The following is a 56,644-nucleotide window of genomic DNA, read 5'->3' as shown; positions in this document are numbered from 1 at the left end:
ACCAGCGCGCCCGTCTCGTCCAGCGCGCTCAGATAGGAGCGGGCCCAGGCCCGGATGTCGTGCTCGTGCAGGTGGGCACGCATCGCCCGCATGCGGGCGATGGCGTCGGGTAGGTCGGCCCGCAGCGCCGTCCGCAACGCCTGCTTGAGCCCCTCCAGGTCGTGCGGGTTCACCAGGTACGCCTGGGACAGCTCGGCGGCGGTGCCGGCGAACTCGCTGAGCAGCAGCGCCCCCGTGTCGTCCACCCGGGCGGCGACGTACTCCTTGGCGACCAGGTTCATCCCGTCGCGCAGCGGGGTCACCGCCATCACGTCGGCGACCCGGTAGAGCGCCGCCAGCTCGGCCCGGTCGAAGGGCTGGGTGAGGTAGTGGATGGCGGGCTCGCCGACCCGCCCGAACTCGCCGTTGATCCGGCCCACCTCGCGCTCGATGCGTTCGCGCAGGATCTGGTACTGACCGACGCGTTCCCGGCTCGGCATGGCGACCTGGACCAGCACCGTGTCGCGGACCTTGACATCGCCGCTGGCGAGAAGCTCGCTGTACGCCTTGAGCCGCTGCTCGATGCCCTTGGTGTAGTCCATCCGGTCCACGCTGAGGATGACCTGCCGGGGATCGCCGAGGTCCTGCCGCAGGCGGCGTGCCCGGGCGGCCACATCGGGGCGGGCGGCGAGGGCGGCCATCTCGGCGGTGTCGATCGAGACGGGGAACGCGCCGATGCGGACCACCCGGTCGTCGATCCCGATCCGGCGGTCGGTGGCCGGCAGCTCCAGTACCCGGGTGACCAGTTGGGCGAAGTTGTGCGCGGCCTGGGCGCGCTGGAAGCCGACCAGGTCGGCGCCGAGCATGCCGCGCAGCAGCTCGGCCCGGCGCGGTAGCTGCATGAACAGCTCCGGCGGCGGGAACGGCACGTGCAGGAAGAAGCCGATGCGCAGGTCGGGGCGCAGCGCGCGCAGCAGCCCGGGTACGAGTTGCAGGTGGTAGTCCTGCACCCAGACCACGCCACCCGGCTCGGCCACCTCGGCGGTCGCCTCCGCGAACCGCTGGTTGACCCGCTGGTACGCCTCCCACCAGCGGCGGTGGTGCTCGGGTTGCTCGACGGCGTCGTGGTAGAGCGGCCAGAGGGTCGCGTTGGCGAACCCCTCGTAGTGGTCGCGCAGGTCCTCCTGGCTGAGGGCGACGGTGTGCATGTGGACGTCGTCCACGTCCGGCAGAGCGGGCGCCGGGCCGGTGCCGCCGGCCCAACCGACCCAGATCGCCGGGGTGTGCCGCAGGAGCGGGTGCAGCGCGCTGACCAGCCCACCGGGGCTGCGCCGCCACTCGCAGGCGCCGTCGGGGGCCTGGTTGTCGTCGATGGGGAGGCGGTTGGCCACCACCACGAGGGAGCTCTTTCGCATCTCGGGCATTCCGATCAGCAGAGGACTGACCGCCACGAGCAAGGAAAAACCGGTCAGTCAGCGGGGGAAGTGACGTGCAGCGGTATTCCTACTGACAGTAAGTTACACCACTGTTACGCCCTCAGCGAGGGCGGTCGTGTCCCGCGATACGGGCCGGGTCAGACGACGGCGCCGTTGTCCGGGTCGTCGTCTTCCTCGTCGCCGGGGCGCAGTCGCCAGATGAGCGTGACGAAACCGGCCAGGATGCCGGTGAACCCGAACAGGGTGACCGCCGAGCGGTCCACCGGGAGCAGCGACGGGAAGAGGAAGAGCACGAACCCGACGACCACCGCGAGCGCGCCGACCACCGCGTACTTGGAGACGCGGGGCAGCGGTGGCGGCGGGGGCGGGTGATAGGTGTCCTCGTCGTCGTCCGGCAGGTCGACGCCGAAGGTGTCCAGACCGTCCAGCAGCGAGGGCTCGTCGCCCCGGGTGTTGCGGCCGACCGAGATCCCGGAGAAGTCGGTCGCCGACGGCAGCCGACGGACGTCGGTCGCGGTCGGCCCGGCCTCGTCGACGCCGGAGCGGGCGAGTGGACCGGCCGTCGGCTCGTCCCGGGTGTCCTGGTCGTCGCGCTCGTCCACGTCCTCCGCGGCCGGCCAGGGCCGCTCGTCGGCGCTGGAGGAGGTGCTGTGGAAGCCGGCCACGATCCGGGCCCACTCGGCGTCGATGTCCGGCTCGTCGCGGGCCGGCGGCTGCTCCGGGGCGCTCTCGTCGGCGAGTTGGGTGAGGTAGTCGCGGGCGGTCCGCAGGTGCGAACGGTCGACGTAGAGACGGTCGACCGGGCGGGCCGGGACGGTGGTGGTACGGGTGACCGGGTTGAGGTCGGCGGAGGGTTGCAGGTAGGCGGCGATCCCCCCGGCGGCCAGGACGTCGAGCAGGTGCTCGCCGACGCGCGGATCGACGTCGCCGACGACGGCGTACTCGCTCGCGTCGAGCCCGTTGTCCCGCCGTCCCCGGCGGGCCCCACCCGCTGACACCCGGCCATCCTCCTCAACGCGCCCTGCGGCGCGGCCACCCCTGCCCCCTCGACGCCCGTCCGTACGCCGTGCTCTGAATCGTGACACGTCAGGGGCCGGTTCCGGGAGTGCGTTGTGTCGCGTCTTGGAAAGTCGGGGGCGCTCCCGCTGGTCACGGCGGTGGCTCTTTGTCCGTTGTTGCGCGAGACGTGCGATCTCGATGATCGTTGTCGACCGGGTGGTTCGTCGTCCCCACCGTGCCGCCGAGCCGCAGACGGCGGGCCGAGAGAGGCGGCAGCGTCCGTTGTGGTGTGAGCGCTCGCTTCGTAGGCTCGTCGGCGACGCGCCCGGCCCGGTGCTGTCGCGGGCACACCACAGGAAAGGACGCCGGTGCTCTACTGGCTGCTGAAGTACGTTCTCCTCGGTCCGCTGCTCAAGCTGATCTTCCGGCCGCGGGTGGAGGGGCTGCACCACGTGCCGGCGACCGGGCCGGTGATCCTGGCCAGCAACCACCTCTCCTTCTTCGACTCGATCTTCATCCCGTTGATCGTCTCGAGGAGGGTCACCTTCGTGGCCAAGGCGGAGTACTTCACCGGCAAGGGGATCAAGGGCTGGTTGATGAAGATGTTCTTCGTCGGCACCGGCACCATCCCCGTGGACCGCTCCGGCGGCCAGGCCGCCCGTGCCGCCCTGGACACCCAGTTGCGGGTGCTGCGCGCCCAGGGCGTGGCCGGCATCTACCCCGAGGGCACCCGCTCCCCGGACGGGCGGCTCTACCGGGGCAAGACCGGCGTGGCCCGGCTCGCCCTGGAGAGCGGCGCGGTGGTGGTGCCGGTGGCGATGCTCAACGCCGACGAGCTCCAGCCGCCCGGCAGGCTCATCCCGCGGATCGGCCGGGTGCGGGTCCGCTTCGGCGCGCCCCTGGGCTTCTCCCGCTACACGGGCATGGCCGGCGACCGGTTCGTCGAACGCGCGGTCACCGACGAGATAATGTACGAGTTGATGGAGCTCACCGGCCGCGAGTACGTCGACATCTACGCGCAGAAGCTCAAGACATCGGTGGCCGCCCAGGGCCTGGTCAGCAGGCGACGGCCGGCCCGGTCGGGCTGACCGGACGGCCGGCCAGCGCCAGCAGGCCCGGCGCGTCGTTGCGCAGCGCGAAGGTGCGGACCTCGGCACGCGGCACCCGCGCAGCCGCCCTGTCACCCGCAAGGGTCAGCTCCGCGGCGGCCAGCGCCAGCGCCAGCACACGGTCGCTCGCGTCCGGAATCCGCCCGTACGTCTCGGCGGCGGCCAGGTGCAGCTCGGCCGCCCGCCGGTGGTCGCCGTCGGCCGCCGCCACCGCAGCCGTCACCGTCCGCAGCGCCGCCTCCGACCACGGCGTCCGATGTCCGACCCGGTCGAGCATCGCCCGGACCCGCACCGAGGCGTCCCGGCCGGCCAGCGCGCCGGCGTACGCGGCCGCGGCGATCCACTCCCCGCTGGCCAGCGCTGGCACCTCCGACCAGGACCGCTCCAGCTCGTCGATCAGGTCCGCAGCCTCGGCGTGGCGCTCCTGCAACGCCCGGCACAGTGCCGCCATGCCCAGCATCGTCCAGCGCAGGCGGTGGAAGCCGCTGCGTCGGGCGGTGGCCAGCGCGTCGACCAGGTCGGCCGGGTCCTCGTCGTCGCGCAGCACGAGCAGGCAGCAGCGCAGCCCCCGCACCTGCATGTCCCAACTGCCGGTCGGCGTGTCCACGAACGCCTCCGCCGCGGCGAACAGCCGGCCGAAGTCACCCTCGAACCAGGCGCGCATCGCCTCGGCCGAATAGCTGGTGGTCAACGTCTGCCCGCTGGCCGTACGCGCCGGAGCGGCCGAGAGCAGCGCGTTCGAGCGCAGCCAGTCGCCCTCCTCGCGGATGGCCCAGGCCAGGTTCTGCGTGGCCCGGGGCAGCGCGAGGAGCTGACCGGCCCGGCTGAACTCGACGATCGCGTGCAGATCGTCCAGGCCGACCCGGTCGCCGGCCTGGTAGCGGGCGGTGGCCGCGGTGATCCGCGCGTTGGTGCGCGTCTCGGTCAGGCCCAACCGCTCCGCGATCTCCGCCGCCGTGTCCGCCGCCGACACGGCCGGGTCGCGCTCGTAGTTGAGCATGTGCAGGCGGCCCAGCTCGGCGTACGCGTCGGCCTTCTGCGGGCTGTCCGGTAGCTGCTCGAACAGCTGGACCGCGCGATCCAGGCAGGCCAGCGCCTCACCCCGCTCGGCGCGTAGCCACGCCGCCTGGCCGAGCAGTGTCCACGCCCGCGCGGCGCACGCGTCGTCGCCGTGCGCCGCCAGCCGGTCGGCGAGCGCGTGCACCTGCTCCGTTCCGCCGCCGGAGAGGAACGCGTTACCGTCCCGGTAGAACGAGATCTCCGTGCTCAGCAGCTCCAGTTGTAGCCGGCCCACCGGGTCGCTGTCGTCGGCGAGACCGAGTGCCCGACCCGCGTGGCTCGCCGCCGCCTCCAGCCCGTGCAGGGCGTACGCCCGGCGGGCCGCCCGGTGCAGCGCCCGTCGCGCGGGACCCGCGTACCGCTGGATCGCCATGCCGAGGGACCGCGCGATCTCGTGGGCCGCCCAGCGGTGGTGGGCGAGGACCTCGGCCAGGTCGGTGTCGCGGCTCTGCGACAGCGCGTCGAGCCAGTCCGCCGCGCGCTCGTGCCGCGCCACCCGCTCGGTGCGCGGCAGCCGCTGGTAGCAGACGTCGCGCACCAGCACGTGCCGGAACCGGAACTCGGCCTGCCCGGCCATCGTCGACGCGGCCTGCTCGTGCACGAAGTCGCGCTGCTCCAACCGGCGCAGCGCGCGCTCGACCGACTCCACCGGCTGCCCCAGCGCGGCGGCCACCGCGCCCGGCCAGAACTGCACCCCGACCACCGAGGCGGCGAGCAGCACCGCCCGGTCCTTGGCGTCCAGCAGGTCCACCCGGTTGGCGATCACCGCGTGCACGCTCTCCGGCATGGTCAGTTCGAGTTGCTTGTCCAGCGACCAGCCCCGCCCGGACTGGCGCAGCGCGCCCTGCTCGATCAGCATCCGGACGTACTCGTGCGCGTAGAGCGGGTTGCCGCCGGCCACCTCGATGAGCGGCGTCAGCATGTCGGCGGAGAACGCCGCCTGGCCGAACAGGTGCGCGTACAGGGCGGCGATGCCGGTGTCGCGCAGCGGCGGCAGGGTGATGGTCACCGAACCCGTGATCGTCCCGGCCCAGCTCGGGTCCCGGTCGACAAGCTCGGGGCGGGCGGTGCAGAGCAGCAGGAGCGGCACCTCACGGGCCGCGGCGCCGAGCAGCTCCACGAAGCGCAGCATGGCGTCGTCGGCCCAGTGCAGGTCCTCGAAGACCAGCACGGTGGGACGGCGGGCCGCCAACGCCAGCAGGAAACGCCGCCACGCCGACTCCGCCTCCTCCGCCGGCAGCGGCGTACCGGGCAGCCCGACCAGCGGGCGCAGCGCATCGACCACCCGGTCACGTTCGCCCGGCCCGATCAGCTCGCCGACCGCGGCGCCCAGTCGCTGGGCGGCGCTCGCGGCCGGGTCGGTGTCCAGGATGCCGGCCTCGGACTTGACGATGTCGGCGAGCGCGGCGAACGTGACGTTCTCCCCGAACGGGGGGCAGCGGCCGGTCCGCCACGTCAGCGGCTCGTCGACCAGCCGGCCGGTGTGTCGGTACAGCTCGCGCAGCAGCCGGCTCTTGCCGATTCCGGCCCGACCGAAGATCGTCACCACCTGGGGCAGACGGTCGCGCAGCGACCGGTGCAGGGCGTTGACCAGCATGCCCAGCTCGTGTTCGCGGTCCACCAGGGGCGTGGTGTCCGGCTCCCGGTCGGTGGGCTGGCGGCGCACCGGGGACAGGGCGAGCCACACCTCGGTCGGCGACGAACGGCCGCGCAGGGTGACCGGGGGTTGCTCCTCGTAGCGGATCGCGTCCTTGGTCAGTGCGTGCGTGGTGCCGCAGACCAGCACGCCTCCGGGCGGCGCGACCGACTGCATCCGCGAGGCGGTGTTCACCACGTCGCCGGCGACGATCGCCTGCCCGCCGTCGCGGGCGGCGGCCACGTCGACGAGGGCCTCGCCGGTTGCCACGCCCACCCGGAACCGCATCTCGGTGCTGCCGGTCGGCGTGAAGCGGGTGAGCACCCGTTGCAGCTCCAGCCCCGCCCGGACGCAGCGCAGCGCGTCGGTCTCGGTGGCGATCGGCGCGCCGAAGAGCGCCATCACCGCGTCGCCGATGTACTTCTCCACCACCCCGCCGTACTGGCCGACCACCCGGCGGGCCGCCGAGAAGAAGCCGGTCTGCATGCCGCGGACCTGCTCCGGGTCGGCCCGCTCGACGTACGGGGTGAAGTCGATGAGGTCGACGAAGAGCACGCTCACCCGCCGGCGGTCCTCCTGCGGGGTGACCGTGGTGGACCGGTCCGCGCCCGGTCGGGGCGACCCGCACGAGGTGCAGAACGCGACGTCCGAGGCGAGGGGGCGCAGGCAGTGCGGGCAGACAGCACCCAGCTCGGCGCCGCAGCCACCGCAGAAGCGGTCGCCGTCGGCGGCCGTGCGTCCACAGCGCCCACACTGCGCGGCGATGACACACCCTCCACTGGCGATACCGGCCGACGCCCCCCAGCGCCGTCACCCGTGAGGAGTATCGCCGTCGAACGCGCTGTCGGGTACCGGCCTGTTGGTTTGTGGACAGTCCACCAACGGCTTGACCGACTACATTCAGTCCGCCACATCTTCGATCAGCGACCAGAGGGGGACAGGTCAATGGTGTACGTCAAGCTGGAGAGTGACTGGACCGACGGCAACGGCGTCGATCACTCGGCGGGCGAGTCGGTGGACGTCGACGCCGCCACGCTCGCCACGTTGCAGGCCGAGGGCATCGTCAGCGAGCAGTCCCACGGCGCGGGCGGCGACAGCAAGGGCCCGAACAAGTGGGCCGGCCCGGGTAGCCCCGGAGTCTGAACCAGGCGTCGATGACACGACGCAACGGCCGGGTGCCCACGGGCGACCCGGCCGTTGCGGTTCTGCTGGTCCGCGCGGCGCGCGGGGGAGCGACCGACGGTCGCGTCAGCTCAGCGGTCGTTCATGCCGGCGCGGCGGCGCAGCGCGGCCACGTCGGTGACGACGATCCGCCGGCCCTCGGTCCGCAGCCAGCCACGGCTGGCGAAGGAACCGATGGCCTGGTTGACGCTCTGTCGGGAACCGCCGGCCATCTCCGCCAGCTGGCTCTGGTTGAGCTCGATCGTGATCATCGGGGCCTGGCTCTCGCCGGCCAGCCGGACCAGCGTCTTGGCGACCCGGCCCGGCAGGTCGAGGAAGACGTGGTCGGCGTTCTGCTCGGTGAGTCGGCGGATCAGCCCGCCCAGAGACCGCATCACCACGTCGAGGATGCGTGGGTTGGAGTGCACCAGCTCCATGAACGCGCCCCGGGAGAGCGCCAGCGCCGCACAGTCCTCGATGGCCTCGGCCGACGCGGACCGCGTGGAGGCGTCCAGCAGGGAGACCTCGCCGAGCACGTCCGGCGGACGGACCACCGACAGCACCGCCCGTTCGCCGGTCGGCGCGGTGCGGAACACGGCGACCGCGCCGCGGCGCAGCACGATCAACGACTCGCCCGGGTCGTTCTCGACGAAGAGCAACTGACCCTTGCGGTAGGTGCGCGGAACGGCGGCCGCGATGACGCGCTGGCGCACCTCGGGCTCCAGTCCGGCGAACATCTCGACACCTGTGAGCGCGTCACCCGGCTCCGGCAGGCGCATCTCCACGGCCCAACCCCTCCCCGGTCATGGACCACACAATCGCTCACCGGGTGAACCTGATGGCCCTGACAAGGTGAACTGACACCGGTTCGGCATCCGGTAGCGGTACACATCAGATCATGACGGTCCGGTCGCTTGCTGTACACCCCTCGAAGCACTTCCGTGACCGTCGCGAGCTGCGGCGTACCCCCTGCGCCCCTGGCGGTGCGGAGTCGGCGGCCGGGTTCGACGCCGGCCCACGGCGGGCCGGCCGAGCTCGCACCCGGCCCCGCCGGGCGTCGGCGGACGGCGGTGGGTGAGGATGTCCGGAATGGTCTACCGCTACTTCTACGACTGCGAGTTCATCGAGGACGGCCGGATCGTCGACCTCGTCTCGATCGGTGTCGTCGACGAGTACGGCCGCGAGTTCTACGCGGTCTCCACCGAGTTCGACGACTCCCGTGCCGTGCCCTGGGTACGGCGTAACGTGCTGGACCGGCTGCCGTCACCGGCGGACCGGGCCTGGCGCTCGCGGGAGCGCATCCGCGACGACCTGTACGACTTCCTCATGGAGCCGGTCCGGGACCGGCCGGGTGAGCAGTTGGAGCTGTGGGCCTGGTACGCGGCGTACGACCACGTGGTCCTCGCCCAGCTCTGGGGGGCGATGCCGGCGTTGCCCCGGGAGATCCCCCGGTTCACCAAGGATTTGCGGCAGCTCTGGGACGACCGGGGACGGCCGGCCCTGCCGGACGCGGACGCGGCCCGGCACGACGCCCTGGTCGACGCCCGGCACAACCTGGCCCGCTGGCGGGCGATGACGACACGCTGAGCGATCGTCATACGTCTGTAGGTTTGACCGGTTCTGTCCTGGGCAACGGTTCGACAGCCGAGCCGAGGGAGGCCGCCATGAGCAACGATGCGACCAGCGTCGCCGACGCCCGGGCGCGGGTCACCGAGCTGATCCGCGCCGCACGGATCTGCATGCTCACCACGATCTCGCTGGACGGGCGGCAGGTGAGCCGGCCGATGGGGCTCCAGGAGGCCGAGTTCGACGGCGACCTGTGGTTCTTCGCCTACGCCGACTCGGCCAAACTGCGCCAGATCCGGGTGAATCCGGAGGTCAACGTCGCCTTCTCGGACCAGAAGCACAACGCCTGGGTGTCGGTCTCGGGCACCGCCAGTGAAAGTTCCGACACCGAACGCGCCAAGCGACTGTGGAACCCGCTGCTCAAGACCTGGTTCCCGGAAGGGCTGGACACGCCCGGCCTGACCCTGATCAAGGTGCACGCCAGCTCCGCCGAGTGCTGGGACTCGCCGAGCAGCACCGTGGTCAACCTGCTCGGCTTCGCGAAGGCCGCCGTCACGGGCCGCCCGCCGTCGGCCGGCGAGAACCACGAGGTGACCTACTGAGCCGTCGCCCCCCGGGGCGCTGTCGTCGCGTGGGCAGGTGCGACTACAGTGCGCAGTGACGGCCCGCCCCGGGCCGGCAACGGCGCCGATGGTCTGACCTGACACATATCCTGGGGCAAATCGGGCTTCACCTGATGCTCCAGGAGGATGAGCGGATCATGCGTATCGGCGTGCTCACCGGCGGCGGCGACTGCCCGGGTCTCAACGCGGTCATCCGGGCGGTGGTCCGCAAGGGCGTCGCCACCTACGGTCACGAGTTCGTGGGCTTCCGGGACGGTTGGAAGGGCCCGCTGGAGGGTCTGTCCCGGCCCCTCGGCATCGCCGACGTGCGCGGCATCCTGCCCCGCGGCGGCACCATCCTCGGCTCGTCCCGCACCAACCCGTTCAAGATTGAGAACGGCGTCGAGCGGATCAAGGACAACCTCGCCGAGCAGGGCGTGGACGCGCTGATCGCGATCGGCGGCGAGGACACCCTCGGCGTGGCCACCAAGCTGCACGAGCTGGGCGTGAACGTCGTCGGCGTGCCGAAGACGATCGACAATGACCTCGGCGCCACCGACTACACCTTCGGCTTCGACACCGCGGTCAACATCGCGATGGAGGCCATCGACCGCCTGCACACGACCGCGGAGAGCCACCACCGCACCCTGGTCGTCGAGGTCATGGGCCGGCACGCCGGCTGGATCGCCCTGCACGCCGGCCTGGCCGGCGGCGCCAACGTGATCCTGCTGCCCGAGCGGCAGTTCGACGTCGAGCAGGTGGCCGGCTACGTCGAGAAGCGCTTCCAGCACCAGTACGCCCCCATCGTCGTGGTCGCCGAGGGCGCCCAGCCGCTCGACGGCCAGATGGTGCTGCACAACCAGGAGCTGGACTCGTTCGGCCACGTCCGCCTCGGCGGAATCGGCCAGTGGCTCGCCGAGCAGCTGGAGGCCAAGACCGGCAAGGAGGCCCGCACCGTGGTGCTGGGTCACATCCAGCGCGGCGGCACGCCGACCGCCTTCGACCGGGTCCTCGCCACCCGGCTGGGTCTGCAGGCCATCGACGCGGTCCACGACGGCGACTGGGGCAAGATGGTCGCGATGCAGAGCACCGACATCGTCCGGGTGCCCCTCGCCGAGGCCACCCGTGAGCTGAAGACCGTGCCGCTGGAGCGGTACGAAGAGGCCGAGGTCTTCTTCGGTAGCTGATCGACGGTAGGCGGCGCGGCGGGCACGCAGGCCCGCCGTGCCGCGACCCGACCTCAAGGGGGGTACGGCCCAGATGTCAGCCGGGGTGCACACGGTCGCGGTGATCGGCGCGGGCAAGATCGGCGAGCTGATGCTCTCCGGTCTGCTGCGCTCCGGATGGCCGGTGGAGAGGCTGCTCGCCACCGCCCGCCGTCCCGCCCGCGCGCAGGAGTTGACCGCCCGCTACGGCGTCCGGGTGGTCGACAACCTGGCCGCCGTCGACGAGGCCGCGGTGCTCGCCGTCTCGGTCAAGCCCCAGGACGCCGCCGCGCTGCTGGACGAGATCGGTCCCAAGGTGCCCGCCGACAAGCTGGTCATCTCGCTCTGCGCCGGGCTGCCCACCAGCTTCTTCAACCGCCGACTGCCCGAGGGCACGCCGGTGGTCCGGGTCATGACCAACACGCCGGCGCTGGTCGACGAGGCGATGACGGCCATCTCCGCCGGCGCGTACGCCACCGGGGCGCACCTGAGCCTGGCCGAGGAGATGTTCAAGCCTCTCGGCCAGACCATCCGGGTGCCCGAGTCGCAGCAGGACGCGGTCACCGCGCTCTCCGGCTCCGGCCCGGCCTACTTCTACCTGCTGGTGGAAGCCATGATCGACGCCGGGATCCTGCTCGGGCTGCCCCGCCAGGTGGCGCACGAGCTGATCGTGCAGACCGCCATCGGGTCCGCCGTGATGCTGCGCGACTCCGGCGAGCACCCGGTCAAGCTGCGCGAGGCGGTCACCTCGCCGGCCGGCACCACCATCTCCGCGGTCCGTGAGCTGGAGAAGCACGGCGTCCGCGCGGCGCTGCTCGCCGCGCTGGAGGCAGCCCGGGACCGCGCCCGCGAACTGGCCGCCCAGGCCGACTGACCGCGCCGCGTGGGGTCCCCGCGGCGCGGTGGGTGCCGCATACTGGCGGCGTGTTCACACTCGCCCAGGCCCGGCACCTGGTGGCCACCCTGCAGCCGCGTGTCGACGAGCTGATCCGGATCCGCGCCGACCTGGCCGAGCTGCGCGTCGACCTGGCCGACCACGGCGTCAGCGCACTCGGCGGGATGGCCGAGGTCAAAGGGCTGGAGGCCCGGCTGCACGCCGTCGTGGACGAGCTGCACCAGCACGAGATCCAGGTCAAGGGCATCGCGCCGGTGCAGCTCGACTTTCCGGGCGAGCGCGATGGCCGTGCCGTGCTCTGGTGCTGGTTGGAGGGCGACTCCGACGTGCGCTGGTACCACCGCGCCGAGTGCGGCTTCGCCGGCCGCCGTCCGCTCTGACCCGGTCGGTCACCCGTCGACGACCGCGAACACCACCACGTTGTCCCGGTAGTGGCCGCGCCGCCGGTCGAAGTCGCCCCCGCAGGTGACGAGGCGCAACTCCGGCCCCGGCGTCGGGCCGTAGACCGTCGCCGTCGGGAAGGCGTCCTTGCGGGTGCGCAGCGACCCGGTCACCCGGAACGACAACCACCGGCCGCCGCGCCACACCTCGACCCGGTCGCCGGAACGCAGCTCGCCGAGCCGGGCGAAGACCGCCGGACCGCTCCGCGAGTCCACATGCCCGGCGAGCACCGCCGGACCGGTGTCGCCGGGCGCGGGCCCACCCCCGTACCAGCCGGCCATGTCGAAGTCGGCCGGCGGAACGAGCACGCCAGCGTCGTCCAGGCCCAGCACCGTGAGCGTCGAGTCGACGCCGATGCGCGGCACACGTACCCGGGTGGGTGGACCCTGTGGTCGCGGCGACGCGGCCACGGACGCGCAGGCGTCGGCGCAGCCTTGGTGCCAGCTCGCGGCCGGCGGCGGTGGGCCGGTGGTCGCGAGCCCGACCCCACTGCCGGCGGCCAGGCAGACCGCCGCGCCGGCCGTGGCCAGCGCGACCAGCGCGGCCAGCGCGGCCAGCGGTGCCCGACGGGCGCGGTGCCGTCGGATCGCGGCGTCGGGTCCGATGCTCACCAGGTGGTGCGCCGCTGCCGGCGCCACAGGAGCAGGCTCGCCGCCACGGCCGCCGCGGCCACACCGCCGGCCACCATGGGGTACGCCCCGAGCCCGTCCCCGGCGGTGCCACCAGCGCCGGTGTCCACCCCACCCGCCGGTACGACGGTGCCGCCCTCGGCATCCTGACGCAGCTCGGCGGTGAGCCCGCCCTGCCTGCCGTCGAGCACCAGCAGCGAGTAGACCGCGCCGCCGGTGAGCCGTACCTCGGCGTCGGTGCTCGGACCGCCCGCGCCGGTCAGCCGCAGTCGCCAGGTGCCCGGCTCCACCTGCTGGTAGTCGGTGGTGGTGGCGAACTGCACGCCGTCGGCGATCGTCGGGCCGTCGGCGGCGGCCACGTCGAGGACGGGCGTCCGCACCGACGCCTGCACGACGCGCACCTTGGCCCGGCCCTTCGAGGGAGCGCTCAGGTCGTCGGTGAGCACCCGCAACCCCAGGTCGGCGTGCCGGCCGACTCCCGCCACCGTGTACGCGCCGCCGCTGGTCACCGCGACCTCGGTGGTGAGCACCGGCGGCTCGCTGGCGGGCGTGCCGGCCTCGCGCATCGCCACCGCGTACCGGCCCGGGCGCAACTGGAGATAGTCGGAGACCACGCCGTAGCCGACGCCGGGGAAGACCCTCGGCTTCGCGGTGGCGGGGGCGGCGAGGTAGACGTCCACCGCCGGAGTGTCGGGGGAGAGATGGGCGAGTCGGACGTACCCGACGCTGTCCGCGCTGGCTGGTGCCGGGAGCGCGGCGGCGAGGGCGGTGCCGAGCAGGAGCACGCCGGTGCTGGCCAACAGCCGGCGGGACGCGGTACGGAGCGTGTGCATGTCGCCTCCGAGGCACGTTCGGTGAGCGGGCGGCAACCCACGGACAGAGTCCCGTGCGTGAGACTCCGACGCAAGTTGTACACGCCATATTTCTCTCCGTCGCGCTGTCGAATGCTGCCTGTGCCGAATGCGCGCCGTGCTGCGGACCGCAAGATCCTGCTAGCTCCAGGATGTGGTGGCCTCGGCGTCGGGAGGATGCCATCGGATCCATGATCGAGCGCGATCTTGCCGGTCAGCGAGGGATGGGTTTGATTCTGCGAGCGAGGCTGGTGCCGCTAGCGCACCGCCAGGAAGCCGAACAGGTCCGGAACGCCACCCGGACCCGCCTCCGCGAAGCGAACCGCTCGGAGGCCGGCGGACAGGGTCGCGTTGAGGAGATCGGCGAGCGGAACGTGCCACGCCCCGACCCGCGCCCGGACGCCGCTGGTGTTCCAACTGTCGAAGCTGCGGGCCCGATCCTCGTAGCGCTCGTCTACCACGAACGCACGGCCAACGGTTGACGGGGGCCGTCGCCCGCCTCGCGTTCGCCTATCCTCGGGCGATGCGGGATCGCCGGGTGGCGCTGGTGTGGGCGGCCTTCGTCGTCGTCGCGACGGTGTCCTGTGTGCTCGTGTTGACACGCGATAACCGGCTCTCCGACCTGCACATCTACTACGGCGCACTGTCCGATCTGCACGCCGGCCGCTACGCAGGGGTGCAATGACCGTCAAACACCCACAGCGAGGGGAGTCCGCTGTACGAGTACCGTGCCGCGAACGGTGGGCCGTTCACCTATCCACCGTTCGCCGCACTGGTGCTGGCCCCGATCACCGTGGTCGCTGAGGGCGTACTCCAGGCGATCTGGCTGGTCGCGACGTGCGCGGCGGTCGTCGCCATCGCCGGGATGGTCGGTGTCGCGCTGAGCGCCGATCGGTCCCGCCGCCCGCTGGTCGGCGCGGTGGCCGCTGGTCGGCGCGTCCGGCATCACCCAGCGGGTGGCCGGCATGGCGTTGCTCGCCGCCATGCTCCTCTCGCTGGGCGCGGTCCTTGGGCCGGTGTCGACGCGACCGGGCGTGCAGTTCCTGTTCGAGAACGCCCGCACCGTCGGGACGTGCCTGCTGTGCCTGGCCGGCTTCGGCGGTGCCACGGTCGCCGTCGCCCGGGGCGGCCGTCGCCCGTCCGCCCGACGGGCATGGCTGCGAGTGGGCATCACGAGCGCGGTGACCCTCGCCTTCTTCGCCGTGCAACCGCTGCCCGCCGGGGCGGACCCGACGTTCAAGGCGTACACCCTCGACGACGTGGTCGACCCGCGATACTTCTTCGTCTGCCGGGGGCCGGTCGAGTGCGCCGCGTACAACACCGCCGCGCCCGTCACGTTCGGCACGCGGGCGGAAAAGACCAAGGTGCGGGTCAATGGCGTTGTCTCCGCACGGGTGGCCCGGCTGGACTACCGGCCAGACCATCGCCAGTTACGACGACGAACTGGCGGCCGCTCTCCGGAGGGCCACCCGGTAGGCGGTCCTCCGGAGGGCGGCGGTGTTCAGCGGGTGGCGGCGACCAGGGCGGCGCGCAGCTTCTCGGCGTCACCCGGCGCCGGGTGCTCCCAGTCGGTCGGGGTGGCGGAGTAGAGCGTGCCGTACGCCGGGGTGTCCGGCTGGTAACGCCAGCCCTCGGCGAGCGGGCCGACGTCGACCGCGTCGTACCCGATCCTGTCGAGGAAGGCCGTGACCTCGGCCTTCGCGGCCGCGTCGTCACCGGCGATGGCGAGGGCGCTGCGGTCGGCGGCGCCGGAGGGGCGGGCCAGCGCGGCCAGGCCCTTGAAGTAGATGTTGTTGAAGACCTTGACCACCCGCGAGTCCGGCAGGTGCCGCTGGAGGAGTTCGCTGCTGGTGGTCTCGCCGGAATCCAGCTCCGGGAAGTTCCCGTCACGCTGCGGGTAGTAGTTGTTGGTGTCGATGACGACCTTGCCGGCCAGCGGTTCGACGGGCACCGCCCGGTACGCCTTGAGCGGCACGGTGACCACCACCAGATCGCCGACCTGCGCCGCGTCCTGAGACGTGCCGGCGCTGGCCTGCTCGCCCAACTCGTCGACCAGGTCGGTGAGCGTCTCCGGCCCGCGCGAGTTGCTCAGCACCACGTCGTAGCCGGCGGTCACCGCCAGCCGGGCCAAGGTGCCGCCGATGTTGCCGCTGCCGATCAGTCCCACAGTTGTCATGCTGCTTCCCAACTCCGTCCACCCACGACGCATTCCCGACCGACGCGGTGGGTTATTCCGGTTGCCGGACGCCCGTGGTGGCGCATCGTGCCGCCGCGCGCTGCCTCGCCGAGGGCCCCGAGCTTCGCCGCCGCGCGAACGCCGGGCCGCGCTTCGGGCCGGTCCTGCACAACGTACTGCGCCCGCGCGTCGCCCGACCGGCTTCCCCGGAACCCGCCACCCTCCGGTGACCCACCCCGACGCCGCCGGCCCACCCCGACCGCCTCCGGCTCCCCGGTGATCAAGAGGTTCGCGTCACCGATCGGCCGATTCCTGACGCGAACCTCTTGATCACCGGGCCGGGTCGCCGGCCGGGTCGCCCGGGCCGAGTTCACCCGGGCGGGGGTCACCCGGGCGGGGCCACCCGGGCGGGGGTCACCCCGGCGGGGCCACCCGGGCGGGGGTCACCCGGGTCGGGTTGTTAGGCGGGGAGGACCTTGTCGATGGCCGTGCGCAGGTCATCGGAGTCGGGCTCGACCGTCGGGGCGAAGCGGGCGGCGACCGTGCCGTCCGGCGCCACCAGGAACTTCTCGAAGTTCCAGCGGACGTCCCCGGTGTGCCCGTCGGCATCCGGCGTGGACACCAGCGCGGCGTAGAGCGGGTGCCGGTCGGGCCCGTTGACATCGACCTTCTCGGTCAGCGGAAAGGTCACCCCGTAGTTGACCTGGCAGAAGTCGCTGATCTCGGCGGCGCTACCGGGTTCCTGTCCGGCGAACTGGTTGCACGGCACGCCCAGCACCACGAGGCCGCGCTCGGCGTACGTGTCGGCGAGGGTCTGGAGGCCGGCGTACTGCGGAGTGAGGCCGCAGCGGGAGGCGACGTTGACGACCAGCAGCGCCTTGCCGCAGTGGCGGTCGAGGTCGGCGGGGCCGCCGTTGAGGGCGCCGATCGGGATGTCGAAGACGGTCATGGCCCGAGGCTACGCGCCAGGTCTCGCCCCGCCGGGACGGGGCGTGACGGGTGTATTCCGCACACCAGAGGAAATCGAAACATGGACATCTTGACGGAGTGATAACGGTGTGAGTACCGTCTCACCATCCATTTTGGAAAGTTTCCTAACAGTACGGGAGGCGTCTCATGAAAAGATCGCTCCGCCGGGCCCTCTGGGCCGGCGCCGTGGTCGCCGTGACCGTCGCGGCGGTGCCGATGACGACCGCGTTCGGCGCCGGCACGGTCACCACCACGTTCGCCAAGGTGCAGGACTGGGGGACCGGTCACGAGACGAAGGTGACCGTGACCAACGGCACCAGCGCCACGGTCGCCACCTGGCGCATCGAGTTCGACCTGCCGTCGGGCACCACCATCAGCAGCGCGTGGGACGCCGACGTCACCAGCAGCGGCAACCACTACGTCGCGGTCAAGAAGAGCTGGGCCGGCGGGCTCGCCCCCGGCGCCTCGTTCAGTTGGGGCTACAACGGCACCGGCGCGTACAAGGCGCCGCTGAACTGCACCGTCAACGGCGTGCCGTGCGGCGGCGGCACCCCGACGACCCCACCGACCACGACCGCGCCGCCCACCACGGCGCCTCCGACCACGGCGCCGCCCACCACCGCCCCGCCCACCACGGCGCCGCCGACCACGGCGCCGCCCACCACCGCCCCGCCCACCACGGCGCCGCCGACCACCACCCCGCCGCCCAACACCGGAGGCAAGAAGGTCGTCGGCTACTTCGCCGAGTGGGGCGTGTACGGGCGCAACTACCACGTCAAGAACATCCAGACCAGCGGCTCGGCCGCGAAGCTGACCCACATCCTGTACGCCTTCGGCAACACCACCGGCGGTCGCTGCACCATCGGCGACAGCTACGCCGACTACGACAAGGCGTACACGGCGGCAGAGAGCGTGGACGGCGTCGCCGACACCTGGGACCAGCCGCTGCGCGGTAGCTTCAACCAGCTGCGCAAGCTCAAGAAGCTCAACCCGCACCTCAAGGTGATCTGGTCGTTCGGTGGCTGGACCTGGTCCGGCGGCTTCACCCAGGCCGCCCAGAACGCGGCCGCGTTCGCCGAGAGCTGCTACAACCTGGTCGAGGACCCGCGCTGGGCGGACGTGTTCGACGGCATCGACGTCGACTGGGAGTACCCGAACGCCTGCGGTCTGAGCTGCGACACCAGCGGTCCCAACGCGTTCAAGAACGTGATCGGCGCACTGCGGTCGAAGTTCGGGTCCAGCGCCCTCGTCACCGCCGCGATCACCGCTGACGGCAGCAACGGCGGCAAGATCGACGCCACCGACTACGCCGGGGCCATCGGCAACCTCAACTGGCTCATGCCGATGACGTACGACTACTTCGGCGCCTTCAACGCCCAGGGCCCCACCGCGCCGCACTCGCCTCTGACGTCGTACACCGGTATCCCGCAGCAGGGCTTCAACTCCGACGCGGCGATCCAGAAGCTCAAGAGCAAGGGCGTCCCGGCCAACAAGCTGCTGCTCGGCATCGGCTTCTACGGTCGGGGCTGGACGGGCGTCACGCAGGCCGCCCCGGGTGGCAGCGCCACCGGCGCGGCGCCGGGCACCTACGAGGCGGGCATCGAGGACTACAAGGTCCTCAAGAACACCTGCCCGGCCACCGGCACGATCGCCGGCACCGCGTACGCCAAGTGCGGCAGCAACTGGTGGAGCTACGACACCCCGTCGACCATCAACGGCAAGATGACGTACGCGAACAACCAGGGCCTCGGCGGCGCCTTCTTCTGGGAGCTCTCCGGCGACACTAGCAATGGTGAGCTCATCGGCGCCATCAAGGGCGGTCTCGGCTGAGCCGAAGGCCGACGCACCACCCCACACGGCAGGGAGGGGCCCGCACCGCCCCTCCCTGCCCGGTGCCGTAGCGGCCCGGTCGACGCCCAGCGTCGGCCGGGCCGCAGGCCTTGGGCGGGTCGGGCCCGATGTGGCAGACTCGCGGTTCGGCAGGTCTCGATTTCCCTGGTCGACGGAGGTGGTCATGCGCCCGATCCACCGCGGGCTGGTGGTGGCTGCCGCCGCGTTCGTGCTGCTCCCGGCCTCCCTGGCCGGCTGCGGGCTCGGCCGCGACGATGCCGACGAGCAGATCGCCAAGCCCCAGCGGTCCCCCGCCGAGGAGGTCGCAGTCCAGCGGTCCCCCGTTGAGGAGGTCGCAGTCCAGCGGTCCCCCGCCGAGGAGGCCGCCGCCCGGTCCCGCGAGCGCGTGCAGGCGTACCTCGACGCGATGATCGCCAAGGACGTCGCCGCCGGCCGCAGTCAGCTCTGCGCCCTGCTGCACGACGGGTTCGACCCCGCCGCCACCGGCCCGAACGGCGACTTCGCCGACCACTTCCAGGTGCCCCAGGCGACCATCACCGACGTCCGGTCGGGCCAGCGCGGACAGGAGGTCAGCGTCTCGGTCTCGGTCACCGCCGGCCGGAGCAAGATCATCCGTCCGCTGCTGTTCACCGTCACGGGCGACGGCGGCGACTGGTGCATCGCCGGTGAGTCGCCGGGCGACAATCAGGCCGTCAGCCCCTCGCCGAAAGGGCTCGCCCCCTCACCCGCGTCCTGACCGGCATCGGTGGGATCGATCTCCCACTTGCCGGAACCGTCACCCTCGCCGCCCGGTCACACGCGCGGTCGCCGTACGCTTTCTCTCATGCGCCATGAGTGGCATCAGCTGAGCCATCCCGCGGTGGGCAGCCCGGGCCTGCAGACCAGCCGTCCGACCGTCGACTCCGCCGAGGACGCTGCCCTCGGTCTGGACCGCTGGCGGGAACTGCCCCGCGAGCAGGTCCCACCGTGGTCCGACCCGGCCGCCGTCGCCGAGGTCTGCAAGGTGCTCGACACCGTGCCGTCGGTCGTCGCGCCCTACGAGGTGGACCAGCTCCGGCAGAAGCTGGCGCTGGTCTGCGAGGGCAAGGCGTTCCTGCTCCAGGGCGGTGACTGCGCCGAGACGTTCGCCGACAACACCGAGAGCCATCTGCTGGCCAATGCCCGCACCCTGTTGCAGATGGCGATCGTGCTCACCTACGGCGCGTCGCTGCCGGTCGTCAAGGTCGCCCGGGTGGCCGGCCAGTACACCAAGCCCCGTTCGCTGCCCACCGACGCGCGTGGCCTGCCCGCGTACCGCGGCGACATGATCAACTCGCTGGAGGCCGATCCCGCCGCCCGCGTCGCCGATCCGCAGCGCATGATCCGGGCATACGCCAACTCGGCCGCCGCGATGAACATGCTGCGGGCGTACCTCGCCGGTGGGCTCGCCGACCTGCACGCGGTGCACGACTGGAACAAGGGCTTCGTGCGGACCTCCCCGGCGGGGGAGCGTTACGAGGCGATCGCCCGGGAGATCGACCGGGCGTTGGCCTTCATCCGGGCCTGCGGGATGACCGACGACGAGGCGCTACGGACCGTCACCCTCTACTGCTCCCACGAGGCCCTGGCCCTGGAGTACGACAGGGCGCTCACCCGGGTCTCCGACCGTCGGGCGTACGGGCTGTCCGGGCACTTCCTCTGGGTCGGCGAGCGCACCCGGCAGATCACCGGCGCGCACATCGACTTCATCTCCCGGATCGCCAACCCGATCGGCGTCAAGCTCGGCCCGACGACCTCCCCGGACGAGGCGATCGAGCTGTGCGAGAAGCTCAACCCGGACAACATCCCCGGCCGCCTCACCCTGATCAGCCGGATGGGCAACCACCGGGTCCGCGACGCCCTGCCGCCGATCGTGGCCAAGGTGACCGCCTCCGGCGCCAAGGTGGTCTGGCAGTGCGACCCGATGCACGGCAACACCCACGAGTCGTCCAACGGCTACAAGACCCGGCACTTCGACCGCATCGTCGACGAGGTGCTCGGCTACTTCGAGGTGCACCGTGGCCTGGACACCCACCCCGGCGGCATCCACGTCGAGTTGACCGGTGAGGACGTCACCGAGTGCCTCGGCGGCGCCCAGGGCATCGAGGACCTCGACCTGCCTGACCGGTACGAGACCGCCTGCGATCCTCGGCTGAACACCCAGCAGTCGCTGGAGCTGGCCTTCCTCGTCGCGGAGATGCTCCGTGGCTGACGCGTGCGGCCCCCTGTCGGCCGCCGAAAGGTCAGTTCCGAGGCTGAGGCCCCTGTCGGACGAGAATGACCGTGGCCAGGTGTGCGAGACCCGCGACCGGCTGCCGAAAGGGTGACTGTGGCTGATCTTGTTGACCTGCGTTCCGACACGGTGACCCGGCCGACCGCCGGGATGCGCGAAGCGATGGCCGCCGCCGAGGTCGGCGACGACGTCTACGGCGAGGACCCCACCGTCAACGCGTTGGAGGCGGAGGTCGCCGCGCTGTTCGGGCACGAGGCGGCGCTCTTCGCCCCGAGCGGGTCGATGGCCAACCAGATCGCCCTGCAACTGCTGGTGCCGCCCGGCGACGAGCTGCTGTGCGACGCGGACGCGCACGTCGTCACGTACGAGATTGGCGCCGCTGCCGCGTACGGCGGGATCTCCTCGCGGACCTGGTCGGCCGTCGGCGCGGACATCGACCCGGAGGTGGTCGCCCGGATGATCCGTCCGGACGGCTACTTCGCCGTGCCCACCCGCGCGATCGCCGTCGAGCAGACCCACAACCGGGGCGGTGGCGGCGTGATCCCGCTGGCCACCCTGCGGGAGCTGCGCGGTGTCGCCGACGCCGCGGGGGTGGCGCTGCACTGCGACGGTGCCCGGATCTGGCACGCGCACGTCGCCGACGGCGTGCCGCTGACCGAGTACGGTCGGCTGTTCGACACGCTGTCCGTCTGCCTCTCCAAGGGGCTCGGCGCGCCGGTCGGCTCGCTCGTGGTGGGCAGCGCGGAGAAGATCGAACGGGCCCGGATGATCCGCAAGCGGATGGGTGGCGGCATGCGCCAGGCCGGTATTCTCGCCGCCGCCGGCCGGTACGCGCTCGCGCACCACGTCGACCGCCTGGCCGAGGACCACGCGCGCGCGGCCCGGCTCGCCGAGACGGTCGCGCCGTTCGGGGTGCTCGCCACCACGGTCCGCACCAACCTCGTTCCGCTGGACCTGACCAAGCACGCGCTGGACGCCCGCGCCCTGGCCGCCGCCGCGCGCCAGGAGGGCGTACTGATCTCGGTGCTCGGCCCCCGGGCCGCCCGCCTGGTCACCCACCTGGGCCTCGACGACGACGCGGTGGCCCGCGCCGCGACCGTCCTGACCAGGGTCCTCGCCGCCTGACCCACTCCCTGTCGATCAAGAGCTTTGCGTCATCCAAAGACCGGATTTTGCCGCAAAGCTCTTGATCACCGCTGCGGGCGGGCGGCTTCAGGGGTTGAGGCGGGTCAGGGTTTCGATGTCGGCCTTGTGGCCCAGTTGCTTCTCGCTGGGGGTCTCCACGACCACTGGGACGCCTGCGGTGGCCGGGTGGGCCATCAGCTCCGCGAAGGCCGGTTCGCCGATGGTGCCCTTGCCGATGTTCTCGTGCCGGTCCCGGGTGGAACCGCACAGATCCTTGGAATCGTTGGCGTGCACCAGCCGCAACCGGTCCGGCCCCACGGTCGCCACCAGCGTGTCGAGGGTCGCGGTCATGCCGCCCTCGGCGGCCAGATCATGCCCGGCCGCCCAGGCGTGGCAGGTGTCGAAGCAGACTCCGAGCATCGGATGCCGGTCCACCGCGTCGAGGTAGGGCCCGAGGTGCTCCACCCGGGAGGCGAGGGAACGGCCGCCACCAGCGCTCGGCTCGACCAGCAGCATCGGCCCGCCGGCCTCGGCGGCCCAGTCGAGCAGCGGCAGCAGCTCCCGGCGGACCTGCCGCATCGCCTCCTCGGCGTACCCCTCGTCGACCGAGCTGCCGGCGTGGAACACCACCGCCTGCGCTCCGATCGCCGCACCCCGGCGCAGCGCGTGCGCCAGCGTCAGCGCCGACCTCTCGACGGTGGCCGGGGTGGGTGAGCCCAGGTTGACCAGCAACGAGGCGTGGATGAACGCCGGGATGCCCCGCTCGGCGCAGCCCTCGCGGAACAGCGCGTCCTGCGCCGGGTCACCCGGTGGCAGCGCCCAGCCCCGCGAGTTGGAGACGTAGACCTGCACGGCTGCGGCGCCGGTCGCGTCGGCGTACGGCAGGGCCGCCCTGGCCAGTCCGCCTGAGGTCGAGGTGTGCGCGCCCACCGGCCGCGCGGAGATCGCCGCCATCAGAAGCACGTGATGACGACCGGGGTGCCCGGAGGCACCTGCGAATTCTCGCCGGGGGCCTGGATGCGCGCCACCGCGTTCGGGTTGACGGCGATCGTCACCGGGAAACCCTGGCTCTCCAGCACCTGCTTGGCCTGCTGGCAGGGCAGGTCGACCACCCGGGGCACCACGACCAGCGGCGGGCCCTTGCTGATCTCCAGCTTGACCTCGGCGCCCTTCTCCACGCCCGCGCCGTCGGCCGGGCTCTGCCCGAGGATCTCGTCCTTGGGCTTGTCGGAGTCCTTGAAACTCTCCACCGGCACCAGGCCGAGCTGGCCCAGTTTGGTGCGCGCCTCAGTCAGGCTCTTGCCCACCAGGTTCGGCACCGTCACCGGCGCCCGGCCACGGCTCAGGATGAGCGTGATCTTCGTGCCCGGCTTGACCTCGGCGCCCACCTTCGGGGAGCTGTCCAGGACGACGCCGGCCGGCAGGGTGTCGTCATAGCGGGTGGCGCCCTTGGCGACCACCAGTTGGGCGTTGACCAGATCCGCCTCGGCCAGCTCGTACTCCTTGCCGGTCACGTCCGGCACCGGGAAGCGCTCCGGGCCCAGCGAGAGGGTCAGGGTGATCGTGCCGCCCTTGACGATCTTGCTGGACGACGACGGGCTCTGCCCCAGCACGCTGTCCTTCGGCGCCTTCTCGTCGAAACGGGGCTCCCCGTACGCCAGGGTCAGGCCGGCGCGGTCGGCCTGGGCCTGCGCCTCGGCCTTGCTCAGGCTGACCAGTTGAGGGGCGGAGGTGTAGCGGCCGGCGCCGAACCACCAGCCGCCCAGCGCGGCCACCAGCCCCAGCGCCACGACCACGACCGCGACAGCCAGGCGACCCCGCGAGTTGCTCAGCACCGTGTCGCGCAGCTCGGCGAACCGCGCACCCAGGCCCTCGGCGGGCTCCGTTGCGGCCCGCCTGCGGCCCGGGCTCTGGCTGCCGCCCTCGGGCAGTCGCGCCCAGGTGGGCCGTTCCGCCGGGCGGATCGCGGCGACCATCATGGTCGGCTGGGAGACCGGCGGCTCGTCGGTCACCCGGCGCAGTACGGCGGTGTTGCTGCTGTTGACGTTGCCCAACTGGTCCCGGGCGACCTGGACCTCGGCCAGCAGCGCGCCGGCGTCGGCGGGCCGGGCGGAGGGGTCACGTCGCGTGGCGCGCTGCACCAGAGCGTCGAGGGTCGGCGGCAGGCCGGGCACCAGCGTCGAGGGCGCCGGCACGTCCCGGTCGACGTGCTGCCAGGCGACGTCCACCGGACGGTCCCCGTCGTACGGCACCCGACCGGTGAGCATCTCGAACAGCACGATGCCCGCGGAGTAGACGTCGGTACGCGGATCGGCCCGACCCTCGGTGACCAGCTCCGGGGCGACGTACGCCACGGTGGCCATCAGTTGGTTGCCCTGCTCGTCGTCGGCGCTGGCCTCGACCGCGCGGGCGAGCCCGAAGTCGGCCACCTTGACGACGCTGTCCACCAGGTTGGCGACGCCGCCGGTGGGCGCCTCGGCGACCAGGACGTTCTCGGGTTTGACGTCGCGGTGCACGAGGCCGGCCCGGTGCGCGGCGGCGATCGCGGCGAGCATCTGCTCGGCGATGGCCAGCGCCTCGTCCGGGTTGAGCCGGCGTCGTTCGGCCAGCACGTCGCGCAGCGTACGGCCGCGGACGTACTCCATCACCAGGTACGGCAGGTTGGCGTGGGTGCCCTGGTCGTAGACCGCGACCACGTTCGGGTGGGTCAGCCGGGCGATGGTCTTCGCCTCGTCGGTGAACCGGGCCACGAAGTTGGCGGCCCGGGCCCGCGCCTCGGGCGCCTGGGTCGGGTGAATGATCTTGACCGCGACGGTGCGCTCGAGGCGTTCGTCGGTGGCGGTGTACACGGTCGCCATGCCGCCACGCGCCACGCGACCGCGAATGCGGTAGCGCCCGTCGATCAGCGAGCCCAGCAACGTGTCGGCGACCTGTGTGTCCATCGGCAGGGAGTCTATGTGTCCAGGGGGTGGGAGTTGAACAGGATGCTACAGCCCGGGGACGTACCCGGTGCGTCCCGCCGTGACCGCCACCCCGGCGGCGGCCCTGAGCCGCTGCTCACCGGGGGTGCCCACCCGCGGACGCGGACCGGTGGTGTGGGGTGCCGGTGGTCCGCGACGACGGCGGCGTGGCAGGGTGATCGGGTGACCGAATCCGTACCCGACCCCGAGCTCGCCGGCCCCACCGACCCGGCCGGCTGGCTCGCCCTGCCCGACGTCGCCGAGCGGCTCGACGTGTCGATCAGCAAGGTGCACCAGATGATCCGCGACCGGGAGCTGCTGGCGGTCCGCCGCGACGGCATCCGCCGGATACCCGCGGATCTGGTGGCCAACGAGACCGTTCTCAAGCACCTGCCCGGCGTGCTCAACCTGCTCGCCGACAACGGCTACGACGACGAGGCGGCGCTGCGCTGGCTCTACCAGCGGGACGACACGCTCCCCGGCAACACGCCCGCAGCCGCCCTCTCCGGCGACCAGGCCCGCGAGGTCAAACGCCGCGCCCAGGCCCTGGGTTTCTAGCCCATTTCTAGCCCTCCGCCCTTCCCCGCGTCGATCATGAGGTTAGCGGCGCGACACGCCGAGGCGAACGCCGCTAACCTCATGATCAACCGCAGGGCGGCGCGCAGGGCGGCGCGCAGGGCGGCGCGCAGGGCGGCGCGCAGGGCGGCGCGCAGGGCGGTGCGGGGGTCAGTCGGCTCGGCGGGTTGCGGCTATGGCCAGGTCCATCAGGGCCTGGCGGGCCTCGGTGTCCAGGTCGACGGCGGCCAGGGCGGCCAGGGCGCTGTCGGTGAGCGTCACGATGCGCTGTTCGGTGCGGGCGAGAGCCCCGCTCGCGTGGATCAGCTCACGCAGGCGGGCCACGCCCTGCTCGTCCAGGTCCGGGTTGCCGAGCTGACCGAGCAGCAACTCCCGGCCCGCGTCGTCGGTGGCCTCCACGGCCGCCGCCACCAGATAGGTGCGCTTGCCCTCGCGCAGGTCGTCCCCGGCCGGCTTGCCGGTCTGCGCCGGGTCGCCGAAGACCCCCAGCACGTCGTCGCGGAGCTGGAACGCCTCGCCCAGCGGCAACCCGTACGCCGAGTAGGTCGTCCGGACGTCCTCGCCCGCGTCGGCCAGCGCGGCCCCGAGCAGCAGCGGGCGCTCGACGGTGTACTTCGCCGACTTGTACCGGGCCACCTTGCTGGCCCGTTCCACCGAGGTGTCCCCGGTGACCTGGGTCAGCACGTCGAGGTACTGCCCGACGGTGACCTCGGTGCGCATCTCGTCGAAGACCGGCCGGGCCCGGGCCACCGCCCGCAGGTCCAGGCCGGCGGAGTGCAGCAGCTCGTCGGACCACACCAGGCACAGATCCCCGAGCAGGATCGCGGCGGCGTCGCCGAACCCGTCCGGGTCGCCGCCCCAGCCGGCCGCCCGGTGCCGGGTGGCGAACCGCCGGTGCACCGCCGGCTCGCCGCGCCGGGTGTCGGAACGGTCCATCAGGTCGTCGTGGATCAGAGCGCTCGCCTGCACGAACTCCAGTGCCGCGAGGGCGGTGAGAACCTCGTCGCCGTCCACCCCGCCGGCACCCCGGAATCCCCAGTACGCGAAGGCCGGGCGGAGGCGCTTGCCGCCACCGAGCACGAACGCCTCGATCGCCTCCGCCACCGGGACGAGGGCCTGGTCGACTCGGGTCAACCGGGCCCGCTGGCCGGCCAGGAACTCGGTGAGCGCCTCGTCGACCCGCTGCCGCAGGCCGGCGCGGTCGACGGGGGACACAGGAGCAGCGTGGGTCACGCCACGACGCTAGCGGGTCGCCACGGCCCGCGCCCCACCGCCACGCGTAGTCTTGCCGGCACGGCCCGGGCCTGTCCGCCCGCCCGGCCGTGCACCGCCCCCGCCGTGTCGGCCCGACCCGGCCGCCGCGGGCGGGCCGGTCCGCCGGGCGCGCACGGCCGCCTCGGTGAGCACCGCCGCCGGTGCGTCCAGCACGACGGCGAGCCAGCCGAGCCAGAAACTGCCGGGTACGCGTCGCTGCCGTTCCCACCGGGACACCTCGTGGCGGCTCAGCGTCGCGACGCCCGCCGCGGCGCACAATTCGGCGGCGGCTCGGCGCTGGCTCCACCCCCGGGCCAGCCGATGCCGGACCAGCAGCGGCCCGAGTTGGGTGCGGTGCGGCGGTGGAGACGAGGTCACGGGTCCTCCCGGCGGGCGTCGACGCGGTGACACCCCGCCCGCGCGACGGGCCGGGCGCACCTCGGTTGCGTGACCCCCACGCCGGAGCCGGGCCGCCCCCGCCGCCCCTCCCGCGTTCCCCATTCCTACCCCGGGGGTACGACGACTTCCCCGCCGGAACCCAGCGAGGAGGCCAACATGTTCCTGACAACTGCAACGAAAGCTCGCCACGTGTCCGGAGTGAAGGCCAGGGCCGGACCAGTGACGTCCTTGCTGTCTCGCACGCCGACGACACCAGAGATGTTGTCGGCAACCTCCACACAGTTGCCCTGCGCCCCGCTCCGGGTGCTCCTGCGCCAGGTAGCGCCAGTCAGATCAGCCACGGTGCCTCTCGAGCCGGTCAAGGTAGAGCGCGCCCGAAAGACCTTCGTTGTAGACCGTCGTCGGCTCGGCAGATCTTGCCCCATTCGTCGGGAAGTCAAGGATGACGAACCCGCCGGACACCACTACTTGCGTGATCGTGCCGTTGAGCGGAAGCAGTCTGATGGACACGTTGGGCGCATCGCCGGCTTGGACAAGCTTGGCTATCTGTCCTGACATGCCGGGCGCGTTCTTGTGTAGTAGTGCTTCCTCGATGATCACATCTAGCGTGGGCGCGACAGGTGCCTCCTGGTCAGCAACCGCTGACGCTCGATGCGTAACTCAACCAACTTCGCGGCCTCATCGTCAGTGACCTTCGGGCGGGTGCGGACGACGTGAGCGGCGTACTCCGGGGTCTCACGTGGAGTGTTGCACATCACTTCAATGCTGCTGGATCGTGCCTGCTAGAAGCCGTTGAGGGTTGCCTCGGGAGGTAGATCATGCGCCGTTGGAAGTGGTTTCAGAGACCAGGCGAACCCATGGACGTCGTTGAGACGACCAGCTTCCCGAGTCAGGCAGGTGCCTACCGTCCTGATCAATGGCCCGGACCGGGCGCGGCGACGAAACGCCAGGCTGCGAAGCGTCGCAACCAGCAGGCCAGAAAGCCGATGAGGCTCAACCCCGGAGACATTCTGCTTCTCACCAAGGAAGCGAGCATTCAGTTCACAAAGCCAATGACGTTCAGGGTGATCGGGGTGGTGACGGACTGGATTACCTATGACGGCTGGGTTTGGGTCGATGGATATCAGCTAGACAAGAAAGGCGATGCCGTGGAGAGGCGGCGGATCTTTGTCCAGTCGGCAGGCTTGCAGGTCGTCACGGCGGCGGTAGGCGACGGAAGGATCAAGCGTCCACAACGACGATGACGCAGCTGGGTCGGTTCAGGTGAGATCGATCCAGTAGTCCAGATCCACCAGGTCGGCACGCCTGACGATGTGCGCCACCTCGACCACGCGCTCACCGACATACGTCTGTCGAGTGATCACCACGACGTGAACGCCGCCAGGGATCTGTAGAGACTCAATCTCATCCGGCGTCGGCATCCTCCATCGCGGTCGCTCGTGGATGCCAGTGACGGTATGCCCGAGGCTGTATAGCTGTGAGGTGTTGCCACCCGGCCAGGGCTCGTTCTTCGGGTCGGCTACCGGGGTGCCGGCGACCATGTCGAGCAGCAGCGACGAGACGGACATCTGTTGCGGCACGCCGTGAGTGCGGAACAGGAAATGGCGCTCCAACAGCATCGTCCCCTGCTCCACCCCGAACAGCTCGGCCATGGGCTCGGTAGCCGGCACCTCGACGAAGCTCCTGTCGAGGCTGTAGGCAGACCACTCAACCTGCTGATCAGCAGTGAAGGACGTTCCGAGCTCGCCGCTGCGAACCTGCTCCAGCTCCTTGCGGTACCTCTCGGAGGCGAGTCGACGCACGGGCATGATCGGACGGGCGTAGGTGCCTCGTCCAACCTCTGTCATCACCAAGCCCTCGGCCCGCAGTAGCGCCAACGCTTCACGAACGGTCCCGCGCGCGACTGCGAACTCGGCCATCAAGGTCGATTCACTGGGCAGCAAGGAGCCGGGGGCGATCACGCCGGCCTCGATGCGGTGGCGTAGCTCGTCAGCAACCTGCCGGTAGCGCCGCGGCTGTGGGTGCGGGGTAGGCACGCCCGTCACCGTACTCCGGATCTTCCCGACCGCTTGTTCGCCATGACACGACATTGCCTCTCTGAACAGGCTGCCTAGACAGGCTTACGGTTGCAGTGTGGCCGGCACGCTGAGTGATCTTGGGGTAGGCACTGCGTGTCGGCCACCCAAGGAGTCTCGGGAGGCAGCTCATGCGTCGATGGAAATGGTTCCAACGTCCTGACGAGTCGATCGACGTCGTCGAACGCTCGGCCTATCAGCCTGTGACGTGCGACCCTCCTACGCCGCTACGGAAGCAGGAAGATCCCACCAGCGCACGGCCAGCCGCGAAGCGGCACAGCCAGCGAGACGACCGCCATGCTTGAGGAGATCAGGCCGGAGCCACCGTTTCCCGTGATCATGGCCGGTTTCATAGTGGATCTACACATCCGCAAGACGTGCCCAGGCTGCCGGCAGGATGGCTGTCCAAAGCTCAGAGCCGCTGGACTCACCCTGAAGCTCTGGCGGGCAAGGAAGCAGCCGTGAAGTCCGGTGACGTCCTGCGGCTTGGTCGGAAGGTCAGCGTTCAGTTCATGAGCCCGATAACCGTTCGGGTCATCAGAAGGCTTGACTGGGTTACCTACGACGGTTGGTGCTGGATCGACTGTTACCAGCTCGACAGCAGAGGTGATGCCATCGCCAGACGTTCGCTGTTTATCCGACCTGAGTTCGTGGAGTTCGCCGTAGACGGCCTGGCTGCGCCGCAGGGGCGGGATCGACCGACTCGCGTACGGCGGTGGGAAGCTCCTGGGTCCCGGTTGCGCCGCCCGCTAGAGTCGGGTCGTGGCGCTCGGTCTTCCCTCGGTACTCCCCAATCCGCAGCCGGCGATCGGGGCGCTCATCCGTGACCGTCAGCCGACGTTCTCGTTCGAGTTCTTCCCGCCCAAGACCGAGGCGGGGGAGCGGCTGCTCTGGCAGGCGATCCGCGAGCTGGAGTCGCTGCGTCCGTCGTTCGTGTCGATCACCTATGGCGCGGGCGGTTCGACCAGGGACACCACCGTGGCGGTGACCGAGCGGATCGCCACCGACACCACCCTGCTGCCGATGGCCCACCTGACCGCCGTCAACCACTCCGTGGCCGAGTTGCGGCACGTCATCGGGCGGCTCGCCGGGGTGGGGGTGCGCAACGTTCTGGCCGTACGCGGCGACCCACCGGGCAATCCGGGTGGCGAGTGGGTCCGGCACCCCGAGGGCGTCGACTACGCCGAGGACCTGGTCCGGCTGGTCCGTGACTCCGGTGACTTCAGCGTCGGTGTGGCGGCCTTCCCGTACAAGCATCCCCGTTCACCGAACGTGGCCAGCGACACCGCGCAGTTCGTCCGTAAGTGCCGGGCCGGCGCCGAGTTCGCGATCACCCAGATGTTCTTCGAGGCGGACGACTACCTGCGCCTGCGCGACCGGGTGGCCGCCGCCGGCTGCGCCACCCCGATCCTGGCCGGGGTGATGCCGGTGACCCAGATCGGCACCATCGAGCGGTCCGTGCAGCTCTCCGGGGCGCCCTTCCCGCCGGCGCTGGCGGCGCGCTTCGAGCGGGTGGCCGACGACCCGGAGGCGGTGCGCCGGCTCGGCATCGAGCAGGCCAGCGAGATGTGCCGCAGGCTGCTGGACGAGGGCGTACCGGGAATCCACTTCATCACCCTCAACCGGTCCACCGCGACCCGGGAGGTCTGGCAGAACCTCAGGGCCGGCGCGCGGATGTGAACGCGGAGTCGGCGACACCTGGTGCGCGGCACGACGGTTGATCCTCAGGTGGGCACACAGCTGAACTGGGACCAGTACGCCACGGCGTGGGCGCGGCTGCACGGCGGGTTCGACCCGCGGGTCGCCGCGCCGGTGGTACGCGCCTGGCTGCGGTTCGCCTACCACGTCGGGTACGTGCTGGGCCGGCTGCGGGTCGGCCCCACCCCGGTCACCGCGGTCGGGGTGCTGCTCTGCTTCTGCGTACCGCTGCTGGCGACCCGGCCGGGCGACGGACCGTTCCTCGGCGCGCTGTTCGTGCTGCTCGCCGCCGTGGCCGACAGCGTGGACGGCGCCGTGGCGGTCGCCACCGGCCGTACCACCCGGCTCGGCTACGTCTACGACTCGCTGGCGGACCGGCTCGGCGAGGTGGCGTGGCTGCTGGCGTTCTGGCTGGTCGGCGGGCCGGGCGCGTTGGTCGTCGCGGCTGGTGCGTTGTCCTGGCTACACGAGTACGTCCGGGCCCGCGCGGTGTCCGCCGGGATGCGCGAGATCGGCGCGGTGACCGTCGGCGAACGTCCCACCCGGGTCTCGGTCGCGCTGGCGGGTCTGGTGGTCGCCGGGCTGGCCGGTCTGATCGAGCCGGACCTGGCCGCCGGCACCATCACCATGGCGACCGCCGTGTGGGTGCTGCTCGCCGGCTTCGGGCTGGGGCAACTGCTGTCCACCGTCCGCCGCGCGCTCCTCGACGCCGGCTGAGCGACCGGGCCGGCTGAGCGACGCCTGCGGCTGAACGACCGGGCCGTCCGGGCGACCGGGCCGTCCGGGCGACCGGGCCGTCCGGGCCGTCCGAGCGACCAGGCCGGACTACCAGGCGGGACCGATCTCGTCGGCGACGATCTGCGCGGAGAGGGTCACCATCGGCAGGCCGCCACCGGGGTGGCTGGAGCCGCCCACCAGCCACAGCCCGTGCGCCGGCCCCCGGTTGGCCGGGCGGAGCAGGCCACCGGCAGTGCCGTAGATCGCCCCGCCCGGCGCACCGGTCGCCACGTCCAGGTCGGCCGGGGTGCGCACCTCGCGGAACAGCAGCCGGTCCCGCACGTCGACGCCGCGCTCGGCCAGGACGTCCAGGATCCGGTCGGCGTACGCGTCGGCCAGCCCGGGGCGTCGCCAGTCGACCGCGCCACCAGCGGTGCCCTGTCGGGCGGCGTTGACCAGCACGAACCACGCCTCGTGTCCGGCCGGGCGGACCATCGGGTCGTCGGCCACGGTGACGAACACCGTCGGGTCGGTCGCCGGCCGGGCCCGTACGCCCCGGCCGGGGTCGCCGAAGACGGCGTCGAACTCCGCGTCGTAGTCGCGCGGGAAGAACACGTTGTGGTGGGCCAGCCCGGTGCTGCCGGAGACGCCGAGCAGCAGCACGAAACCGGCGAGGCTGCGGTCGGTCAGCGCGGCCAGCCGGCGGGGGTGCGGCAGCAGGTCGCGGTAGACGGTGAGGGCGTCCACGTTGGCCACCACCACGTCGGCGGGCACCGGCGCGGCGACGCCCGCGAGGCGTACCCCGTGCACCCGGCCGCCGGTCGCGTCGATCCGGGTGACCGTGGCGCCGGTCTGCACGACCACGCCGAGGTCCAGGCAGCGGGTCAGCAGCGCGTCGGCGAGGGTGCCCAGCCCGCCGCGCAGGTACCAGCCGCCGAAGGCCAGCTCGGCGTAGGGGACCGCGACCAGCGCCGCCGGCGCGCGGCGCGGGTCGGCGCCGGTGTAGGTGGCGTACCGGTCCAGCAGCATCCGCAGCCGCGGGTCGGTCAGGTGGCTGCGGCCCAGGCCGCGCAGGGTGCGACCCGGGGCGATGGCGGCCAGGTCGCCGATCCGCCAGGCCAGCGACGCGAGGTCGCGGGGGGAGTCGACGGTACGGCGCAGGATGTCCCGCGAGGAGACCTCCCACACCCGTGCGGCCCGGCGCCACAACCGTTGCCAGTCGGCCGCCGCCCGGTCACCGAAGGCGGCCCCGATCCGCGCGGCGAACTCCACCGGGTCGGCGCACGAGTCCAGGGCCGGGCCGCCGTCGGAGAAGACGTGTCGGACGATCGGGTCCAGCGGAACCAGATCCAGGTACTCGTCGAGCTTCGCCCCGGTCGCCTCGAACAGGTCGTGGAACACCTCGGGGAGGGTGAGCAGGCTCGGCCCGGTGTCGAACTGGAACGTCCCGGCGGGGGTGTCGTGCGCATACCGGCCGAGCTTGCCGCCGACCGTGCCGGCAGCTTCGAAGACGGTCACCTGGTGCCCGGTGGCGGCCAGCCGGGCGGCGGTGGCGAGGCCACCCACCCCGGCGCCGACGACCACGATCCGCGCCATGCCGTGCCTCCCTAGCTGACCGGGCGGCCCCGCCAGGTCAGGCGGCGTCGCTTCCGCAGATGGTACGACCGCAGGGTCAACCAACCGAGGACCACGACCGACACGGGGTGTGCGAGCGCGTCGGGCCACCACCGACCCCCGGTCGCGCGGGCGGTGAGCACCCGTCCGGCCACCCCGAGCAGATAGCCGGCCAGCCCGACAGCGGCCACCTGTGGCACGCCGGCCACGAGGCCGACCAGCGCGACCAGCGGGGGGGCGGTGTAGAGCAGCAGCAGCGCCGTCACCACGGCTGCCGCCGCGCTCGGGTGCCCGAACGACGCCCACAGCGACTTCGAGTACCCGTCGCGCAGTTGCGGCCAGTCGTCGTACATCCGACAGGTGGCCAGCCGGGAGCCGTCGGCCAGGGCGATCCGCCCACCGGCCCGCTTGACCGCCCGGGCCAGCTCGACGTCCTCCAGGATCTTGTCGGCGACCGCGGCGTGCCCGCCGGTGGCGGTGTAGCCGGCCCGGTCCACCACCAGGAACTGCCCGCCCGCCGCGGCCAGCGACGGTCGCCGCGAGCGCTCCATCGCGCGCAGCGGCAGGAAGGTCAGCCAGAGCCACTGCAACAGCGGCTGGACCAGCCGGTCGGCCGCCGTCGCCACCACGATCCGGGGGTACGGCGACAGCAGCGTCGCGCGGGCGGCGCGCAGCTCGGTGACGGCCGCCGCCACGGCGTGCGGGGCGAGCACCACGTCGGCGTCGACGAAGACCAGCGCGGTGGCCTGCGGGTCGGCCCGGGTGGCCAACTGCCAGCAGGCGTGCGGCTTGCCCAGCCAGCCCGGCGGCGGGGCCACCCCGGTGAGCAGGGTGACCCGGGGATCGTCGCCGGCCACCGCGCGGACCACGTCGGCGGTGCCGTCGGTGGACCCGTCGTCCAGGACCACGATGCGCAGCCCGGGCACGCCCCGCTGGGCGAGCAGGGCACGCAGGCAGGGCGTGACCCGGGTCGCCTCGTCGCGCAGCGGCAGCAGCACGGCCAGCGGCTCGCCGACCTCGCCCGGCCGGTCGCTGGGCCGGCGCAGCCAGCGGGCGGCGTTGACCCAGGTGTGCGCGGTCAACGCGGCGACGGCGACCAGCAGGGCGTACAGGACGGTCATCGGGTCGCGTCGACGCCGGTACGGTCCGGCTGGTGGGCCCCCTGCTGGATCTCGCCGGCCCGGTGGGCGCGCAGCAGGGGCACCGTCAGCGGCACGGCGGTGACCGCCATGCCGGCGGCGCCCCAGAGCGCCGAGGCGGGCAGGTCCAGGAAGACGGCGTGGGCCAGGATGCTGGAGAAGTACGTCCACAGGTAGAGCGCGACCATCGGGTGGTCCCGTCGGTCGGTGCGCTCGACAGCCGGGCCGGCCAGCGGGCGCAGCGCGCTCATCAGCAGCACCGCGAAGAGCAGCCAACCCAGGTAGTTGCTGACCGGGATGCCCGTCAGGCCGGGCAGCGCGCGGGTGGCGTCGCGCCAGACCCAGTAACCCTCGGCGACCATCTGCGGGTCGAGGAAGAGGTCCCAGGCGGCCAGCCCCACCGCGGCCAACGCGATCCTGCCCACCCACCGCCCGGCGGTCGAGACGCTGCCGCCGCCGGTCAGGCGGACCGCGGCCAGCCAGGCCGGCCAGGCCATCCAGGTCCAGGCCAGCGGGATGATCAACGGTACGCCGGCCAGCTTGGGGCCCAGTTCGCCCGAGTAGTCGTAGCTGCCGAACGGCACACCGGTGGCCACCCCGATCGCCTCGATCGCGAACCCACCGCCGGTGGCCACTGCGACCAGCGCCGCCGCCACCCGAGGGCCCCGGCTGAGCAGCGCGTGGCCGACCGAGAGCAGCCAGCCGAGCACGACGGTGGCCACGGTCAGCCCGGCCCGGGTCGCGCCGGTGGTCAGCGGGTAGCAGATCTGGGCGAGCACCAGGACGCCGAGCAGCGTCCAGGAGATCCGCCGGGTCATGACGCCGGAGGCTCGAGCGGCAGATCTCGACCGAGTACGCCGAAGGGCCGCTCGTCACCGGGGAAGTGGAAGTCGCGCAGCACGTCGACGAAACCGAAGCGCCGGTACAGTCGCCAGGCCCGCGAGGTCTGCTCCTCGGCCTCCGGCGTGGACAGCAGCGTGGTGTCGCCCTCGGCCATCGTGAGCAGCGCCCGCAACTGGCCGGCGCCCAGGCCGTGCCCCTGCGCCGGCGGGCGGACGTGCAGCTCGACCACCTCGAAGGAGTGGGGGAGCCAGCGCTTGCGGGTCGGACCGTCCAGCGCCCGGTGCACCTGGTCGTGCCACCACTGGCCGGGGCCGCCCAGATAGCCGTACCCGAAGCCGGCGAGGTGACCCTCGCTGGTCAGGCTGGCCACGGCCCGGAAACCGGGCCGGCGGACGTGGGTGGCGATGTAGCCGCGCCGGGCCTCCAGCAGGTCGGTGCGGTATCCCATCGCCTCGCCGTAGACGGCCACCACGTCGTCCAGCCGCCGGACGAGATCGTCCGGCGTCCAGCGCACCAACCTCATGCCCGTCCACCCTTCACTGTCGCCTGGTCGGCGTCGGCGACCCAACCGAGGACCGTCCGGTCGCCGACCACGTCGCGTACCTCGAACCGGGCGAACAGCTCCTCGGCGTACCAGCCCGCGGTGGGGGTTCGCATGATCGCCGCCCGATGCTCCGGGTGACGGTACGCGAACGCCACCAGGTCCGTCGGGTCGCGCCACACACTGACCGTTCCCTGCCATCCCAGCGGGGCCTCACCGACGCCGAACCGGGCCAGCAACCCGGGCGCGTCGCGCAGGGCGGCGGCCACCGGCGGGATCGCCCGCCAGAAGGTGGCCGCCCGGCGGGCCCGTAACCGGGCCCGTGTCAACGCCAGCACCGGCCCGGTCACCCGACCGCCCGGCGGTTCACCGAACGGCCGCTGACCGGACCACTCGCCCCGGCTGCTCAGCGGGCGCAGGTCGACCCGGGTCTGGGCCTGGGCGATCCGTGCCCAGGCACGCCCGACCGGCGAGTCGTCGAAGCCGGCCGCCGCGGCGGGGGAGTCCCAGACGGTCAGCGCCGCCCACCGGGTCAGGTCGGCGTCACCCGGCCCGAAGCCGGTACCGGTCCCGGTGCCCAGCAGCTTGCCGAACCGTACGCCGGGCAGGGCGCGCAGCCGGCGCGGGTCCACCGCCATCCGGGTCAGCGCCCGAGGCAGCGCGCTCCGGGCGATCCGCCACACGTGCAGGGTGACCAGCTCCGGTACGGCGTTGCTGTGCTCGCTCCCGCCACCGCTTCGCGGCGCAAGCGCATCGCTCCCGCCACCGCTTCGCGGCGCAAGCGCATCGCTGCTGTGCCGCTCGGTTCGCTCGCTCACGCCATCTCGGTCGGGGTGCCGGCGGTGACGCGCAGCAGTTCGGCGTAGGTGGTCGGGAAGACCGCCTGCGGCACGCCGCCCGCGGCCCAGATCTGCGGGTACGCCGCCAGCGCCGTGTCCACCAGGGTGCGCAGCGCCCGCGGGTGCCCGAGCGGGGCGACCCCGCCGATCGGCTGGCCGGTGTGCTCGCGGACGAACTCCGGGGTGGCCCGGCGCAGCCGGGTGACGCCGATGGACGCGGCCAGGCCGGCGGTGTCCACCCGGTGCGCGCCGGAGGTGAGCACGAGCAGCGGCGCGTCGTCCGCGTCGAAGATCAGCGAGTTGGCGATCTGGCCCACCTCGACGCCGAGCGCCTCGGCGGCGGCTGCCGCGGTGTGCACCGCCTCGGGCAGGAGGCGGACCGTGCTGAACTGGCCGGCGTTGTCGAGCGCGCCGGCGTTGTCGAGCGCGCCGGCGCCGTGGAGCGCGTCCTGCACCGCCCGTACGTTCGGGTGTGGCTGCATTCCGTCATTCTTCCCGGTCCGTGTGTGCCGGTTCACCCCGGCGCACACGGACCGGCGAGCCTCGGCGCGTCACACGTTGCATTTTCCTCGGAGGGGAGGTGTACTGTCAGCAGCAGTTAGAACGAGTGTTCGATTGCCTCGTACGCTCGTTCCAACCAGCCGGAGCGCGGTGTTTCGCGGCACCAGCTCCGGGCGGTGCGGCTCCGCGGGCCGCACCTGGGTTTCTGGGCAGTCGCGAGCCCGGTCCCATCAGGCAGGAGCGTCGCTCGCCGCCCACGACCCCCGGGCGGCGAGCGACGAACCCGCCGGTACGCCGGCCGGGTGTGGTGTGGGGAAGCATCCACACCCGGCCGGCCACCCCCGGTGCGTCTTCCTCCGCACCACCCGACCTCGGCGTCTCGTCGGCGGCACCACCGCCCCGGCTTACGCCCCGGCCATGTGGAGGAGACAGTCCATGCCGACCAACCCGGCTCAGGCACCGACGGTGCCGGCGCACGTGCTGCCGCACCGCACCCCTGCCCAACTCCTCACCCTGGCCCGTCGTGGGTTGGTCGAGGCCGGCCAGACCCGACCTGACGGCCTGCGCTACGCGGCCGCCCACCTGGCGGCGCTGCGTGCGGCGGCCGCCCTGCTCGCCGCCCGGGCCCGACCCGCCCCGAGCCGGCGCAACCGGATCACCAGCGTCTGGGTCCTGCTCTGCGCCGTCGCCCCCGAGCTCGACGAGTGGGCCCGGTTCTTCGCCGCCGGGGCCAGCAAGCGAGCCGCCGCCGAAGCCGGCATCCCCCGGGTGGTCAGCGCCCGGGAGGCCGACGATCTGCTCCGCGCCGCCGAACAGTTCGTCACGGTGGTGGAGACCGCGCTCGGCGTGGCGCACCAACCGGCCCTGGACGGCCTCGCGGCGTGAGACAGCCGTGACGTCGGCCGCCTGGAAGGGAAGCCGGGCGGCTGGCGTCACGGTGCGTCGGTCCTGATCTGTTCCACAGCAACGACGGGGGGTTGGTCCAATGGCGGGCCGGATGGTGGTCGGTTCCGCCGCGCTGGCCGATCTGGTACGCCCGGCGAGCGCACCCGATCCGGTCGGCGGTCACCGCGTGTTGCCGGTGGCGCCCGAGCTGACCGGCCTGTTGCCCAACCGGGGCCTACGCCGGGGCAGCACGATCGCGGTCGCCACCGGTCAGCCCCGACGTAGTGGGGGCACCTCGCTGGTGCTCGCCCTGCTGGCCGAGGCGTCCCGGTCCGGTTCGTGGTGTGCCGTGGTCGGAGTGCCGACGTTCGGCGCGGGCGCGGCAGCCGAGCTGGGCATCTCCCTGGACCGGCTGGCCCTGGTGCCGGATCCGGGTTCCGAGTGGGCCACCGTGGTCGCCGCGCTGATCGACGGGGTGGATGTCGTGGTCACCGCCGTACCGGCCGCGGTCTCCGCCTCGGTCGCCAACCGGCTCGCCGCCCGGGCCCGGCAGCGCGGCAGCGTGCTCGTTCCGTACGGCCGCTGGGACGGCGCGGACGTGACGTTGCAGGTGGTCCGCGGGGTCTGGGAAGGGCTCGGCCAGGGCCGGGGGCGGCTGCGTCGCCGAGAGGTCACCGTGTCGGCGCGCGGGCGTGGAGCAGCCGCTCGTCCCAAGGAGATCAAGGTCTGGCTTCCCGGCGCCGAGCTCACCCGCGTCATCCCCCGGACGGTGCGGTCGGGCGTGGGCCGACCGTCCGTGCCGCTCGCCCTGGTCGGGTCGGTGTGACCGGCTCGCCGACCCGGACCCTGCTGCTGTGGTGCCCGGACTGGCCGGTGCTCGCCGCCGAGATCGTCGACGGGGTGCCGGCCACCGGTCCGGTCGCCGTGCTGCACGCCAACCGGGTGGTCGCCTGCTCCGAGCGGGCCCGTGCCGACGGCGTACGCCGAGGGCTGCGCAAGCGGGAGGCGCAGGGCCGTTGCCCGCAGCTCACCGTCGTGGAGTACGACCCCGCCCGGGACGCCCGGGCGTTCGAGCCGGTGGTCGCCGCGCTGGAGGAACTGGTCGCCGGCGTCGAGGTGGTCCGTCCCGGGGCCTGTGCGGTTGCCGCCCGCGGCCCGAGTCGTTACCTCGGCGGCGAGGAGGCGGCCGCCGAACGGCTCATCGAGCACGTCGCCCAGTCGTGCCTGGTGGAGAGCCAGGTGGGCATCGCCGACGGGGTGTTCGCCGCCGGGCTGGCCGCCCGCGCCGGGCAGGTGGTGCCGCCGAATGGGACACCGGCGTTCCTGGCCGGGATGCCGGTCGAGGCGCTCGGTCGGTCCGCGCTGGCTGACCTGCTGCGCCGCCTGGGGGTGCGGACCCTCGGTGAGTTCGCCGCGCTACCGGCCGGCGACGTGCTGGCCCGATTCGGGTTCGACGGTGCGCTGGCCCATCGGCTGGCCGCCGGCCGGGATCACCGCCCGCTCGCCGTCCGGCAGCCGCCAACCGACCTGACGGTGACCTCCGGGTACGACGAGCCGATCGACCGGGTCGACGCGGCCGCGTTCGCCGCCCGCGCCCTGGCCGAGCAGTTGCACGACCGGCTCGCCGAGCACGGGCTGGCCTGCACCCGGCTCGGCATCGAGGCGGTCACCGAGCACGGGCAGGAACTGCACCGGGTGTGGCGGCACGACGGTCTGCTCACCGCCGCCGCCATCGCCGATCGGGTGCGCTGGCAACTCGACGGCTGGCTCTCCGGCAGCAACGGCCGCGCCGGCGCCCGACCGACCCGCCCGACGGCCGGCATCATCCGACTGCGGCTGATCCCGGACGGGGTGATCGCCCAGGGTGGCCTGCAGACCGGTCTCTGGGGGGAGACCGGCGAGGAACGGGAGCGGGCGCACCGGGCATTGAACCGGGTACAGGGCATCCTCGGTCCGGAAGCGGTGGTCACGGCGGTACTCGGTGGTGGACGTTCCCCGGTCGACCAGGTGCGACTGGTGCCGTGGGGCGACGAGCGGCTCCCGGCCCGCCCCGGCCCACCGGCAGTTGCCGGCGCGGGCGATGGTGCCGGCGGCGGCGGCGGCGGCGGCGGTGGTGGTGGTGGTGGTGCCGGTGGTGGTGGCGGTGGTGGTGCCGGCGGTGGTGGTGGTCTGGCGACCAGCCGGGGTGGGGGTAATCCGCCGTGGCCGGGTCGGCTGCCGCCGCCCGCGCCGGCCGTGGTGCTGCCCAGCCCACTCGCCGCGACCGTGCACGACGCCGACGGCGAGCTGGTGGTGATCAGCGCGCGGTTGGCGGTGAGCGCCGCTCCGGCGCGGCTGGTGGTCGGCACCGGCCGGCCGGCGGAGATCGTGGGTTGGGCCGGGCCGTGGCCGGTGGACGAGCGCTGGTGGGCGCCGGCCGAGGCCCGCCGCCGAGCCCGGTTCCAGGTCAGTCTCGCCGACGGTGCCGCTCTGCTGCTCGCCGTGGAGTCCGGGCAGTGGCTGGTGGAGGCGATCTATGACTGAGTCAGGTCGGCCCCCGACCGGCGTCGGCGGGTCCGGCGTCGGCGGGTCCGGCGTCGGCCGAGGGGCGGATGTCCTGATGAGCGTGATGACTCAGGGGCATAAATATGCCTGTGAGTCATCACGCTCATCGCACCCCTCGCCGCGGGCGGGGCGGTGGCCATCGCGCTCGTCGTCGGCGCGGCCGTCCACCGCCCTGCGGCTGGCCGGTCCTGCCAGCGCGGCCGGAGCGGCCAGCGCCGCCGGAGCGGCCGGATGAGCTTTCACAACCCGAAGATGCCCTGGTCTGAGCTGGAGCGTGTGCTCTCCGGCCGGCCCGGTGACACCCGGGCCGGTGACACCCGGGCCGGTGACACCCGGGCAGGTGGCAGTCGAGGCAGCAGAGGCGAGCGGCACCTGCACGTGGTGGACCCGCTCGCCGTGGACGCTGACGGTGGTGACTCCCCGGCCTGGAGTCGCCACCGCGAGCGGTACCAGCCGCCGGAGCTGGCCCGTCCCGACGGCGTGGTGCCCTACGCGGAGCTGCACGCGCACACCAACTTCAGCTTCCTCGACGGCGCCAGCCACCCCGAGGAACTGGCCGAGGAGGCGGCCCGGCTGGGGCTCACCGCGCTCGCTGTCACCGACCACGACGGCTTCTACGGGGTGGTCCGCTTCGCCGAGGCGGCCCGTACGTTGGGTCTGCCGACCATCTTCGGCGCGGAGCTGTCCCTCGGACTGCCCGGCCCGCAGAACGGCGAACCCGACCCGCACGGCGCGCACCTGCTGGTGCTGGCGCACGGCCACGAGGGGTACGCCCGGCTGGCCACCACCATCGCCCGTGCCCAACTGCGTGGCGGGGAGAAGGGCCGCCCGATCTACGGGGACCTGGAGGAGGTCGCCGCCGAGTTGCGTGACCACGTGTTGGTGCTGACCGGCTGCCGCAAGGGGCACGTGCCGGGTGCGCTGCTCACCGAGGGAGTGGACGCGGCGGCCCGCGAGTTGGACCGGCTGACCGCGCTCTTCGGTGCCGAGACGGTCGCGGTGGAGCTGACCGACCACGGTCATCCGGTCGACGTCGACCGCAACGACGCGCTCGCCGAGCTGGCCGCCGCGGCCGGGCTGCCGACCGTGGCCAGCAACAACGTGCACTACGCCAGCCCTGGCCGGCGTCGGCTGGCCACCACCGTCGCCGCCGTCCGGGCCCGGCGCAGTCTGGACGAGATCGACGGCTGGCTGCCCGCCGCGGCCACCGCCCACCTGCGCAGCGGCGCGGAGATGGCGGCCCGGTTCGCCGCGTACTCGGGCGCGGTGGCTCGGGCCTCCGAGTTCGGCGCCGAGTTGGCCTTCGACCTGCAACTGGTCGCGCCGCAGCTGCCGGCGTACCCGGTGCCGCCGGGGCACACCGAGATGAGCTGGCTGCGCAAGCTGACCGCCGACGGGGCGCGGGAGCGCTACGGGCCGCCGCAGGCCCACCCGACGGCGTACGCGCAGCTCGACCACGAGCTGAACATGATCGAGGAGCTGGGATTCCCCGGTTACTTCCTGGTGGTCTACGACATCGTCACGTTCTGCCGCGAGCAGGACATCTACTGCCAGGGCCGGGGATCGGCGGCCAACTCGGCGGTCTGCTACGCGCTGCGGATCACCAACGTGGACGCCGTCCGGCACCGGCTGCTCTTCGAGCGGTTCCTCGCCCCGGAGCGGGACGGCCCTCCGGACATCGACGTGGACATCGAGTCCGACCGGCGGGAGGAGGTGATCCAGCACGTCTACACCCGCTACGGCCGGGAACACGCCGCCCAGGTCGCCAACGTCATCTCCTACCGGCCCCGGTCGGCCGTGCGGGACGTGGCCAAGGCGTTCGGTTTCTCACCTGGTCAGCAGGACGCCTGGAGCAAGCAGATCGACAGGTGGGGCTCGGTCGCCACGGTCGACGTCGAGGGCATCCCGGAGCAGGTGGTGGAGTACGCCAACGAGCTGCAGTCGTTCCCCCGGCACCTGGGCATCCACTCCGGCGGCATGGTGATCTGCGACCGGCCGGTGATCGAGGTCTGCCCGGTGGAGTGGGGGCGGATGCCCGGGCGCAGCGTGCTCCAGTGGGACAAGGACGACTGCGCCGCCGTCGGCCTGGTGAAGTTCGACCTGCTCGGCCTCGGCATGCTGTCCGCGCTGCACTACGGCTACGACATGATCGGTTCCCGGCTCGACCTCGGCGACATGACGCTGGACGACCCTGAGGTCTACGACATGCTCTGCCGGGCCGACTCGGTCGGGGTGTTCCAGGTGGAGAGTCGCGCCCAGATGGCCACCCTGCCCCGGCTCAAGCCCCGCGAGTTCTACGACCTGGTGGTCGAGGTGGCGCTGATCCGCCCCGGCCCGATCCAGGGCGGTTCGGTGCATCCGTTCATCCGGCGTAAGAACGGCCAGGAGCCGGTGACCTTCGCGCACCCGTTGATGCGCAACGCGCTGGAGAAGACCCTGGGGGTGCCGCTGTTCCAGGAGCAGTTGATGCAGCTCGCCATCGACCTGGCCGGTTTCGACGCGGCCGAGGCCGACCAGCTGCGCCGGGCGATGGGCGCGAAACGGTCGGTCGAGCGGATGACCCGCATCGCCGACCGGCTCTACGCCGGGATGGCCGAGCGGGGCATCACCGGCGAACTGGCCGACGACGTCTACCGTAAACTCACCGCGTTCGCCAGCTACGGCTTTCCGGAGAGCCATGCGATGAGCTTCGCCTACCTGGTGTACGCCAGCTCGTGGCTCAAGCGCTACCACCCGGCGCCGTTCCTGGCGGCGCTGCTCAACGCCCAGCCGATGGGCTTCTACTCACCGCAGACCCTGGTCGACGACGCCCGCCGGCACGGGGTGGAGGTCCGCCGGCCGGACATCAACGCCAGCGGGGCTCTGGCGGTGCTGGAGTCCACCCCGGACACCCGGTGGGGCAGCGAGCCGGGAGAGCCGCCGCACGCCTGGGGGCTGGGCGGCCCGGCCGTCCGGCTGGGGCTGTCCAGCGTACGTACCCTCGGGTCTGGGGTGGCCGAGCGGATCGAGGCCGAGCGGGCGGCCGGCGGGGCGTACCGCGACATGCCGGATCTGGCCCGGCGGGTCGGCCTCACGGCCGCTCAGCTGGAGGCGCTGGCCACCGCGGACGCCTTCGCCTGTTTCGGGGTGACCCGGCGGGAGGCGCTGTGGGCCGCCGGCGCGGCGGCCCAGGACCGACCGGGCCGGCTGCCCGGCACGGTGACCGGCGCGGCGGCGCCCACGCTGCCCGGCATGGAGGCGGTGGACCGGCTGGTCGCCGACGTGTGGGCCACCGGGTTGTCGCCGGAGAGCCATCCGGCCCGGTTCATCCGGGGACAGCTCGACGTGCTCGGCGCGGTGCCGATCGCCCGACTCGGTCGGGTGGAACCGGGCCAGCGGATCCGGGTCGGCGGCATCGTCACCCACCGGCAGCGTCCGGCGACCGCCGGCGGGGTGACCTTCCTCAACCTGGAGGACGAGACCGGAATGCTGAATGTCACCTGCTCACCGGGGCTGTGGCAGCGTTACCGGCGGGTGGCCCGGACGAGCGCCGCGCTGGTGGTCCGGGGGCGACTGCAACGGCACGAGGGGGTGACCAACCTGGTCGCCGACCGGCTGGACGCGATCGAGCCGCCGGTCAGACCCGCGTCCCGTGACTTCCGCTGATCCAGTGATCCACATTATGGTTTCCGGCGCCGCGGAGCGGGAGACTCGTCCAGAGCGGGCAGAGCCGCCCGTGATCCATGAGGGGGACTGACAAGTGATGGGAAACCACGCGTACACCGGCGGCGGAATCGCCAACGCCCGACGGACCCGGCTGGGCGCCGGCTGGATGCCGTCGCACCTCAGCGACCCCCGCGAGTACGAGGTGACGAACGGTCCGGTGGCCAACGAGCGTCGATCCCGGGCCGAGGACGCGGTCGAGGGCGCCGACTCCTGACCACTAGGCTCGACCGGGTGGAGCAGACCCGAGGCCGGTTCGCCGCGCCGCCGCTGACCCCCCGTACCGTCGTGATCTGGTCGGTGCTGCGCGCCGAGCTGGACCGGCGTGGCGACGCCGAGCTGACCGTGCTGGACATCGGCGGCGGCACCGGCGGTTTCGCCGTCCCACTGGCCCGGGCCGGGCACCGCGTCACCGTCGTCGACGCGAGCCCCGACGCGCTCGCCGCGCTCACCCGCCGGGCCGCCGAGGCTGGCGTCGCCGACCGGGTCGTCGCCGTGCAGGGCGACGGCGACGCTCTCACGGGACTGGTCGAGCCGGCCGGCGTCGATCTGGTCCTCTGCCACGCCGTCCTGGAGGTCGTCGACGACCCGACGCCGGTGGTCGCCGCGCTGGCCACCGCGCTGCGCCCGGGTGGCGCGGCCAGCGTGCTGGTGGCCGGCCGGGCCGCCGCCGTGCTGGGCCGCGCCATGAACGGGCACCTGGACGTCGCGGCCACGCTGGCCGCTGATCCGGCCGGCAGCGCCGGGCCGCGCGACACCCTGCGCCGCCGCTACGACGCCTCCACGGCCGTCGCGCTGCTCACCGCCGCCGGGCTGGAGGTCGAGGACATCCACGGTGTACGCGTGCTGGCCGACCTGCTGCCCGCCGCGGTCTCCGACGGACAGCCCGCGGCCCTGGTCGAGCTGGAGCTGGCGCTGGCCGCCCAACCCCCCTACCGGGACCTGGCCGCCCAACTGCACCTGTTCGCCCGCCGACCGGCATGACCGGGCCGGTCCCGCCCGCCGACGGGGTTACGCCGGGCGGCGGCGGTCGGGCGGGCGACGTCGCCCCGCCGCTGGCGATCCTCGGGCCGGACCAGGCCGGCGGACGGCTCGCCGACGTGCTGCCCAGCGCGCTCGCCGTGCTCGGTGTGCCCGACTCGCCCGACCCGCTCGGGCTGGCACCCGCCCTGGCCGGGGTACGCCGGATCGCCGTCCTGCTCGTCGACGGGCTCGGCTGGTACCAGGTGCCGACCGCCGCGCCGTACGCGCCGACCCTCGCCGGGCTGGCCGCGACGGTGGGCCGGCCGCTCATCGCCGGTTTCCCGTCCACCACACCGACGAGCCTCGTGACGCTGGGCACCGGCGTCACGCCCGGCGCGCACGGGGTGCTCGGCTTCACCGTGCGGGTTCCCGGAACCGACCGGGTGCTCACCCACACCGACTGGGCCGCCGACCCCTCGCCGCTGCGCTGGCAGCCGGTGCCCACCCAGCTCCAACGGGCCCGCGCCGCCGGCGTGACGACGACAGTGGTGAGCCGGCCGGAGTTCGGCGGCAGCGGGTTGACCCTGGCCGCCAACCGGGGCGGTGACTTCCGGGGCGCCGCCGGGGCCGACGAGGTGGCCGCCACCATGCTGGCCGCGCTGTCCGCCGGCGACGGGCCGACCCTGGTCTCCGGTTACCACGCCGACCTCGACCGGCACGGGCACCTCAGCGGGGTCGACTCGGGTCCGTGGCGAAGCGCCGCCGCCGAGGTGGACATGCTGCTCGCCCGGCTGGTCGACGGGCTGCCGTCGGACGCGGCGCTGCTGGTGACCGCCGACCACGGGCAACTCGACATCCCCGTCGCGGGCCGCTTCGACCTGGACACCGATCCACGGCTGCGCGACGGTGTCCGGGTGGTGGCCGGCGAGGCCCGGGTGCGCTACCTGCACGCCCGGCCGGGCGCGGTCGACGACGTGGTGGCGGCCTGGTCGGCGGTGCTCGGGGACGCCGCCCGGGTGCGTACCCGAGCGGAGATGGTGGCCACCGGCTGGTTCGGGCCGGTGCCCGAGGAGCACCTGGGCCGGATCGGCGACGTGGTGGTGACCTGCAACGACACGTACGCCGTGATGGCCAGCCGCACCGAGCGACCGATGGCGTCGAAGCTGGTGGCGTACCACGGCGCGGACACCGCCGCCGAGCTGACCGTGCCGCTGCTGGTCGTGCGGGGCTGACCGGTGCGCGGTCCGGCCGGTCGGCCGGTGGTGCTGTCGTACCCCCGGGTTAACCTGCTGGGATGGGTCGCAGCCAGTCGTTGCCCCGGGGCGACGATCCGCGCTTCGGGCCGGACGGCGACGACTCCGCCAGCGGAATCCTGCACGTCGACATGGACGCCTTCTTCGCCTCGGTGGAGGTGCGCGCCCGACCCGAGCTGCGCGGCCGCGCGGTCGTGGTGGGTGGCGTGGGCCCGCGCGGCGTGGTCAGCTCGGCCAGCTACGAGGCTCGTCGCTACGGCGTGCGCAGCGCCATGCCGACCTCCCGGGCCCGGGCGCTCTGCCCGCACGCCGTCTACCTGCCGCCGAACTTCGCCGCGTACTCGGCCGCGTCCCGGGCGGTCATGCAGATCTTCCGGGACGTCACCCCGCTGGTCGAGCCGCTCTCCCTCGACGAGGCCTTCCTCGACGTCACGGGCGCCCGCAAACTGTTCGGCTCGCCGGCCACCATCGCCCGGCTGATCCGTCAGCGGGTCGCCGACGAGCAGCGGCTGACGTGTTCGGTCGGGGTGGCGCCGAGCAAGTTCGTGGCCAAGCTCGGCTCCACCCTGGCCAAACCCGACGGCCTGCTGGTCGTGCCCGCCGGGCAGGTCCTCGACTTCCTGCACCCGCTTGGAGTCGACGCGCTGTGGGGGGTGGGGGAGCGGGCCGCGGAGACGCTGCGCCGGCTCGGTCTGGCTACCGTCGGGGACCTCGCCGAGGCCCCGGTGGGCATGCTGCGCCGGGCGGTGGGGGCGGCGTCCGCGGCGCACCTGCACGAGCTGGCGTCCGGGCGGGACCCGCGCCGGGTCAGCCCCGAACACGTCGACAAGTCGATCGGCGCCGAGGTGACCTTCGACGCCGACGTGGCGGACCCGGTGGAGATCCGCCGCGCCCTGCTCGCGCTCAGCGCGAAGGTCGGCGTCCGACTGCGCGGCGCGGGCCAGGCCGGGCGCACCGTCACCCTGAAGGTACGGCTGGCCGACTTCCGCACCGTCAACCGCTCCCGCACCCTCGGCGTACCTACCGACACGGCCCGCGAGATGTTCGACACGGTCTGGGCTCTCTACACCGCCCTGGACCCGGGTGAGCGGATCCGCCTCGTCGGTGTCCGGGTGGAGGGCCTCACCCCGTCGCAGGGCGCGCCCCGGCAGCTCACCCTCGGCGCGCCCGAGCGCGGATGGCGGGAGGCGGAAGCTGCCGCGGACGCCGCTGCTGCCCGATTCGGGTGGTCCGTCATAGGTCCGGCCAGTCTGTTAGGCGACCGTGACGCTCATCGAAAGGAAAATCCACCCCACCCGTAGGTCGTCCCGCTTTCCGACGCGCGACCCCCCTCGTAGACTTGCGGGTAAGCAGCCGGTTGGCTGCCACGGTCTGTCGGCCCGAGTGGGCCTGACCAACGTGACCGGGGAGGAGTGCCGTGCCGCTCTCGGAGCACGAGCAGCGGCTGTTCGAGCAGATCGAGCGGTCGCTTGCCGAGGACCCCAAATTCGCCTCGGCCGTGCGCGCCAGCGATCCGCGCTTCCACGCGCGGCGTCGCCTGCTCGTCGCTGCCGGCGTGATCATCGCTGGCTTGGCTCTACTGGTCTATGGCGCGGTGATCAAGACTCCACCGTTGGCGGTGGCGGGCTTCGTCGTCATGCTGGCGTCGGCCGCGTTCGCGGTGCAGTCGCACCGGCGGGCGCAGTCACCCGACCTGCACGTGGTGGGTGGCACGACGAGTCGTCGTCGTCCCCGCGGTGGCCGTCCCGGTCGCCGCCGGTCGCTTCTGGACCGGATGGAAGACCGATGGCGGCAGCGCCCAGAGGGGCACCGCTGAGCCCGTCCCGCCGCTGAGGCGGGCCGTACACCGCGACGAGCGGGTCGCCGGGGAGCCCCGGCGACCACTGACGTATCCGCGCGTCCGACCAACCCCGTGCCCCCGCGGGCGTCGGTCAGCGTGCTGCTCGGTCGGCCAGCATCCGACGCGGGTTCCAGCGCAGCAGCCGGTAGCGGACCCGTCCGGTCAGCGCCACCAGGCGGCCGAAGGCGTCCGCGAGGGCGATCCGCCAGCGCAGCAGCACCGATGGCGGCAACGCGGTGGCGAGCAGCCGGGTCCGCCGATCCGCCCGGGAGGACAGCGCGCCATGGACCGCGCGCAGCGCCGGAGGCAGCGGTTCACCGGTCAGCGGGTCCCGCGCGTACCGGGCCCGCTCCTCGGCACGGCCGAGCAGTCGGGCCGCTCCGACCGCCTCGGCGTCGTCGGCGAGAGCGTCCCGGACCAGCCGGTCCGCGGTCGCCCGGGGCGTCTCGGTCGAGTCGACCCGTACCTTGAAGTCGACAAGCGTGTCGAGCAGCTCCGCCCATGCGGCATGGGCGTCCGCGCGACCGGCGTCCGCCTCGACCACCATCAGGCGTACGTCGTCGGCCGGCGGCCCGTCGTCCGGGACGGCGGTGGCCGTCGTGGTGACCGCCCGGCCGGCCCGCCGCCGACGCAGCGTCAGACGACGAAGCGCCGGCAGCGCCAGCAGTGCCACCAGCGCGAGTGCGCCCGCTACCCACCACGGCCACACCGGTGCCCGCTCGGCCGGCGTCGAACCTCCCAGGGAGAGCCCGGAGTCGGTGTCCCGGTCGGCGTTGTCCGGACCGGCCGGCCCGGCCGACGAGCCCGCACCGGTCGGGCTGTCCGTGGCGCCGGTCTCCGGGGCGGACGGCTCGGGCGCGTCCGTGTCCGGAGCCCAGGCGGACCGGGTGGAGCCGGGAACCCCGTACGCCGGGGTGGCGTCGAACGGCACCCAGCCGACACCGTCGAAGAAGGCCTCGGTCCAGGCGTGCAGGTTGAGGTTGGTCAGCGTGTACGTGTCGCCGTCACGCTGGCTGCCGTTGGTGAAGCCGAACGCGACCCGCGCGGGGATGCCGGCCGACCGGACCAGCCAGGCCATCGCGGCGGCGTACTGCTGGCAGTAGCCGACCTTGTTGGTCAGGAAGTTGACGATGTCCTGGCCGCTGCTGCCGCTCTCGGTGCTGAGGCGGTACTTGAATCCGTTGTCCGCCGAGAAGTGCTGGTAGATGGCCAGCACCCGGTCGTAGTCGGTCCGCTTGCCCTGGGTCAGCCCCTGGACCAGCTCCTCCACCTCGGGCACCGGCCCGGGGGTGGCGGTCTGCTGCCGGCGGACCGGGTGGTCGGCCGGCAGCGGCTTCGCGGCCCGCAGGGTCGCCGGGGTGTACGTCGAACGGATGTAGTCGAACGTGTACTTACGCCCCCGCGAACTCTCCCGGTTGGAGAAGATGATCTGCTGGTTGGGGTCGTAGAGCCAGTTGCCGTTCAGGTCCTGGGTGCGCACCGGTTCGGCGTACACCGGCATCAGGGACATGCTCAGGCTCTTGGTCACCTCGACGGTCGCCCGGTACTCGGTCTGCTGCACCCCCGGGCCGACCCGCTCGTTCGGGTTGGGTAGATCGCGGTTGGCCGCTCGGCCGCTCGCCGGGCGAGCCTGGAAACCACTCGGGCGCAGCTCGTCGGCGACCGCGTAACGCAGGTAGAACGGGCTCGGCTCGGACGTGGTCACCTTGACCAGGTCGGCCACCTCGGACTGGTTGAGCTGACCGGCGAGCGACGCGAACAGGTCGATCCGGCCGGACGAGCCGCCCACCCCTCGGCCGGTGCCGCTGCCGTTACCCGTGCCCTCCGTGAGCCTGTTGAGCAGCCCACCGCTCAGGCCCGGCACCGCCAGCGGCAGCACCACGGCCAGCACCACGCTGACTACGGCGAGCCGACGGCCCGCGGAGGCCAACGGCGAGGCCTCCCACACGTCCACGTCACGACCGTCGCCGGTGAACCGCCGCCCGAACCGGCGCACCCGGTCGACGTTGTCGGTCACCAGCAGCCACAGGTAACCGGCGGCGCCCACCACGAACGGCGCCGGGGGGACGCTGTCCACGTAGACGGCGACGGGCACCGAGTAGATCGCGAGCATCGGCAGCCCGGCCAGCGCGGGCCGCCGTAGCCCCACCGCCAGCACGTCCACCAGCACGGCCACCCCGCCGACGCCGAGCACGGTGATGAACAGCAGCGGGTCGGTGTCCGGAACTTCGACGCCGTACGAGCGCATGTCCTGCGCCGAGCCGGCGAGCAGGTCGGCGAAGTGCCCGAACGTGCTCGGCGTGGGCAGGACGGCCAGCAATTCGCTGCCGCTGGGGAACAGCCAGGTCAGCGCGAGCAGCTGGGCGGCCAGCATGCCGAGCACCTGGCCCCAGAGCGGCGCGCGGACGAGCCGGGTCAGCGCGGCGACACCGGCCACCACGGCGACCGCGATCGCGCACTGGATCAGCCACGTCCAGGTCTGGAAGATGGCCGACAGCGGCGCGGCGGCGAGCAGCGTCGCGGCGGCCGCCACCACGCCGGTGTTCCGGCTGGCGATCATGAAGGGAACCTTCCGTTCATCGCACGCGGCCAGCGACCGTCTCGGCCAGCGCGGCCCGTAGGGCGAAGCCCTGGGAGCCGCGGCCCGCCTGCGGCCACAGCGCCGGCAGTCGGCTGCCGTGGTCGGCACCGACCACCCGCCAGCCACTGCGCACCATGGCGAGCACGGCGGCGCCGTGCGCGTGCTCCGCCTCGGCGCGGGCCTTCTCGGGGAGGCTCAGCCAGGTGGAGCTGTCCAACAGGAAACCGACACACGTCGCGCCGTTGCCGCGCAGACCGGCCAGCAGCTCGGCCTCGGCGACGCTCAGCGTGCCGAACAGCCCGATGATCAACCCACCGTCGGCGCGCTGCCGGACCCGCTGCACCAACTCGGTCACCTCGGCCCGCTGGTCCAACCGCACCTCGGCCAGGTGGTCGAGCACCGCGCCGTCGCCGCCGCCCTCCGAGGCATCCACGTCGACCCCCGAGCCGGTGACCAGGCGCAGCTTGTAGCCGGCCTGCCGCAGGTGCACAGCGATGCTCGCGGCGGCCGAGACCGCCCATTCGAAACTCGCCGTCGGCCCGTCACCCCGGTGGCCGTACGCGCGGGTGTCCAGCACGACCGTGGCCCGGCTCTCCCAGGGCTGCTCTTCCCGGCGCACCATCAGCTCGCCGGTGCGCGCCGTGGACTTCCAGTGCACCCGGCGCAGGTCGTCGCCGCGGCGGTACTCCCGGGTCGCCGCGTCGTCCTCGCCGTGCACCGCCACCGAACGCGCCCGGCTGTCGCCGCTGCCCGCGTACTCCCCGGGGAGCCGGACCGACGGCAGCGGGGTGACCTGCGGGATGACCGTGAGGTGATCGGTGCTGGGAAAGGCGCGGGTGAGCTCGCAGAGACCGAACGGGTCGGTCATCCGGACCACCAGCGGACCCACGTCGTAGCGACCGCGCACGTCCGCGCGCACCGTGTACGCCACGGAGCTGGCCTGGTGGGCGCCGAGCCGTTCCAGCACGACGCGGGGCCGGCTGCCCAGCGCGTAGGGCAGCCGGTCCTCCAGCAGCAGGGTGCCGGTGGGCAGCCGGGAGAGGTTCTGTAGGCGCAGCACCACCCGCGAGTTGGCCCCGACCGGAACCCGGTGCGGGTCCAGCGACCGGTTGCAGGCCAGCTTGTAGCGGCTGCGGCCCACGTAGGCGGCGGCCAGGAACGGCAGGATGGCCAGCAACAGGGCCACCCGGAGCAGGTCCTTCTCGCCGAGGATGACGGCCGAGACCGCCGCAGCGACCGCGGCCGCCAGGAACGAGCGCCCGCGGGTCGTCAGCCCGCGCAGCCCGGCACGCACGTCACGGCCTCCGCGGCTCGTAGGGCGGGCGACCGTTGCCGGTGGCGGGCCGGGTGTCGTACGGGTTGCGCTGGCGATCGTGCGGCAGGGGCAGTCGGTGCACCAACTCGGAGACGATCGCGTCGGTGGTACGCCGGGCGAGCTGCGCGTCGGCCGTCGGGATGATCCGGTGCGCCAGCACCGGCACCGCCAGGGCCTGCAGGTCGTCCGGGAGGACGTAGTCGCGACCCTCCAGCGCGGCGACCGCCCGGGCCGTGCGCAGCAGTTGCAGCGTCGCCCGGGGGGACGCGCCGAGGCGCAGGTCGGGGGCCTCACGGGTGGCGGTGACCAGGTCGACCGCGTACTGCTTGACCGCGTCGGCGACGTGCACCTGCCGGACGGTGGCGATGAGCTGCCGGACGATGTCGGCGTCGGAGACCGGGCGCAGCTCGTTCAACGGGTCGGTGGCGCCGTGCCCGTCGAGCATCGCCAGCTCCGCGCCGGCGTCCGGGTAACCCATTGCGATCCGGGCGGTGAAACGGTCCCGCTGCGCCTCGGGCAGCGGGTACGTCCCCTCCATCTCGATCGGGTTCTGGGTGGCGATGACCATGAACGGGGTCTGGAGCTGGTAGGTCACGCCGTCGACGGTGACCTGCCGTTCCTCCATGCACTCCAGCAACGCCGACTGGGTCTTCGGCGAGGCCCGGTTGATCTCGTCGCCGACGACCAGGTTGGCGAAGACGGCGCCCGGGCGGAACTCGAAGTCGTGGGTCTCCTGGTTGTAGACGCTGACGCCGGTGACATCGCTGGGCAGGAGGTCCGGGGTGAACTGGATCCGCCGGACCGTACAGTCGATGGACCGCGCGAGGGCCTTGGCCAGCTTGGTCTTGCCGACGCCGGGAACGTCCTCGATGAGGAGGTGGCCCTCGGCGAGCAGGACGGCCAGGGCCAGCCGCACGGTGGCGGTCTTACCCTCGATGACCTGCTCGATGTTGGCCACGATGGCCTCGCTGGCGGCGCGGAACTCGTCGTGCGGCAACAGGCCGCCCACCTCGTCCCAGGTCTGTTGTGTCACGGGCCTCCTCCTCGTCGCCGTCACGGCAGCTCTGTAGAGAGCACCTGGACCCGCCGTTGGGTTCGCGACGTCGAGCCTCGTTTGCCGCAGGGATCTCACTGGCCTCTCAGGCTAACCATGTTTGTCGTTATCGCCGACCCCCGCAGGTAGTCCGCCGGTTACGCCCCGATATTCGCCAGCTCGGGGGAACGGGGCCGACCCTGGCCGGCGGCCGACAGGCGCAACCGCGCGCGCGGTACACTGCGGGGCATGGCCGGAGTCTTCCTGCTTCTTACCGGGCCGTGCTGATGCGCTGAACGCGCGACAGCACGGCGGCCCCTCGTGCGCGAGGGGCTTTTTTGTGCCCGCCGCCGGTCCGGCCCGGCGGTGCCGAGACGAAGCGAAGCGAAGCGAGGAGAGACGATGAGCGAGGCAGCCGCACCGGCGGGCGACATCCCCCCGTTCCGATACACCGCGGCCATGGCCGACGAGATCGAGACCCGTTGGCAGGACACCTGGGCGCGCGAGGGCACCTTCCACGCGCCGAACCCGACCGGCCCGCTGGCCGATCCGGGTCACCCCCGGGCCGGCGCGGAGAAGCTGTACGTGCTGGACATGTTCCCGTACCCGTCGGGCGCCGGCCTGCACGTCGGCCACCCGCTGGGCTACATCGGCACCGACTGCTACGCCCGTTACCAGCGGATGGCCGGGCACAACGTGCTGCACGCGATGGGGTTCGACGCGTTCGGGCTGCCCGCCGAGCAGTACGCCGTGCAGACCGGCACTCACCCCCGGACCACCACTGTCGCGAACATCGAGCGGTACAAGTCGCAGCTGCGCCGCCTGGGGCTGGCGCACGACGAGCGGCGCTCGGTGGCCACCATCGACACCGACTTCTACCGCTGGACGCAGTGGATCTTCCTGCAGATCTTCAACTCCTGGTACGACCGCGAGGCCGGCCGGGCCCGGCCGATCGCCGAGCTGATCGCCGAGTTCGAGGGCGGCAACCGGGCCACCCCGGATGGCCGCCCCTGGGCCGAGCTGAGCGTCGCCGAGCGCCGCCAGGTCGTCGACGACCACCGGCTGGCGTACGTCTCGGAGGCGCCGGTGAACTGGTGCCCGGGGCTGGGCACCGTGCTGGCCAACGAGGAGGTCACCGCCGACGGGCGCTCCGACCGGGGCAACTTCCCGGTCTTCAAGCGCAGCCTGAAGCAGTGGAAGATGCGGATCACCGCGTACGGTGACCGGTTGCTGGACGACCTGGACAGCCTGGACTGGCCTGAGCCGATCAAGCTGATGCAGCGCAACTGGATCGGCCGGTCGACCGGGGCGCACATCGACTTCGCCACGGCAGGGGAGCCGATCCGGGTGTTCACCACCCGTCCGGACACGGTCTTCGGGGCCACCTACATGGTGCTGGCGCCGGAGCACGAGCTGGTCGACGCGCTGGCGCCGGCAGCCTGGCCGGACGGCACGATCAATGCCTGGACCGGCGGGCACGCCAGCCCCGCCGAGGCCGTCGAGGCGTACCGCAAGGCCGCCGCCGCGAAGACCGACGTCGAGCGGCAGTCCGACTCCAAGGAGAAGACCGGCGTCTTCATCGGCGCGTACGCCACCAACCCCGCCACCGGCGGGCAGGTCCCGATCTTCATCGCGGACTACGTGCTGGCCGGCTACGGCACCGGCGCGATCATGGCGGTGCCGGCGCAGGACGAGCGGGACTGGGCGTTCGCCGAGGTCTTCGAGCTGCCCATCGTGCGCACCGTGCAGCCGGTGGAGGGCTTCGACGGCAAGGCGTACACCGGGGACGGCCCGGCCATCAACAGCGCCGCGCCCGAGCGCGGCCTGGACCTGAACGGCCTGGGGGTCGCCGACGCCAAGGCGGCGATCATCGCGTGGCTGGAGGCGAACGGCCACGGCGCCGGCGCGGTGACCTACCGGCTGCGCGACTGGCTGTTCTCCCGGCAGCGCTACTGGGGTGAGCCGTTCCCGATCGTCTACGACGAGACCGGCGCCGCCATCGCCCTGCCCGAGGAGATGCTGCCGGTCGAACTGCCGGAGGTGGACGACTTCTCCCCGAAGACGTTCGACCCGAACGACGCGAACTCCAACCCGGAGACGCCGCTGTCGCGGCGGCGCGACTGGGTCGAGGTCGAGCTGGACCTGGGTGACGGGCCGAAGCGCTACACCCGGGAGACCAACGTGATGCCGCAGTGGGCCGGCTCCTGCTGGTACGAGCTGCGCTACCTGGACCCGACCAACAGCGAGCGGTTCGTCGACGCGGAGAACGAGCGGTACTGGATGGGCCCGCGCGCCGACGGTGACTGCGGGGGCACCGACCTGTACGTCGGTGGCGCCGAGCACGCCGTGCTGCACCTGCTGTACGCGCGGTTCTGGCACAAGGTGCTGTTCGACCTGGGGCATGTGTCGTCGTTCGAGCCGTTCCGCAAGCTGTTCAACCAGGGCATGATCCAGGCGTACGCGTACACCGACTCGCGCGGCAGCTACGTGCAGGCCGAGGACGTCGCCGAGCGCGACGGCGCGTACTACCTGGGCGACCTGACGGTCAACCGCGAGTACGGCAAGATGGGCAAGTCGCTGAAGAACGTGGTGACCCCCGACGACATGTGCGCGGCGTACGGCGCGGACACCTTCCGGGTGTACGAGATGTCGATGGGCCCGCTGGAGGTGTCCCGCCCCTGGGAGACCCGGGCGGTGGTCGGCTCGTACCGGTTCCTGCAGCGGGTGTGGCGGGCGATCGTCGACGAGCAGACGGGCGAGCTGCGGGTCACCGACGACCCGGCCGACGAGGCGACCCGCCGGCTGCTGCACACGGTGATCGACGGTGTCCGTGGCGACATGGACGGCATCCGGCTCAACACCGCGATCGCCAAGCTGATCCAGCTGACCAACGGGTTGACCGGGCTGTCGGCGACGCCCCGCGAGGTGGCCGAGCCGCTGGTGTTGATGGTGGCGCCGTTCGCCCCGCACGTGGCCGAGGAGCTGTGGCGCAAGCTGGGTCACGACACCTCGCTGACGTACGCGGACTTCCCGACCGCCGATGAGGCGCTGCTGGTGGCCGACACGGTGACCTACCCGGTGCAGGTCAACGGCAAGGTCCGGGGCCGCATCGAGGTACCCGCCGACGCGGCCGACGAGACTGTCCGCGCGGCGGCCCTGGAGGCGGTGGCCGCGACGCTGGCCGGCAAGGAGCCGCGCAAGGTCATCGTGGTGAAGGGCCGGATGGTCTCGGTCGTCGCCTGACCCTTGCGGGGCGGAACGTGGGTGCGCTGACGGTGCTGATGACTCAGGGGCATATATATGCCCCTGAGTCATCGCGCTTCGCGTAGTGTCCGCCCGACCGGCGACACGCTCCGCTCATTGGTGCACCCTTGTCTCACTCGGGCCGATCGGGGTTCGAGTGCACCGGTGACTGTCGGGCCATCGCCCAGC

51 protein-coding genes and 2 pseudogenes (1 of these 53 cut by a window edge) are annotated in these 56,644 nt (G+C 72.7%); 28 read left to right on the top strand and 25 right to left on the bottom strand.

All coding sequences use genetic code 11. The features are described 5' to 3' along the window. On the bottom strand, nt 1–1,394 hold the 5' portion of the coding sequence (locus ACLQ24_RS02850; RefSeq protein WP_425888833.1) for an alpha,alpha-trehalose-phosphate synthase (UDP-forming). It extends 88 nt beyond the left edge of the window; the window shows 1,394 of its 1,482 coding nt (coding positions 1–1,394); it begins with the start codon at nt 1,392–1,394; its stop codon lies off the left edge, out of view. Nucleotides 1,395–1,552: 158 nt separating this feature from the next. Beyond that, the gene (locus ACLQ24_RS02845; RefSeq protein ID WP_425888832.1) at nt 1,553–2,413 is read right to left on the bottom strand and encodes a DUF308 domain-containing protein; all 861 of its coding nucleotides are present in this window, start codon (nt 2,411–2,413) and stop codon (nt 1,553–1,555) included. 369 nt (nt 2,414–2,782) lie between these two features. Here ACLQ24_RS02845 and ACLQ24_RS02840 point away from each other — a divergent pair, with 369 nt between their 5' ends. After that, nucleotides 2,783–3,502 carry a lysophospholipid acyltransferase family protein gene (locus ACLQ24_RS02840; RefSeq protein WP_425888831.1) on the top strand — a complete coding sequence of 240 codons (720 nt, stop codon included), beginning with the start codon at nt 2,783–2,785 and terminating at the stop codon, nt 3,500–3,502. Here ACLQ24_RS02840 and ACLQ24_RS02835 read toward each other — a convergent pair. Then, nucleotides 3,471–6,983: an ATP-binding protein gene (locus ACLQ24_RS02835; protein WP_425888892.1), complete on the bottom strand. Its 3,513-nt coding sequence runs from the start codon at nt 6,981–6,983 to the stop codon at nt 3,471–3,473. The genes ACLQ24_RS02840 and ACLQ24_RS02835 overlap by 32 nt on opposite strands. 180 nt (nt 6,984–7,163) lie before the next feature. Here ACLQ24_RS02835 and ACLQ24_RS02830 point away from each other — a divergent pair, with 180 nt between their 5' ends. Next, nucleotides 7,164–7,361, top strand: coding sequence for a hypothetical protein (locus tag ACLQ24_RS02830; protein WP_425888830.1), 198 nt, complete (start codon nt 7,164–7,166; stop codon nt 7,359–7,361). A gap of 110 nt (nt 7,362–7,471) precedes the next feature. Here ACLQ24_RS02830 and ACLQ24_RS02825 read toward each other — a convergent pair whose 3' ends face one another. Then, nucleotides 7,472–8,164, bottom strand: a complete 693-nt coding sequence (locus ACLQ24_RS02825) for a Crp/Fnr family transcriptional regulator (RefSeq protein ID WP_425888829.1) — start codon at nt 8,162–8,164, stop codon at nt 7,472–7,474. A 304-nt stretch (nt 8,165–8,468) separates the two neighbouring features. Here ACLQ24_RS02825 and ACLQ24_RS02820 point away from each other — a divergent pair, with 304 nt between their 5' ends. From ACLQ24_RS02820 to ACLQ24_RS02800, 5 genes are all read left to right on the top strand, one after another. Continuing rightward, nucleotides 8,469–8,966, top strand: coding sequence for a polyadenylate-specific 3'-exoribonuclease AS (locus ACLQ24_RS02820; protein ID WP_425888891.1), 498 nt, complete (start codon nt 8,469–8,471; stop codon nt 8,964–8,966). Nucleotides 8,967–9,043: 77 nt separating this feature from the next. Further along, the gene (locus tag ACLQ24_RS02815; RefSeq protein ID WP_425888828.1) at nt 9,044–9,547 is read left to right on the top strand and encodes a pyridoxamine 5'-phosphate oxidase family protein; all 504 of its coding nucleotides are present in this window, start codon (nt 9,044–9,046) and stop codon (nt 9,545–9,547) included. Nucleotides 9,548–9,705: 158 nt separating this feature from the next. Then, nucleotides 9,706–10,734, top strand: a complete 1,029-nt coding sequence (locus ACLQ24_RS02810; RefSeq protein WP_425888890.1) for a 6-phosphofructokinase — start codon at nt 9,706–9,708, stop codon at nt 10,732–10,734. 73 nt (nt 10,735–10,807) lie between these two features. Continuing rightward, nucleotides 10,808–11,626, top strand: coding sequence for a pyrroline-5-carboxylate reductase (proC, locus tag ACLQ24_RS02805; RefSeq protein WP_425888889.1), 819 nt, complete (start codon nt 10,808–10,810; stop codon nt 11,624–11,626). Between the two features lie 50 nt (nt 11,627–11,676). Further along, complete coding sequence (locus ACLQ24_RS02800) at nt 11,677–12,027, top strand: DUF2203 domain-containing protein (protein WP_425888827.1); 351 nt, start codon at nt 11,677–11,679, stop codon at nt 12,025–12,027. A gap of 9 nt (nt 12,028–12,036) precedes the next feature. Here ACLQ24_RS02800 and ACLQ24_RS02795 read toward each other — a convergent pair whose 3' ends face one another. The 3 genes from ACLQ24_RS02795 to ACLQ24_RS02785 form a co-directional block, all read right to left on the bottom strand. Further along, nucleotides 12,037–12,699: a class F sortase gene (locus ACLQ24_RS02795; RefSeq protein WP_425888826.1), complete on the bottom strand. Its 663-nt coding sequence runs from the start codon at nt 12,697–12,699 to the stop codon at nt 12,037–12,039. Then, entirely contained in the window at nt 12,696–13,550 is an 855-nt protein-coding gene (locus tag ACLQ24_RS02790; protein WP_425888825.1) for a DUF4397 domain-containing protein, read from the bottom strand. Before ACLQ24_RS02790 ends, ACLQ24_RS02795 begins: the two co-directional genes overlap by 4 nt. A gap of 275 nt (nt 13,551–13,825) precedes the next feature. Beyond that, nucleotides 13,826–14,029, bottom strand: coding sequence for a hypothetical protein (locus ACLQ24_RS02785; protein WP_425888824.1), 204 nt, complete (start codon nt 14,027–14,029; stop codon nt 13,826–13,828). A gap of 62 nt (nt 14,030–14,091) precedes the next feature. Between ACLQ24_RS02785 and ACLQ24_RS02780 the strand changes: the two genes are divergently transcribed. The 3 genes and pseudogenes from ACLQ24_RS02780 to ACLQ24_RS02770 all read left to right on the top strand — a co-directional run bounded on the left by ACLQ24_RS02780 (nt 14,092) and on the right by ACLQ24_RS02770 (nt 15,157). Further along, nucleotides 14,092–14,253, top strand: coding sequence for a hypothetical protein (locus ACLQ24_RS02780; RefSeq protein WP_425888823.1), 162 nt, complete (start codon nt 14,092–14,094; stop codon nt 14,251–14,253). 30 nt (nt 14,254–14,283) lie between these two features. Continuing rightward, nucleotides 14,284–14,460: pseudogene (locus ACLQ24_RS02775) on the top strand (glycosyltransferase 87 family protein); the annotation flags it as partial. 73 nt (nt 14,461–14,533) lie between these two features. Further along, nucleotides 14,534–15,157, top strand: a complete 624-nt coding sequence (locus ACLQ24_RS02770) for a hypothetical protein (RefSeq protein ID WP_425888822.1) — start codon at nt 14,534–14,536, stop codon at nt 15,155–15,157. Here the strand turns inward: ACLQ24_RS02770 and ACLQ24_RS02765 are convergent. Together ACLQ24_RS02765 and ACLQ24_RS02760 are read right to left on the bottom strand one after the other, a co-directional pair. Then, nucleotides 15,070–15,744 (bottom strand): NADPH-dependent F420 reductase, encoded by a 675-nt coding sequence (locus ACLQ24_RS02765; protein ID WP_425888821.1) that lies wholly within the window; start codon nt 15,742–15,744, stop codon nt 15,070–15,072. The genes ACLQ24_RS02770 and ACLQ24_RS02765 overlap by 88 nt on opposite strands. 460 nt (nt 15,745–16,204) lie before the next feature. After that, complete coding sequence (locus ACLQ24_RS02760) at nt 16,205–16,693, bottom strand: glutathione peroxidase (protein ID WP_425888820.1); 489 nt, start codon at nt 16,691–16,693, stop codon at nt 16,205–16,207. Between the two features lie 167 nt (nt 16,694–16,860). Here ACLQ24_RS02760 and ACLQ24_RS02755 point away from each other — a divergent pair, with 167 nt between their 5' ends. The 4 genes from ACLQ24_RS02755 (at nt 16,861) to ACLQ24_RS02740 (ending at nt 21,940) form a co-directional block, all read left to right on the top strand. Continuing rightward, on the top strand, nt 16,861–18,543 hold the full coding sequence (locus ACLQ24_RS02755; protein WP_425888819.1) for a glycosyl hydrolase family 18 protein: 1,683 nt from the start codon (nt 16,861–16,863) through the stop codon (nt 18,541–18,543). A 184-nt stretch (nt 18,544–18,727) separates the two neighbouring features. Further along, complete coding sequence (locus ACLQ24_RS02750; protein ID WP_425888818.1) at nt 18,728–19,300, top strand: hypothetical protein; 573 nt, start codon at nt 18,728–18,730, stop codon at nt 19,298–19,300. Between the two features lie 87 nt (nt 19,301–19,387). Next, nucleotides 19,388–20,794 carry a class II 3-deoxy-7-phosphoheptulonate synthase gene (locus ACLQ24_RS02745; RefSeq protein WP_355236549.1) on the top strand — a complete coding sequence of 469 codons (1,407 nt, stop codon included), beginning with the start codon at nt 19,388–19,390 and terminating at the stop codon, nt 20,792–20,794. Between the two features lie 117 nt (nt 20,795–20,911). Further along, nucleotides 20,912–21,940, top strand: a complete 1,029-nt coding sequence (locus tag ACLQ24_RS02740) for a threonine aldolase family protein (RefSeq protein ID WP_425888817.1) — start codon at nt 20,912–20,914, stop codon at nt 21,938–21,940. 87 nt (nt 21,941–22,027) lie between these two features. On the opposite strand, the gene ACLQ24_RS02735 is transcribed toward ACLQ24_RS02740, so the two are convergent. Both ACLQ24_RS02735 and pknB read right to left on the bottom strand, forming a co-directional pair. Next, nucleotides 22,028–22,894: a deoxyribonuclease IV gene (locus ACLQ24_RS02735; RefSeq protein WP_425888816.1), complete on the bottom strand. Its 867-nt coding sequence runs from the start codon at nt 22,892–22,894 to the stop codon at nt 22,028–22,030. Then, nucleotides 22,894–24,882, bottom strand: a complete 1,989-nt coding sequence (gene pknB / locus ACLQ24_RS02730) for a Stk1 family PASTA domain-containing Ser/Thr kinase (protein ID WP_425888815.1) — start codon at nt 24,880–24,882, stop codon at nt 22,894–22,896. Before pknB ends, ACLQ24_RS02735 begins: the two co-directional genes overlap by 1 nt. A 201-nt stretch (nt 24,883–25,083) precedes the next feature. Here pknB and ACLQ24_RS02725 point away from each other — a divergent pair, with 201 nt between their 5' ends. Then, nucleotides 25,084–25,458 carry an Rv2175c family DNA-binding protein gene (locus ACLQ24_RS02725; RefSeq protein ID WP_425888814.1) on the top strand — a complete coding sequence of 125 codons (375 nt, stop codon included), beginning with the start codon at nt 25,084–25,086 and terminating at the stop codon, nt 25,456–25,458. 168 nt (nt 25,459–25,626) lie between these two features. Here ACLQ24_RS02725 and ACLQ24_RS02720 read toward each other — a convergent pair whose 3' ends face one another. From ACLQ24_RS02720 to ACLQ24_RS02705, 4 genes and pseudogenes are all read right to left on the bottom strand, one after another. Next, on the bottom strand, nt 25,627–26,709 hold the full coding sequence (locus ACLQ24_RS02720) for a polyprenyl synthetase family protein (RefSeq protein ID WP_425888813.1): 1,083 nt from the start codon (nt 26,707–26,709) through the stop codon (nt 25,627–25,629). Between the two features lie 9 nt (nt 26,710–26,718). Further along, nucleotides 26,719–27,108, bottom strand: coding sequence for a helix-turn-helix domain-containing protein (locus tag ACLQ24_RS02715; RefSeq protein ID WP_425888812.1), 390 nt, complete (start codon nt 27,106–27,108; stop codon nt 26,719–26,721). Between the two features lie 125 nt (nt 27,109–27,233). Continuing rightward, nucleotides 27,234–27,470, bottom strand: coding sequence for a DUF397 domain-containing protein (locus tag ACLQ24_RS02710; protein WP_425888811.1), 237 nt, complete (start codon nt 27,468–27,470; stop codon nt 27,234–27,236). Continuing rightward, nucleotides 27,469–27,866: pseudogene (locus ACLQ24_RS02705) on the bottom strand (Scr1 family TA system antitoxin-like transcriptional regulator); the annotation flags it as partial. The gene ACLQ24_RS02710 and the pseudogene ACLQ24_RS02705, both read right to left, overlap by 2 nt. Before the next feature lie 120 nt (nt 27,867–27,986). Here ACLQ24_RS02705 and ACLQ24_RS02700 point away from each other — a divergent pair. Continuing rightward, nucleotides 27,987–28,373 (top strand): hypothetical protein, encoded by a 387-nt coding sequence (locus ACLQ24_RS02700; protein WP_425888810.1) that lies wholly within the window; start codon nt 27,987–27,989, stop codon nt 28,371–28,373. 15 nt (nt 28,374–28,388) lie between these two features. Here the strand turns inward: ACLQ24_RS02700 and ACLQ24_RS02695 are convergent, their stop codons facing one another. Next, the gene (locus tag ACLQ24_RS02695) at nt 28,389–29,165 is read right to left on the bottom strand and encodes a GntR family transcriptional regulator (protein ID WP_425888809.1); all 777 of its coding nucleotides are present in this window, start codon (nt 29,163–29,165) and stop codon (nt 28,389–28,391) included. 801 nt (nt 29,166–29,966) lie between these two features. Between ACLQ24_RS02695 and metF the strand changes: the two genes are divergently transcribed. Together metF and ACLQ24_RS02685 are read left to right on the top strand one after the other, a co-directional pair. Next, a complete protein-coding gene (metF, locus tag ACLQ24_RS02690; protein ID WP_425888808.1) occupies nt 29,967–30,884 on the top strand; it encodes a methylenetetrahydrofolate reductase [NAD(P)H] in 918 nt (305 codons plus the stop codon). A 48-nt stretch (nt 30,885–30,932) separates the two neighbouring features. Then, complete coding sequence (locus tag ACLQ24_RS02685; protein ID WP_425888807.1) at nt 30,933–31,619, top strand: CDP-alcohol phosphatidyltransferase family protein; 687 nt, start codon at nt 30,933–30,935, stop codon at nt 31,617–31,619. Between the two features lie 108 nt (nt 31,620–31,727). Here the strand turns inward: ACLQ24_RS02685 and ACLQ24_RS02680 are convergent, their stop codons facing one another. From ACLQ24_RS02680 to ACLQ24_RS02655, 6 genes are all read right to left on the bottom strand, one after another. Further along, a complete protein-coding gene (locus tag ACLQ24_RS02680; RefSeq protein WP_425888806.1) occupies nt 31,728–33,215 on the bottom strand; it encodes a phytoene desaturase family protein in 1,488 nt (495 codons plus the stop codon). 11 nt (nt 33,216–33,226) lie between these two features. Further along, a complete protein-coding gene (locus ACLQ24_RS02675) occupies nt 33,227–34,354 on the bottom strand; it encodes a glycosyltransferase (protein ID WP_425888805.1) in 1,128 nt (375 codons plus the stop codon). Continuing rightward, complete coding sequence (locus ACLQ24_RS02670) at nt 34,351–35,190, bottom strand: carotenoid biosynthesis protein (RefSeq protein ID WP_425888804.1); 840 nt, start codon at nt 35,188–35,190, stop codon at nt 34,351–34,353. The genes ACLQ24_RS02675 and ACLQ24_RS02670 overlap by 4 nt, the downstream gene beginning before the upstream one ends. Beyond that, nucleotides 35,187–35,738 carry a GNAT family N-acetyltransferase gene (locus ACLQ24_RS02665; protein ID WP_425888803.1) on the bottom strand — a complete coding sequence of 184 codons (552 nt, stop codon included), beginning with the start codon at nt 35,736–35,738 and terminating at the stop codon, nt 35,187–35,189. Before ACLQ24_RS02665 ends, ACLQ24_RS02670 begins: the two co-directional genes overlap by 4 nt. Beyond that, nucleotides 35,735–36,454, bottom strand: a complete 720-nt coding sequence (locus tag ACLQ24_RS02660; protein ID WP_425888888.1) for a monooxygenase — start codon at nt 36,452–36,454, stop codon at nt 35,735–35,737. Before ACLQ24_RS02660 ends, ACLQ24_RS02665 begins: the two co-directional genes overlap by 4 nt. Nucleotides 36,455–36,570: 116 nt before the next feature. Continuing rightward, on the bottom strand, nt 36,571–37,077 hold the full coding sequence (locus ACLQ24_RS02655) for a YbaK/EbsC family protein (protein ID WP_425888802.1): 507 nt from the start codon (nt 37,075–37,077) through the stop codon (nt 36,571–36,573). A gap of 454 nt (nt 37,078–37,531) precedes the next feature. Between ACLQ24_RS02655 and ACLQ24_RS02650 the strand changes: the two genes are divergently transcribed. The 9 genes from ACLQ24_RS02650 (at nt 37,532) to ACLQ24_RS02610 (ending at nt 48,259) form a co-directional block, all read left to right on the top strand. After that, nucleotides 37,532–37,981 carry an SAV_6107 family HEPN domain-containing protein gene (locus ACLQ24_RS02650; RefSeq protein WP_234589090.1) on the top strand — a complete coding sequence of 150 codons (450 nt, stop codon included), beginning with the start codon at nt 37,532–37,534 and terminating at the stop codon, nt 37,979–37,981. A gap of 100 nt (nt 37,982–38,081) precedes the next feature. After that, the gene (locus ACLQ24_RS02645) at nt 38,082–38,807 is read left to right on the top strand and encodes a hypothetical protein (RefSeq protein ID WP_425888801.1); all 726 of its coding nucleotides are present in this window, start codon (nt 38,082–38,084) and stop codon (nt 38,805–38,807) included. Further along, a complete protein-coding gene (locus tag ACLQ24_RS02640; RefSeq protein WP_425888800.1) occupies nt 38,804–40,504 on the top strand; it encodes a DNA polymerase Y family protein in 1,701 nt (566 codons plus the stop codon). Before ACLQ24_RS02645 ends, ACLQ24_RS02640 begins: the two co-directional genes overlap by 4 nt. Before the next feature lie 252 nt (nt 40,505–40,756). Further along, complete coding sequence (locus ACLQ24_RS02635; protein WP_425888799.1) at nt 40,757–44,170, top strand: error-prone DNA polymerase; 3,414 nt, start codon at nt 40,757–40,759, stop codon at nt 44,168–44,170. Nucleotides 44,171–44,264: 94 nt separating this feature from the next. Then, entirely contained in the window at nt 44,265–44,444 is a 180-nt protein-coding gene (locus ACLQ24_RS02630; RefSeq protein ID WP_425888798.1) for a hypothetical protein, read from the top strand. Then, entirely contained in the window at nt 44,441–45,211 is a 771-nt protein-coding gene (locus tag ACLQ24_RS02625) for a methyltransferase domain-containing protein (RefSeq protein WP_425888887.1), read from the top strand. The genes ACLQ24_RS02630 and ACLQ24_RS02625 overlap by 4 nt, the downstream gene beginning before the upstream one ends. Continuing rightward, the gene (locus ACLQ24_RS02620; protein ID WP_425888797.1) at nt 45,208–46,422 is read left to right on the top strand and encodes an alkaline phosphatase family protein; all 1,215 of its coding nucleotides are present in this window, start codon (nt 45,208–45,210) and stop codon (nt 46,420–46,422) included. Before ACLQ24_RS02625 ends, ACLQ24_RS02620 begins: the two co-directional genes overlap by 4 nt. A gap of 62 nt (nt 46,423–46,484) precedes the next feature. Continuing rightward, nucleotides 46,485–47,744 carry a DNA polymerase IV gene (locus tag ACLQ24_RS02615; protein ID WP_425888796.1) on the top strand — a complete coding sequence of 420 codons (1,260 nt, stop codon included), beginning with the start codon at nt 46,485–46,487 and terminating at the stop codon, nt 47,742–47,744. A gap of 116 nt (nt 47,745–47,860) precedes the next feature. Beyond that, complete coding sequence (locus tag ACLQ24_RS02610; RefSeq protein ID WP_425888795.1) at nt 47,861–48,259, top strand: DUF3040 domain-containing protein; 399 nt, start codon at nt 47,861–47,863, stop codon at nt 48,257–48,259. Nucleotides 48,260–48,374: 115 nt separating this feature from the next. Here the strand turns inward: ACLQ24_RS02610 and ACLQ24_RS02605 are convergent, their stop codons facing one another. From ACLQ24_RS02605 to ACLQ24_RS02595, 3 genes are read right to left on the bottom strand one after another with little or no spacing between them, the layout of a single operon-like run. Next, nucleotides 48,375–50,843, bottom strand: a complete 2,469-nt coding sequence (locus tag ACLQ24_RS02605; RefSeq protein ID WP_425888794.1) for a transglutaminase TgpA family protein — start codon at nt 50,841–50,843, stop codon at nt 48,375–48,377. 16 nt (nt 50,844–50,859) lie between these two features. Further along, nucleotides 50,860–52,158 (bottom strand): DUF58 domain-containing protein, encoded by a 1,299-nt coding sequence (locus tag ACLQ24_RS02600; protein WP_425888793.1) that lies wholly within the window; start codon nt 52,156–52,158, stop codon nt 50,860–50,862. Between the two features lies 1 nt (nt 52,159). Next, nucleotides 52,160–53,212 (bottom strand): AAA family ATPase, encoded by a 1,053-nt coding sequence (locus ACLQ24_RS02595; RefSeq protein WP_393217122.1) that lies wholly within the window; start codon nt 53,210–53,212, stop codon nt 52,160–52,162. A 402-nt stretch (nt 53,213–53,614) separates the two neighbouring features. Between ACLQ24_RS02595 and leuS the strand changes: the two genes are divergently transcribed. Continuing rightward, nucleotides 53,615–56,455, top strand: a complete 2,841-nt coding sequence (gene leuS / locus ACLQ24_RS02590) for a leucine--tRNA ligase (protein WP_425888792.1) — start codon at nt 53,615–53,617, stop codon at nt 56,453–56,455. Nucleotides 56,456–56,644 lie beyond the last annotated feature (189 nt).

The sequence above is a fragment of the Micromonospora sp. DT4 genome, from assembly GCF_049841675.1.
Lineage (GTDB): Bacteria > Actinomycetota > Actinomycetes > Mycobacteriales > Micromonosporaceae > Micromonospora.
The sequence above is the reverse complement of the archived record's forward strand: the minus strand, read 5'-3'. Positions and strand labels throughout refer to the sequence as shown.

Coding starts and splice junctions, on each gene's coding strand:
- ACLQ24_RS02830 (WP_425888830.1), top strand. CDS start 7,164: ATGGTGTACGTCAAGCTGGAGAGTGACTGGACCGACGGCAACGGCGTC.
- ACLQ24_RS02820 (WP_425888891.1), top strand. CDS start 8,469: ATGGTCTACCGCTACTTCTACGACTGCGAGTTCATCGAGGACGGCCGG.
- ACLQ24_RS02815 (WP_425888828.1), top strand. CDS start 9,044: ATGAGCAACGATGCGACCAGCGTCGCCGACGCCCGGGCGCGGGTCACC.
- ACLQ24_RS02810 (WP_425888890.1), top strand. CDS start 9,706: ATGCGTATCGGCGTGCTCACCGGCGGCGGCGACTGCCCGGGTCTCAAC.
- proC (WP_425888889.1), top strand. CDS start 10,808: ATGTCAGCCGGGGTGCACACGGTCGCGGTGATCGGCGCGGGCAAGATC.
- ACLQ24_RS02790 (WP_425888825.1), bottom strand. CDS start 13,550: ATGCACACGCTCCGTACCGCGTCCCGCCGGCTGTTGGCCAGCACCGGC.
- ACLQ24_RS02780 (WP_425888823.1), top strand. CDS start 14,092: ATGCGGGATCGCCGGGTGGCGCTGGTGTGGGCGGCCTTCGTCGTCGTC.
- ACLQ24_RS02770 (WP_425888822.1), top strand. CDS start 14,534: ATGGCGTTGCTCGCCGCCATGCTCCTCTCGCTGGGCGCGGTCCTTGGG.
- ACLQ24_RS02765 (WP_425888821.1), bottom strand. CDS start 15,744: ATGACAACTGTGGGACTGATCGGCAGCGGCAACATCGGCGGCACCTTG.
- ACLQ24_RS02760 (WP_425888820.1), bottom strand. CDS start 16,693: ATGACCGTCTTCGACATCCCGATCGGCGCCCTCAACGGCGGCCCCGCC.
- ACLQ24_RS02755 (WP_425888819.1), top strand. CDS start 16,861: ATGAAAAGATCGCTCCGCCGGGCCCTCTGGGCCGGCGCCGTGGTCGCC.
- ACLQ24_RS02750 (WP_425888818.1), top strand. CDS start 18,728: ATGCGCCCGATCCACCGCGGGCTGGTGGTGGCTGCCGCCGCGTTCGTG.
- ACLQ24_RS02745 (WP_355236549.1), top strand. CDS start 19,388: ATGCGCCATGAGTGGCATCAGCTGAGCCATCCCGCGGTGGGCAGCCCG.
- ACLQ24_RS02735 (WP_425888816.1), bottom strand. CDS start 22,894: ATGGCGGCGATCTCCGCGCGGCCGGTGGGCGCGCACACCTCGACCTCA.
- pknB (WP_425888815.1), bottom strand. CDS start 24,882: ATGGACACACAGGTCGCCGACACGTTGCTGGGCTCGCTGATCGACGGG.
- ACLQ24_RS02700 (WP_425888810.1), top strand. CDS start 27,987: ATGGACGTCGTTGAGACGACCAGCTTCCCGAGTCAGGCAGGTGCCTAC.
- ACLQ24_RS02680 (WP_425888806.1), bottom strand. CDS start 33,215: ATGGCGCGGATCGTGGTCGTCGGCGCCGGGGTGGGTGGCCTCGCCACC.
- ACLQ24_RS02675 (WP_425888805.1), bottom strand. CDS start 34,354: ATGACCGTCCTGTACGCCCTGCTGGTCGCCGTCGCCGCGTTGACCGCG.
- ACLQ24_RS02670 (WP_425888804.1), bottom strand. CDS start 35,190: ATGACCCGGCGGATCTCCTGGACGCTGCTCGGCGTCCTGGTGCTCGCC.
- ACLQ24_RS02665 (WP_425888803.1), bottom strand. CDS start 35,738: ATGAGGTTGGTGCGCTGGACGCCGGACGATCTCGTCCGGCGGCTGGAC.
- ACLQ24_RS02655 (WP_425888802.1), bottom strand. CDS start 37,077: ATGCAGCCACACCCGAACGTACGGGCGGTGCAGGACGCGCTCCACGGC.
- ACLQ24_RS02650 (WP_234589090.1), top strand. CDS start 37,532: ATGCCGACCAACCCGGCTCAGGCACCGACGGTGCCGGCGCACGTGCTG.
- ACLQ24_RS02645 (WP_425888801.1), top strand. CDS start 38,082: ATGGCGGGCCGGATGGTGGTCGGTTCCGCCGCGCTGGCCGATCTGGTA.
- ACLQ24_RS02635 (WP_425888799.1), top strand. CDS start 40,757: ATGAGCTTTCACAACCCGAAGATGCCCTGGTCTGAGCTGGAGCGTGTG.
- ACLQ24_RS02620 (WP_425888797.1), top strand. CDS start 45,208: ATGACCGGGCCGGTCCCGCCCGCCGACGGGGTTACGCCGGGCGGCGGC.
- ACLQ24_RS02615 (WP_425888796.1), top strand. CDS start 46,485: ATGGGTCGCAGCCAGTCGTTGCCCCGGGGCGACGATCCGCGCTTCGGG.
- ACLQ24_RS02605 (WP_425888794.1), bottom strand. CDS start 50,843: ATGATCGCCAGCCGGAACACCGGCGTGGTGGCGGCCGCCGCGACGCTG.
- leuS (WP_425888792.1), top strand. CDS start 53,615: ATGAGCGAGGCAGCCGCACCGGCGGGCGACATCCCCCCGTTCCGATAC.